This window comes from Pseudonocardia sp. Ae505_Ps2 (assembly GCF_001932425.1).
Lineage (GTDB): Bacteria > Actinomycetota > Actinomycetes > Mycobacteriales > Pseudonocardiaceae > Pseudonocardia.
On the sequence record NZ_MCIP01000001.1, the window covers coordinates 1,629,398 to 1,670,924 of the forward strand.

The 41,527-nt window shown below is 74.9% G+C and carries 32 protein-coding genes and 1 pseudogene (1 of these 33 only partly in view); 16 read left to right on the plus strand and 17 right to left on the minus strand.

Going from position 1 to position 41,527, the window contains the following annotated elements; genetic code table 11:
* Both Ae505Ps2_RS07665 and Ae505Ps2_RS07670 read left to right on the plus strand, forming a co-directional pair.
* Positions 1–213, plus strand: partial view of an aminotransferase class I/II-fold pyridoxal phosphate-dependent enzyme gene (locus tag Ae505Ps2_RS07665; RefSeq protein ID WP_075309155.1) — the final stretch only. The gene continues 918 nt to the left of window position 1, outside the view; 213 of the gene's 1,131 nt are visible here — the last part of the coding sequence; its start codon lies off the left edge, out of view; it ends in the stop codon at positions 211–213.
* A gap of 5 nt (positions 214–218) precedes the next feature.
* Positions 219–1,619, plus strand: coding sequence for a lipopolysaccharide biosynthesis protein (locus Ae505Ps2_RS07670; protein ID WP_158071551.1), 1,401 nt, complete (start codon positions 219–221; stop codon positions 1,617–1,619).
* 64 nt (positions 1,620–1,683) lie between these two features.
* On the opposite strand, the gene Ae505Ps2_RS07675 is transcribed toward Ae505Ps2_RS07670, so the two are convergent.
* Positions 1,684–2,751: a hypothetical protein gene (locus Ae505Ps2_RS07675; protein WP_075309151.1), complete on the minus strand. Its 1,068-nt coding sequence runs from the start codon at positions 2,749–2,751 to the stop codon at positions 1,684–1,686.
* A gap of 84 nt (positions 2,752–2,835) precedes the next feature.
* Between Ae505Ps2_RS07675 and Ae505Ps2_RS07680 the strand changes: the two genes are divergently transcribed.
* Positions 2,836–3,720: a glycosyltransferase family A protein gene (locus tag Ae505Ps2_RS07680; protein WP_075553528.1), complete on the plus strand. Its 885-nt coding sequence runs from the start codon at positions 2,836–2,838 to the stop codon at positions 3,718–3,720.
* On the opposite strand, the gene Ae505Ps2_RS07685 is transcribed toward Ae505Ps2_RS07680, so the two are convergent.
* The 5 genes from Ae505Ps2_RS07685 to Ae505Ps2_RS07705 all read right to left on the minus strand — a co-directional run bounded on the left by Ae505Ps2_RS07685 (position 3,713) and on the right by Ae505Ps2_RS07705 (position 12,430).
* Positions 3,713–5,320: a hypothetical protein gene (locus Ae505Ps2_RS07685; protein ID WP_075309147.1), complete on the minus strand. Its 1,608-nt coding sequence runs from the start codon at positions 5,318–5,320 to the stop codon at positions 3,713–3,715. The two genes, Ae505Ps2_RS07680 and Ae505Ps2_RS07685, sit on opposite strands and share 8 nt — an antisense overlap.
* Before the next feature lie 35 nt (positions 5,321–5,355).
* Positions 5,356–7,197 carry an arabinofuranosyltransferase gene (locus tag Ae505Ps2_RS07690; RefSeq protein WP_170917017.1) on the minus strand — a complete coding sequence of 614 codons (1,842 nt, stop codon included), beginning with the start codon at positions 7,195–7,197 and terminating at the stop codon, positions 5,356–5,358.
* Positions 7,198–7,199: 2 nt separating this feature from the next.
* Entirely contained in the window at positions 7,200–7,967 is a 768-nt protein-coding gene (locus Ae505Ps2_RS31820; protein WP_075309145.1) for a class I SAM-dependent methyltransferase, read from the minus strand.
* Between the two features lie 27 nt (positions 7,968–7,994).
* On the minus strand, positions 7,995–10,211 hold the full coding sequence (locus Ae505Ps2_RS07700; protein ID WP_075309143.1) for a DUF6541 family protein: 2,217 nt from the start codon (positions 10,209–10,211) through the stop codon (positions 7,995–7,997).
* Between the two features lie 134 nt (positions 10,212–10,345).
* Positions 10,346–12,430 carry a DUF6541 family protein gene (locus Ae505Ps2_RS07705; RefSeq protein ID WP_075553529.1) on the minus strand — a complete coding sequence of 695 codons (2,085 nt, stop codon included), beginning with the start codon at positions 12,428–12,430 and terminating at the stop codon, positions 10,346–10,348.
* A gap of 109 nt (positions 12,431–12,539) precedes the next feature.
* On the opposite strand from Ae505Ps2_RS07705, the gene glf reads away from it, so the two are divergent.
* A complete protein-coding gene (gene glf, locus Ae505Ps2_RS07710; RefSeq protein ID WP_020624452.1) occupies positions 12,540–13,766 on the plus strand; it encodes a UDP-galactopyranose mutase in 1,227 nt (408 codons plus the stop codon).
* 24 nt (positions 13,767–13,790) lie between these two features.
* On the opposite strand, the gene Ae505Ps2_RS07715 is transcribed toward glf, so the two are convergent.
* Positions 13,791–14,066, minus strand: coding sequence for a hypothetical protein (locus Ae505Ps2_RS07715; RefSeq protein WP_075309139.1), 276 nt, complete (start codon positions 14,064–14,066; stop codon positions 13,791–13,793).
* A 129-nt stretch (positions 14,067–14,195) separates the two neighbouring features.
* Here Ae505Ps2_RS07715 and Ae505Ps2_RS07720 point away from each other — a divergent pair, with 129 nt between their 5' ends.
* Positions 14,196–15,260, plus strand: coding sequence for a LacI family DNA-binding transcriptional regulator (locus tag Ae505Ps2_RS07720; protein WP_075309137.1), 1,065 nt, complete (start codon positions 14,196–14,198; stop codon positions 15,258–15,260).
* Positions 15,261–15,264: 4 nt separating this feature from the next.
* Here Ae505Ps2_RS07720 and Ae505Ps2_RS07725 read toward each other — a convergent pair whose 3' ends face one another.
* Complete coding sequence (locus Ae505Ps2_RS07725; RefSeq protein ID WP_233147697.1) at positions 15,265–16,056, minus strand: IclR family transcriptional regulator; 792 nt, start codon at positions 16,054–16,056, stop codon at positions 15,265–15,267.
* A gap of 169 nt (positions 16,057–16,225) precedes the next feature.
* On the opposite strand from Ae505Ps2_RS07725, the gene Ae505Ps2_RS07730 reads away from it, so the two are divergent.
* Together Ae505Ps2_RS07730 and Ae505Ps2_RS07735 are read left to right on the plus strand one after the other, a co-directional pair.
* Complete coding sequence (locus Ae505Ps2_RS07730; RefSeq protein WP_075309133.1) at positions 16,226–17,338, plus strand: mandelate racemase/muconate lactonizing enzyme family protein; 1,113 nt, start codon at positions 16,226–16,228, stop codon at positions 17,336–17,338.
* Positions 17,323–18,450, plus strand: coding sequence for an iron-containing alcohol dehydrogenase (locus Ae505Ps2_RS07735; RefSeq protein WP_233147698.1), 1,128 nt, complete (start codon positions 17,323–17,325; stop codon positions 18,448–18,450). The genes Ae505Ps2_RS07730 and Ae505Ps2_RS07735 overlap by 16 nt, the downstream gene beginning before the upstream one ends.
* A gap of 1 nt (position 18,451) precedes the next feature.
* Here Ae505Ps2_RS07735 and Ae505Ps2_RS31825 read toward each other — a convergent pair whose 3' ends face one another.
* Positions 18,452–18,595 (minus strand): hypothetical protein, encoded by a 144-nt coding sequence (locus Ae505Ps2_RS31825; protein ID WP_158071553.1) that lies wholly within the window; start codon positions 18,593–18,595, stop codon positions 18,452–18,454.
* A 186-nt stretch (positions 18,596–18,781) separates the two neighbouring features.
* Between Ae505Ps2_RS31825 and Ae505Ps2_RS07740 the strand changes: the two genes are divergently transcribed.
* Both Ae505Ps2_RS07740 and Ae505Ps2_RS07745 read left to right on the plus strand, forming a co-directional pair.
* On the plus strand, positions 18,782–20,785 hold the full coding sequence (locus tag Ae505Ps2_RS07740; protein WP_075309131.1) for a glycosyltransferase: 2,004 nt from the start codon (positions 18,782–18,784) through the stop codon (positions 20,783–20,785).
* Entirely contained in the window at positions 20,782–23,715 is a 2,934-nt protein-coding gene (locus Ae505Ps2_RS07745) for an arabinosyltransferase domain-containing protein (protein WP_075553530.1), read from the plus strand. The genes Ae505Ps2_RS07740 and Ae505Ps2_RS07745 overlap by 4 nt, the downstream gene beginning before the upstream one ends.
* A gap of 113 nt (positions 23,716–23,828) precedes the next feature.
* Here Ae505Ps2_RS07745 and Ae505Ps2_RS07750 read toward each other — a convergent pair whose 3' ends face one another.
* Together Ae505Ps2_RS07750 and Ae505Ps2_RS07755 are read right to left on the minus strand one after the other, a co-directional pair.
* Positions 23,829–25,727: a glycosyltransferase gene (locus tag Ae505Ps2_RS07750; protein ID WP_020624287.1), complete on the minus strand. Its 1,899-nt coding sequence runs from the start codon at positions 25,725–25,727 to the stop codon at positions 23,829–23,831.
* A gap of 61 nt (positions 25,728–25,788) precedes the next feature.
* Positions 25,789–29,013 (minus strand): arabinosyltransferase domain-containing protein, encoded by a 3,225-nt coding sequence (locus Ae505Ps2_RS07755; RefSeq protein ID WP_170917018.1) that lies wholly within the window; start codon positions 29,011–29,013, stop codon positions 25,789–25,791.
* Positions 29,014–29,217: 204 nt separating this feature from the next.
* On the opposite strand from Ae505Ps2_RS07755, the gene Ae505Ps2_RS31025 reads away from it, so the two are divergent.
* The 3 genes from Ae505Ps2_RS31025 (at position 29,218) to Ae505Ps2_RS07770 (ending at position 33,445) form a co-directional block, all read left to right on the plus strand.
* The gene (locus tag Ae505Ps2_RS31025) at positions 29,218–31,809 is read left to right on the plus strand and encodes an acyltransferase (protein WP_075334059.1); all 2,592 of its coding nucleotides are present in this window, start codon (positions 29,218–29,220) and stop codon (positions 31,807–31,809) included.
* Between the two features lie 288 nt (positions 31,810–32,097).
* Positions 32,098–32,784, plus strand: coding sequence for a hypothetical protein (locus Ae505Ps2_RS07765; protein ID WP_075329717.1), 687 nt, complete (start codon positions 32,098–32,100; stop codon positions 32,782–32,784).
* 10 nt (positions 32,785–32,794) lie between these two features.
* Positions 32,795–33,445 (plus strand): nitroreductase family protein, encoded by a 651-nt coding sequence (locus Ae505Ps2_RS07770; RefSeq protein ID WP_075312561.1) that lies wholly within the window; start codon positions 32,795–32,797, stop codon positions 33,443–33,445.
* Positions 33,446–33,461: 16 nt separating this feature from the next.
* Here Ae505Ps2_RS07770 and Ae505Ps2_RS07775 read toward each other — a convergent pair whose 3' ends face one another.
* Positions 33,462–34,217 (minus strand): decaprenylphospho-beta-D-erythro-pentofuranosid-2-ulose 2-reductase, encoded by a 756-nt coding sequence (locus Ae505Ps2_RS07775; protein WP_075309123.1) that lies wholly within the window; start codon positions 34,215–34,217, stop codon positions 33,462–33,464.
* 20 nt (positions 34,218–34,237) lie between these two features.
* On the minus strand, positions 34,238–35,644 hold the full coding sequence (locus Ae505Ps2_RS07780; RefSeq protein WP_075309122.1) for an FAD-binding oxidoreductase: 1,407 nt from the start codon (positions 35,642–35,644) through the stop codon (positions 34,238–34,240).
* Positions 35,645–35,696: 52 nt separating this feature from the next.
* Between Ae505Ps2_RS07780 and Ae505Ps2_RS07785 the strand changes: the two genes are divergently transcribed.
* Positions 35,697–37,493 (plus strand): hypothetical protein, encoded by a 1,797-nt coding sequence (locus Ae505Ps2_RS07785; RefSeq protein ID WP_075309121.1) that lies wholly within the window; start codon positions 35,697–35,699, stop codon positions 37,491–37,493.
* 17 nt (positions 37,494–37,510) lie between these two features.
* On the plus strand, positions 37,511–38,113 hold the full coding sequence (locus tag Ae505Ps2_RS07790) for a DUF1707 domain-containing protein (RefSeq protein WP_020627916.1): 603 nt from the start codon (positions 37,511–37,513) through the stop codon (positions 38,111–38,113).
* Between the two features lie 6 nt (positions 38,114–38,119).
* Here Ae505Ps2_RS07790 and Ae505Ps2_RS07795 read toward each other — a convergent pair whose 3' ends face one another.
* Genes Ae505Ps2_RS07795 through Ae505Ps2_RS07810 form a run of 4 tightly spaced genes read right to left on the minus strand, consistent with a single transcriptional unit; the run spans position 38,120 to position 40,672 of the window.
* A complete protein-coding gene (locus Ae505Ps2_RS07795; protein ID WP_075309120.1) occupies positions 38,120–38,860 on the minus strand; it encodes an ABC transporter permease in 741 nt (246 codons plus the stop codon).
* Positions 38,857–39,750: an ABC transporter ATP-binding protein gene (locus Ae505Ps2_RS07800; RefSeq protein ID WP_075553531.1), complete on the minus strand. Its 894-nt coding sequence runs from the start codon at positions 39,748–39,750 to the stop codon at positions 38,857–38,859. The genes Ae505Ps2_RS07795 and Ae505Ps2_RS07800 overlap by 4 nt, the downstream gene beginning before the upstream one ends.
* Positions 39,747–40,064 (minus strand): transcriptional regulator, encoded by a 318-nt coding sequence (locus tag Ae505Ps2_RS07805; RefSeq protein ID WP_075312557.1) that lies wholly within the window; start codon positions 40,062–40,064, stop codon positions 39,747–39,749. The genes Ae505Ps2_RS07800 and Ae505Ps2_RS07805 overlap by 4 nt, the downstream gene beginning before the upstream one ends.
* On the minus strand, positions 40,061–40,672 hold the full coding sequence (locus Ae505Ps2_RS07810; RefSeq protein WP_075309118.1) for a hypothetical protein: 612 nt from the start codon (positions 40,670–40,672) through the stop codon (positions 40,061–40,063). The genes Ae505Ps2_RS07805 and Ae505Ps2_RS07810 overlap by 4 nt, the downstream gene beginning before the upstream one ends.
* 160 nt (positions 40,673–40,832) lie before the next feature.
* On the opposite strand from Ae505Ps2_RS07810, the gene Ae505Ps2_RS07815 reads away from it, so the two are divergent.
* Positions 40,833–41,288, plus strand: coding sequence for a GtrA family protein (locus Ae505Ps2_RS07815; RefSeq protein ID WP_075309117.1), 456 nt, complete (start codon positions 40,833–40,835; stop codon positions 41,286–41,288).
* Positions 41,289–41,416: 128 nt separating this feature from the next.
* Positions 41,417–41,527, plus strand: a pseudogene (locus tag Ae505Ps2_RS33210) (IS5/IS1182 family transposase); the annotation flags it as partial.

The window sequence follows — 41,527 nt, forward strand, 5'->3', positions numbered from 1 at the left end:
CTGCGCGAGCACGGCATCGGGGTGCAGGTCAACTACATCCCCGCCTACTGGCACCCGGTCTTCGCCGACCTCGGCCATCGCCGCGGCCTGTGCCCGAACGCCGAGGAGTACTACTCCCAGCAGATCTCGCTGCCGTTGTTCCCCGATCTCGCCGACGCCGACGTCGACCGGGTCGCCGGTCTGGTGCGCACCTTCTTCGGACACAGCGGGTGACCTCGGTGGACGCGAGTCGCGAGGTGCTGGGGCGCGGCTCGCTCTACACCCTCGGCAGCGTCGCACCGATCCTCGCCAACGTCGTCGTCACCCCGTTCGTGACCCGGCTGCTCGGCGACGCCGAGTACGGCGTCGTCGCGGTCGGGCTGATCCTCGTGCAGGTCGGCGCGATGGTCGTCGGGTTCGGGCTGGCGTCGTCGATCACCCGGCACGGGATCCTGGAGAGCTCCGGCGCCGACGGCGCACGCGCCCTGGTGCTGCAGGGCAGCGCGCTGTCGCTGGTGGTGGTCGTCGTCGCGGTGCTGGCCGGTCCCTGGTGGAGCCTCCCGGTGCTGTCGGTGCCCTGGCGGGCCGGCCTGGTCTTCGCCGGGCTGGCCGCGGCCGGTTTCGTGGTGGTGCTCAACGCCCAGGCGTTCCTGCGGGTGCAGGACCGGCCGGTGCCGTTCGTCGTCATGTCCGGGGTGGCGACGCTCGGCGGACCGCTCGCCGGGCTCGCGCTCGTCGCGTGGCGGGCGAGCGACGCCGACGACTACCTGTTCGGCCTGCTGCTCGGCTACCTCGCGGCCGCGGTGATCGGGCTCGTGCTCGCGCTGCGCGGCGGCCGCCCGCGCACCGCGCGGGGCGACTTCGGCCGGGCGCTGCGGATCGGGCTGCCCGCCGTCCCGCACCTGGTCGCGCTGCTGCTCGTGCAGAACGCGCTCGTGCTGATCGTGAGTCGTTACTTCGGGGTCGCCGACGGCGGCCGCATGCAGATCGCGCTGCTCCTCGGCTCCGCCCCCGCCATGATCGTCTCCGCGCTGAACAACGCCTGGGCGCCGGTCATCTACCGGACCGCCCCCGATGCCCGCGGCGCCGCGCTGGAATGCACCGCCCGCGACGTCGGCGTCGTCACCGCCGCACTGGCCGGCGGGGTCGCGCTGCTCGCCCCGTTCCTGCTGCGGATCCTCGCCCCGGCCTCGTTCGCCCCCGAGCAGCTGGTGCCGGTCACCGCGGTCGCGACGCTCGGCGCCGTGGTGAGCGTCGTCTACCTGGCCAACGTGCACCTGGTGTTCGCGTCCGGCCGCAGCGGCGGGCTCGCCATCGCGAGCCCGGTCAGCCTGGTGCTCGGGGTGGTCGCGGCGGTGCTGCTCGCCCGGACCGGGTCGCTGACCGCGGTCGCCGCCGGGTTCCCGCTGATCTATCTGGCCCTGGCGGCCGGGACGTCGCTGCTGCGTCGGCGGGTGTCACCGACCCGCTGGCGGGAGGCGGTGCTGGCCGGGCCGCTGGCCGTCGGCGTCGTCGTGTGCGGGGCCGGGGTGCTGCTGCCGTCCGACGGCGCGCTGTGGCTGTCGGTGCGGTTCGTACTGGCCGCGCTGCTCGGGGTGGCCCTGCTGGTGCTGGTCCGCCGGATCTTCCGACCGTCATGATCGCCGGGAGTGGAGCGCGGGGAGCAGTCGGCTGCGTCCTCCGCTCCGCTCCCGGCGATCATGGTCAGGCGTCGAGGGGCTCCTCGGTCGCGATCGGCGTGGGCAGTCCGCGCGGCAGCGGCTTCGGCAGCGCGGCCAGCGGGTGGCGCAGCCACAGCAGCGGGTTCGAGCTGCCCGCCGACATGGCCTGCGTGCTGGCCGCGGAGCGCTGGGTCAGCCCGAGCACCATCGCGGCCTTCGCCAGCGGCGACGCCGCGTAGTACTGCAGGCCGGGCCCGACGCTCGGGGTGCGGCCCCAGCCGAGCACGGTGCGCAGCGCGTCCGGGTCGAGCAGGTGCTCGGCGCCGAGCTCGCGGCGGGCGAGCGCGGTCGCGGCGGCGTCGGCCTCCGCGGCGCCGGACTCCGGGCGGGCCCCGTCGGTGGGATCGACCGTGTGGAACTCCGGCCAGGTCGCGCGCAGCTCGTCCACCGCCGACGACGACTGGGCCCCGAACGTCAGCGGGTCACCCCACACCCCGGCGGGGGTGCCGACGGCGGCCGCGTACAGCACGGCCGTCGACAGCCGGTTCGACGAGACCCGGCTCGCGTTCCCGACCAGGTGCATGATCCGCAGCAGGAAGTGCGGGTCGTCGCGCCGCCCGGCGGTGACCAGGGTGTGCCCGGCGTCGCGCCAGGCGGTGGTGATCTCCGGGTCGGTCATGTCCTCGTGGTGCAGGCACACCGTCGACGGGCCGTCGACCCTCGCGACCTGACGAGCGAGGTCGGCGTGCGTGCCGGTCACGCGGACGAGCCGGGTGCCGTGGAACGGGACGAACACCGGCCCGAGCCGGTCCGACGGCGTCCAGCCCTGCGCGCGCAGCAGCGCCTCCAGGTAGAGCACCGGGGCACCGATCGGCGTGGTCTCGCGGTCCTCGTCGGCGGGGGACCAGCCGCGGCAGCCGTGCGACCACACCAGCAGCCGTCGCCGGCGGGGGTCGGTGCCGACCGTCGGGAAGTCCGCGAAGTGCGCGGCGACGGGGGAGACCGCGGTCCAGCCGTGCTGCAGCAGACCGGCGATGTGCCGGGGCCGGGACAGTCCGGCGTAGGCGGCGAGGACGGCCGAGTGGCCGTAGTAGTGGTTCTGGATGTCCATCGCCGTGCTCCGGGTCGTGGCTGGTGTCGTGGCCGGTGAGGCCGGGTGATCCTAGCCAGGGTGCGGCTCGCTACCGTCGGGCGCGTGCCCGTCGACGTGATGCTCCCCTTCTACGGCGACCCGGAGCTCCTGCGCCGCGCGGTCCGCAGCGTGCAGGCCCAGCGCCGCACCGACTGGCGGCTCACCGTCGTCGACGACGGCTACCCCGACGACTCGATCGGGCCCTGGTTCGCGGGCCTGGGCGACGACCGGATCCGGTACCGCCGCAACGCGACGCGGCTCGGCGCGCAGCCGAACAACCGGTACTGCATCGAGGCGGTCGAGCTGCCGTACTTCGTGATGATGGGCGCCGACGACCTGATGGAGCCCGACTACCTCGACACCGTCCTGGCGCTGCACGAGCGCTGGCCGGACGCCGCGGTGGTGCAGCCGGGCGTGGCCGTGATGGACGCCGACGACCGTCCGGTTCGCCCGCTCGCCGACCGGGTCAAGGCGCTGCTCGCGCCGTCCGGATCCGGCCCGCGGGCGGTCGGCGGCGAGGACCTTCTGATGAGCCTGCTGCGGGGGAACTGGCTGTACAACCCGTCGCTGTGCTGGCGGACCGACGCGGTGGCGCAGGTCGCGCTTCCGGAGTCCGCGGACGTGTTCGACCTGGCGCTGCCGGTCGTGGTGATCGCCGACGGCGGGACGATGGTCGTCGACGACCACGTCTGCTTCCGCTACCGGCGGCACCGCTCCAGCGACTCGGGATCGGGTGCGGTCGCCGGGAACCGGTTCGCCGAGGAGCGCCGCTACTTCGCGGCGGAGGCGGACCGGATGGAGGCCCGGGGTCTGCCCCGTGCCGCCCGTGCCGCCCGCGCGCACGTGTCGTCGCGGCTCAACGCCGCCGTCCAGCTGCCCGGGGCGGTGCTGCGCCGCGACGCCGCCGCGCTGCGTGCCCTGGCCGGGCACACCCTCGGCCTCAGCTGATGCCGAGGATCCGCTCCAGCCAGCGGGAGTAGCCGGGGTCGAGGCGGGCGTCGGTGACCGCGCGACCCTCGGCGAGGCGCCGGTCCAGCGCCGCCCTCACCTGCGGGGCGACGTCCGGCTTCGCGAACACGAGCTGGAAGTACTCGGGGCGCATCTGCGCGACGCCGACGAGCTCGCGGCCGGCGAGCACCCGTGTGAGGTCGGTGCGCCACGACCCCGGCGGCGGCACCGGCGAGGAGCTGGTGACCACCACGACCTGCGGGTCGTCGGCCAGCAGCACGTCGGTGGGGTTCGCGCCGTGCGCGATCCGTTCGTCGTTGAGTCCGATGTAGTCCGTGGTCCGCCAACCGGAGAAGTACGGCATCGCGCCGGCGTCGGACACCGCGAGGGTCCGCTCGCCGGCCGGGAGGTCGGTGTCGGCGAGGGCGAGCCCGATCGCGATGTGGGAGCGACGCAGGTCGTCGCCGTAGTTGACCATGGTCCGGGCGTCCGGGGCGAGGACGCCCGCCGCCGCCGTCCACACGACCCCGACCGCGGCGGCACCGGCCGCGACCCGCCGGACCTCGACGGTGTCCAGTGCCCACGCCGCGGCCAGGCAGAGCATCGGGAACCCGTGCCAGGCGAACCGGGACAGGTAGTCCATCGCGGGCGCCGACAGCGCCGGGATGATCCACAGCGCGGTGCAGCTCGCCAGCACCAGCGCGGCCGGGGCCGCGGTGCGCGGCCGCAGCAGTGCCGCGACGGCGAGCGCGAGCAGCGGGAGCAGGGTGGCCGCCGTCGTCTGGATCCAGCGGCCGTCGGTGGCGGCCTCCACCCCGACCTTCACGTAGAACGTGTTCGGCAGCAGGTGCCCGAAGTACGTCCATCGCGCGGCCAGGTAGACACCGCCGACCACCGCGGCGCCCGCTGTCGCGACCCACACCGACCGGTCGGTGCGCCGCACCCACAGGAGCACCGACAGGGCGGGCAGCACGCCGAGCACGCCGTCCGGGCGCAGCGTCCCCGCGAGCAGCAGCAGGGCCGGGATCTCCCAGCTCCGCACCGCCGCGTCCCGGTCGCGCAGCAGCCGGGCCGCCAGCACCGTCGCGCGCAGCACGACCAGTGCGAACGGCGCGGTCTCCAGGCCGGAGTCGACGTGCACCCAGGTCGGCAGGAACAGCACGAACGAGCCGGCCGCGAGCACCGCACCCGAGCGGGTCCGCGGCTCGGTGATTAGTACCCACACGATCGCCGCGGCACACGCGGCCGCGGTCAGCTTCGAGACCACCGGCAGCGGCACGCCGAGCCACACCCACGGTGCGTGCCACACCATCCAGGTGAAGTTCGTGAACCCCTCCACCGGGTCCTGGCCGGGGTTCCAGGTCGGGCCGGAGCCGTGCGCGAGTTTCGCGCTGTAGCGGTAGGTGATGTACGCGTCGTCGACGGTCACCGACCAGCACGCCCACACCCCGACCGCGAGCGCGACGATCGCGGCGGCCAGCAGCACCGGCCGGTCGGTCGGCCACCGGCGGGCGCGCGCGGCCGGGTCGCGGCGGCGCCCCGTCGGCCACCCCTCGGACGGGGTGTCCGCGGTGTCGCGGTCGTCGGTCGCGGTCGACATGTGCGCAATTCTCGCGCACCGACGAGATCGCGGCCTCAGGGCACCGCGGGGACGCCGGCCCGCACCAGCACCGCGTACGGGCCGACGTCGCGCCGCTGCCAGGCCGGGTCGTCGAACAGCTGCGGTGCGAACACCGCGGGGTCGGCACCCTGGCGGGGGTCGGGGAAGCGGTCCTGCGCCAGCGGCAGCCGCAGCGTCCCGTCGGCGGCCCGTTCCAGCACGAACACCGACGGCGCCCGCACCGGGCCGCGGTCCAGCGCGGCGAGCAGTCGGCCCGGGTCGGTCGCGGCCGCCCACCGGCGGAGCTCGTCGGTGCGGGCCGGGTAGTCGGCGAGCGGGTTCGCGTACTGCGGCTGCGAGGCCTGGAACGCGAAGTACGGCGTGTAGCTGAGCAGGGTCGCGTTCGCGCTCGCGACGACGACCTCCCGCGGCGGGCGACCGGTGAGACCGTCGATCGTGGTGCGCAGGTCCCCGAGCCAGGCGTTCGCGTCGGCCGGGTCCCGCGAGCCGTCGGGCCGCGTCCCGTCGGGGCGGTAGTCCTGTGCCGTCCCGGTCCACGCGTAGTCCTGCGGGACCGACTGCACCTGCCCGACGACGACCGCCGCGCCCAGCACGGTCACGACCGTCGCCGTGGCCCCCACCCGTGCCCCGCCCGCGCGCAGCCGCCCGACCACCTCGGCGACGGCCCACACCGCTCCGCAGGCCAGCGCCGCGGTCAGGATCGGCTGGATCCGGAAGGCCAGCAGCGTCGTCCCGGCGGCGAGCGCGACCGTCGAGAGCAGGTACCAGGCGTAGCCGCAGAGCGCGGTGACCGCCAGCGCCCTGGCCACCGTCGAGGTGCGGGCGCGGACCACGATCCACACCGTCCCGACCAGGCACAGCGCGCCGACGGGGGTCGCCTCCAGCATCGGCAGCGGCCACTGGGCGCCCGCCTCGGCGAGGAAGTGCTGGCCCGCGCTGTAGGTGGGCCTCCCGGACGAGGCGAGCACGTAGGGCAGCCAGTGCACCATGGCCGGTGGCAGCGCCGCGGCGAGGACCACCGCCACGGTCGTGCCGAGCCCGGCCGGGCCGGTCGTGCGGGTGACGAGGCCGTCCACCGCGAGCACGGCCAGGACGAATCCCGCGAAGGCCAGGATCTGGGTGTGGGTGACGGCGGCCAGGCCGAGTACGAGGCCGACCAGGAGTGCGGTGCGGACCCAGGCCCCGCGCCGCCGCACCAGCCGCAGCCCGAGCACGGCCAGCGGCGGGACGAGTGCCGCGGTCAGCCACGAGTACGGCGAGTACGCGGCCAGCGTCACGAACCCGGCCAGGGTGGTGGCGACGGCGGCCCCGACCGCCCGCGGCCGGGACGTCACCAGCGCCCACAACGCGTAGGTCAGCACGGCGGTGACCGCCAGCGTCGCGATCGAGTACGGCTTGTGGAACGCCCAGGCGTCGACGCCCAGCAGCGCCGCCGCCCGCCCCCCGAGCCAGAACCACGCGGCCGGGTAGTACGGCGGCATGTCCGCGTAGGCGAAGTCCGCGAGCCGCGCCGAGTCCGCGAACCGGGTCAGGAACGCGACCCGGAACTGCTGGTCGCCGCCGACCCCGAACAGGTAGTGCGGGGTGTTCGCCAGGAACAGCGTCAGCGGCACCGTGGGCAGTGCCGCCAGCCCCACCCACGCCAGCGGCGCGGCGACCAGCGGGGACCGGACCCACACCGCGGCCGCGAGCACCGCCGCGACGAGCGCCCCGCCGGTCGCGGTGAGCGCCAGGCCCACGTTCGACCCGGCCGGGACGGTGATCCGGTCGGCGACCAGCAGCCCGACGGCCACCACCCCGACGGCGACGACCGGGCCGACGACCAGGCCGGCCGCGGCGAGGAGCCGTCGCGCCACGGTCAGTGCTGCTTCTTCTTCACGGCGACGACGAGGAACGCCTTCGAGATCGCCCACAGCGGCGGGAACCGGCGCAGCGCCGCCACCCCGAGCGAGTACAGCCGGGATCCGCCGCCCTCGGCGAGGCTCACGTCGCCGGGCACGGTGAACCGCGCGTCGAGGTCGGGTCGCTGCGCGAGGAGCCGGCGCATCCGCAGGTAGCTCGGGGCGTAGCTGGCGTCGGTGTAGTCGCTGCCGCGTCCCGACCAGCGCAGGTAGCGGGTCGCCAGCGGCAGCGGCAGCCACGCGAGGAACGGCAGCGAGTAGTGCGCCTCGATCGGCCACCACCGGTTCGGCACCAGGATGTAGGCGACGCCGCCGGGCCGCAGGCAGGACGCGATCCGCTCCAGCGCGTCGGGCTGGTCGTCGAGGTGCTCCAGGACGTTGTCGAGCACGGCCACGTCGAAGGCCCCGGCGTCGTCGCCGTGGCCGAAGTCGCCGATGCCCTGGACACGGAACGTGAAGTTCTCGCGGCCGCCCTCGGCGGCCAGGCGGGTCGCCTCGGCGGCCAGAGCACCGTTCGGCTCGATGCCGACGACCTCCCGGCACAGGCCCGCGAGCTCGAGTGCGGTGTAGCCGTACCCGCAGCCGAGATCGACCACCCGTGCGTCACGGAACGGCACGTCGAGAGCGGGTTCGGTGGTGATGGCGATCTGCTTCGCGAAGCCGGTCGCGAGCCTGCGGCGCTCGACCATCCGCAGGGAGCGTTCGTACTCGGGGAGTTCGGTCACGTGGGCTCCGTCGAGGGCGTCGGGGGGTCACCCACCGTACGGGGACGGGGACGGGGCGTCGGGACCGGGCGGGGCGAACGCCTGGGCCTGCGGGGTGGCCGGCGCGCCCGGTGTGCAGGCCGTCAGCCGCCAGAGTTCCTGGCCTCCGCCCGTCGCGACGAGCTCGAACCCGGGCACCGGTGCGATGTCGTGCAGACCCGGGTACCAGCGGGCGCCGCCGTGGTTCGGCCAGAACGTGATCGGCCCCGTCAACAGCCAGTCGACGCCCAGGTCGGCGGCCGCCGTGCAGACGGCCGGGTCGGTCCCGACGTCGCGGAACCGCGTCGCCAGCAGTGTCTGCTCCGGGGTCCAGTTGCCGATGAGGTGCGGGAACAGGACCCGGCGGCCGGTCAGCGGGAACAGCAGTGCGTCGCCGGTGAACGGGTCCGCGGCCACGACGTCGTCGGGGCCGACGATCCGGCCGACCTCGTCGAGGAACTCGCGCTGCCCCGGTTCGAGGAGCGGGTCGGAGGGCTGCTGGTACGGCCCGGCCAGGACGTCGGCGTGCGTCGCCACCGACATCCCGCCGGTCGTGGCGACGACGACCGCGAGCAGCGCCGCCGCGAGCGCGGGCGCGACCACCCGGCGCCGCGCCAGGGTCGCGGTGCGCGGGATCCGCAGCAGCACGTGGCGCAGGACCGACGCGAGGGCGCACAGCCCGACCACGGCCAGCACGGCCCCGGTGACGGGCACCATCGCCGCCAGCCGGTAGGAGTCGTTGTACCAGGCACCGGTGAGGGCGGCGGAGGTCTTCCCGTCGTCGGCCGCGGCCAGCACGTAGAGCGCGCCGGAGGCGAGGTGCGCGGGTACCAGCCACGAGGTCGCGACGTGCCGCAGCGCGGCCACCGCGCCGACGACGACCAGCACCGACAGCACGACGAGCTCGGGACGGCCGTTGGGGGAGTTGAACAGCACCTGCCCGATCGCCGTCGGCACGTCGGTGAACGCGGGCCAGTCGAAGCTGCGGACCCCGGCGGTCAGCGGCGAGGCCGTCATGAACCACAGGACGGCGGCGACGATCCCGGCGACGCCGACCGCGGCCAGCACCGGCTGCCAGAACCGGCGGGTGAGCAGCCGTCGCCGGGCGAGCACGCCGATGCCCCACAGCACCGGGAAGAGGCCGAGCACCGCGAGGCTGAACAACGCGTTCGGGTGGGCGAGACCGAGCGCGGGGAGTGTCAGGACCAGGGTGAACGCCGCCCCGCCCGCGCCGATCACGCTGCGCTCGGCCACCCCGACGACGGCCAGCAGCAGCGTCAGGTACCCGGGCAGCAGCGCCACCCCGAGCAGGTTCGGCCACAGCACCCCGAACGACATGAGCGCCCACGGCAGCGCGGTGAACCCGGTCGCGAGCACCGGCGCGGCCAGCGCGGCACCGGACGAGGGGCCCATGACCTGACGGGTCAGCGCCGCCACGGACAGCGGGAACACCACCCCCGCCACGACCCAGGCCGTCAGGTTGGTCGCGACCGGGACCCCGCTGCCGGACAGCATCGCGACCAGCGACACCAGGTCGTGCCAGCCCGCCGGGTACAGCGCCACCGCCGACGACGGGTTCGTCAGCGACCCCAGCGTCAGCGACGACGCGTCGCCGGACTGCAGGATGTGGGCGACGGCGTTGTAGTGGAAGACGCCGTCGTAGGTCGAGGACAGGCCGTCCACCGGGCCGAAGCCGAGCACCACCGTCCACCACGCCAGCCCGGCCGCGACGACGACGCCCGCCGCGGCGGCGATCCCCGCCCGGCGGCCGTCGGCGCCCGCCCGCTGGGCCGAGGTCCGCCACACCTGGGGCATCGCGGCCGTCATCGGTTCGGGGCGCTTGGCGAACCGGCCCCTCGGGGTGCGGACGCGGTCCAGCGCGGCCCGGAGCCGCCGGCCCGGGGCCCACGACCGCAGCGCCGTCCGCCAGCCACGGTGCAGCGCGCTGCCGGGCGGGCGCCGGGCGACGAAGACCCGGAACAGACCGCCGAGCAGTGCGAGCACGACCGCGACGCCCAGCGGCACCCACGGCCCCCAGCGCACCCCGGCGAGGGTGCCCAGCACGGCCGTGGACGAGATCACCGCGGTCGACACGACCGGTGCGAGACCCCATGCCGTGACGCCCCGGACCCCGCACGCCCGCAGCACGAGCAGACCGGGCCCGACCACCCAGAACACCGCGACGAGCGCGGTGGGCAGCGCGGACAGCCAGGTGGGTCCGGCCATCGAGGTCGCGGCTCCTCTCCCGGCGCCGGTCCCGGAGCCGTCGACGACCCACCGGACCCGATTCCCGGCGCTGGCCGGTCTCGGAGACTACCGGCGGCCGTGCGGCCCTGCCGGTCCCGTGCCCGACCGGGTGATCAGGAGCCGACGACCCGGCCGGCGTCGCAGGCGGTGATGCGCCAGAGCGCGTTGTCGCCGTCGCGGGCGAGCAGCTCGAACCCGTCGGCGTCGGCGAGGTCGTCGAGGCCGGGCCACTGCAGCGCCAGCGGGTCCGGCTGCCAGAACGTCGGCGGCGCCGTGATCACGTACCCGGTCCCGGTCTCGGCGACGGCCGCGCACACCGCGGGGTCGTTCGACGCGTCGCGCAGCCGCTCGGCGATGACCTGCTGGTCCGGCGACCACACCCCGGTGAGGTGCGGGAACAGCACCTGCCGGTCGGTGAGCGGCCACAGCATCGCGGTACCGGCCCACGGGTTCTGCGCCACCACCGCGTCCGAGGGCAGCAGCTCACCCGCCTCGCGCAGGAACTGCGCCTGCTCCGGGCCGACCAGTACCTCCTCCGGCGTCTGGTAGATCGCGGCGAGCGAGTCGACGTGCGAGCGCTGGTAGAGTCCACCCGAGGTGACGACGACCGCGATCACGCCGATCGCGACGAGCACCGCGGCCCGCGGCCGGGGCAGCCCGGCGACGGCGGGTGCGGCCCGGGTGAGGCGGTCGCGGACCAGGCAGGCGAGGCTCCGGGCCAGCGAGCACAGCGCGACCAGTCCGAGCGCGGCGAGCGGGGCCGCGGTGACCGGGACGAGCGCCGCGATCCGGGGCGAGTCGTTGTACCAGACCCCGGTCCACACCGAGGACCACGTGGTGGCGCCGACGACGTAGAGCGTGCAGACCATCAGGTGCGCCGGGACCAGCCAGGACGTCCGGGCCCGGCGCAGCGCCCACACCGCGCCGGCCACCGTGAGCACCGCGATCGACCAGGCCGGGGCGTTGTCCTCGGGGCTGTGCAGCACCGCGTTCCACACGGCGTCGGTGACCGAGAACTCCGGTTCCCAGTAGTAGCCGCGGATCCCGTCGAGGGCGGGGGAGGCGAACATGAACCAGCCGACGCCGCCGAGCGCGGCGAGTACGACCGGCACCGCCGTGGCCGCGCGCACGGTCGGCCACGTGCCGCCGCGCAGCCCGCGGCGCACCGCGCCCACGAGTCCCCACAGGATCGGCGGCACCGCGACGACCACCGCGCCGAACAACGCGTTCGGGTGGGCGAACCCCAGCGCGACGATGGCGGCCACCGCCGGGAACCAGCGCGCCACCCGCCCCGGGGGGAACGGGCCCGGCCGGGCGGGGGACACTGGGTCCGGCCCGACTCCCGGACGCGCGGCGAGCGCCGTCGCCGCCAGCGCGGCCGGGACCAGCGAGACGCCCAGCAGGTTCGGCCACAGCGCGCCGTAGGTGACCAGCGTCCACGGGAACGCGACGAAGCCGAGCGCCAGCACCGGGGCGGCGAGCGCCGCACCGGCCGAGCGCCCGACGAGCGTCCGCACGAGGAACAGCATCGACAGCGGCCAGACCAGCAGCGTGGTGACCAGCGCGACCACGTTCGACGCGACGACGATCTCGCCGGGGCCGGGGGCCAGCGGCGCCACCAGCGAGACGACGTCGTGCCAGGCCGCGGGGTAGAAGCCGGGGGAGTTGACCAGGCCGCCGACGGTGAGCGACGAGGCGTCGTGCGTCCCGAGGATCCGGGCGACGGCGTTGTAGTGGAAGTTCGCGTCGAACGTCTGCGACAGCGCGTCGGGCCGGGCCATCCCGCGGACGGCCGCGCTGAACCCCAGCGCGCCGGCGGTCACCACCCCGGTCAGTGCCGCGAGCCCGGTCCAGCGCCGGTCGGGTCCACCGCGGAGCAGCGTCCGGACCGACTCCGCCGCCGCGGCCCGCACCACGGTGGGTCGCGGCAGCAGCGGGAGGCCGAGCACCAGCCGTCGCACACCGACCACGAGCAGCGCGAACGCCGCCGCCGCGATGGCCGGGGCGGCCCCGCTCCAGGGCACGCCCAGCATGCTCGCGCCGACCGCGGAACCGGCGATCACGCCGACCGACAGCATCGGGGCCGCGCCCCAGGCGGCGATCCCGCGCAGACCGGCGGCGAGGCCGACCACCAGGCCCGGGAGCGTGACCCAGGCGGCGGCCAGGACCACCAGGGGGATGGCGGACGACCAGCTCACGCCATCTTCTCCTCGGGCCACGACGGTGCCGGATACGTCCGCTTCTCCGACCTGCCTGCGAGGGTACCGAAGCCGCCGGGTGCCCCGGATCACGCCTGCCCTACCCTTGATGGCCGTGAGCGTCGACAGTGCCGACCTGAACGGTTACGACCTGAGCAGCTACGACCTGATCGTCGTCGGGTCCGGGTTCTTCGGACTCACGGTGGCCGAGCGGGTCGCCGAGGGCCTCGGCAAGCGCGTCCTGGTCCTGGAGCGCCGGAACCACATCGGGGGCAACGCCTACTCCGAGGCCGAGCCGGAGACCGGCATCGAGATCCACCGGTACGGCGCGCACCTGTTCCACACCTCGAACGAGCGCGTGTGGGCCTACGTCAACCGGTTCACGAGCTTCACGAACTACCAGCACCGCGTGTTCGCCCGGGTCGGCGAGCAGGTCTACGCGTTCCCGATGAACCTCGCGCTGATCAACCAGTTCTTCGGGAAGGCGCACACCCCGGACCAGGCGCGCGCGCTGATCGCCGAGCAGTCCTCCGAGGTCGAGACCGGGCAGGCGACGAACCTGGAGGAGAAGGCGATCTCGCTGGTCGGCCGCCCGCTCTACGAGGCCTTCGTCAAGGGGTACACCGCCAAGCAGTGGCAGACCGACCCCACCGAGCTGGACGCCTCGATCATCACCCGGCTCCCGGTCCGCTACACCTACGACAACCGGTACTTCAACGACACCCACGAGGGACTGCCGACCGACGGCTACACCGCGTGGCTGGAGCGGATGGCGGCGCACGACAACATCGACGTCGTCCTCGACACCGACTTCTTCGCGGTGCGCGAGCAGCTGCCCGCCGACGTCCCGGTCGTCTACACCGGCCCGCTGGACCGCTACTTCGACCACGCCGAGGGCGAGCTCGGCTGGCGCACCCTGGACTTCGAGATGTCGGTCGAGCCGACCGGCGACTTCCAGGGCACCTCGGTGATCAACTACAACGACGCCGAGGTCCCCTTCACCCGCATCCTCGAGTTCCGGCACATGCACCCGGAGCGGGACTACCCGAAGGACAAGACGGTGATCGTGCGCGAGTACTCGCGCTTCGCCGAGTCCGGGGACGAGCCGTACTACCCGATCAACACCCCCGACGACCGGGCGAAGCTGGAGCGCTACCGCGAGCTGGCGCGCAAGGAGACCGCGAACCGGAACGTGCTGTTCGGCGGGCGGCTCGGGACCTACAAGTACCTCGACATGCACATGGCCATCGGATCGGCGCTGACGATGTACGAGAACCGGCTCGTCCCGCACTTCACCGAGGGACGCCCGCTGGCGGGCACCGACTCGGAGGACTGATCGCCCGGCCGGGTGGCCCGGGGGTCATCGGCAGCTGTCCGCCTCCGGGCACGGTGTCCGCTGACTGACGGCCGCCGGGGGCGGGTCGGCCCCCAGTGCCGTGAGGTCGTCGAGCAGGTCGGCGCGGGCGAGGGCCAGCGCGTCGAGCCGGTGCCGGCGGCCCGGGACCCGTTCGTCCAGCAGGATCTCGAGCCGCTCGGTCTCGACCGCGTGCAGCCGTCGCCGGATCCGGGCTTCCCGGTCGTCGTCCGACGCGGCGGTCCCGGTCGGTGTCGTCGTGCTCCGTCGCCACCATCGCATTCGTCTACTAAACCGGTTAACCTTACGGATCACAAGAGGCCGCGGCCCTCCTGGTGAATCGGGAAGTGAACCGCTTCACCTCATGGGACCCGTCCGGGTCGGGCGGACCGCACGCGGGAGACTGGTCGGGTGGGCAGGAACGAGACGGGGGCCGGCCGGGTCACGCTGGCAACGATCGCCGAGGCGCTCGGTGTCTCCCGGGCGACGGTGTCGAACGCCTACAACCGGCCGGACAGGCTCAGTGCCCAGCTGCGGGCACAGGTGCTCCGCACCGCCCACGAGCTGGGCTACGCCGGGCCGGACCCGGTCGCGGCGACCCTCGCGCGGGGGCGGATCGCGGCGATCGGCGTCGTCCTGGAGGACCCGATGTCGTTCACCTTCGCCGACCCCGCGGCCTCCCTGTTGCTGCAGGGCATCAGCGAGGTCTGCGGGCAGCAGGACTCCGCGCTGGTCCTGATCCCCGGCCCGAGCGGGCCGATCGCGCGGGTCGCCCTGGTGGACGGGGTCATCTGCTACTGCGACCTGCCCGACGGGGCCGCGCTGGAGACGATCCGGGAACGCAGGCTCCCGTTCGTCGTCGTGGACGGCCCCACGCACGACGGCGCCGGGCACGTGGGCATCGACGACCGGACCGCGGCCCGGGCCGCCGCACGTCACCTGCTTGACCTCGGGCACCGCCGGTTCGGCGTCGTCGCCATGCCGATGCACCCCGACGGGTGGGAGGGTCGGCCGTCGCCCGAGCGGGAGGCCACCGCCCACTTCCTGGGCACCCGTCGACGGCTGGCCGGGTACCGGGACGCGCTCGCCGAGGCCGGCCTCGGTCACGACGCGGCGGTCGTGGAGGAGCGGGCCCCCTACGGCCGGGACGCGGGCCGGCGGGCCGCCCACGCGCTGCTCGCGCGCGACCCCCGGCCGACCGCGGTGCTGGCGATGAGCGACGAGCTCGCCCTCGGAGTGCTCGACGCGGCCCTGTCGCTCGGGCTGGACGTGCCGGGGGACCTGTCGGTGGTCGGTTTCGACGACGTCCCGGGCGCGGCCCTCGCGCGGCCGGCACTGACGACCGTCCGGCAGCCGCACCGGGAGAAGGGCCGGGCGGCCGCGTCGATGCTGCTGCCGGGCCCCGTCCGGAAGGACCCCGTGGTCCTGCCCACCGACCTGGTGGTCCGGGGCTCGACCGGGCCCCGCCGGCCCTGAGCGTTCACCGGTGGTGTCCGGGACGGGAGCCCGGTGTCCACCCCAGCTCCGCCGACACCGCCGCGGCGGCGGCCGCGGTCGCCCGGCCCACCTCGTCGAACCGGCCGTCCAGGCGCGTGACCGGCCCGGACACGTTGAGTGCGGCGACCACCCGGCCGCGGAAGTCGCGCACCGGTGCCGACACCCCGGCCACGCCCGGCTCGAACTCCTCGTGCGACTCGGCCCAGCCGTGCTCGGCGGCCTCCCGGATCGCGCGCCACAGCTGCGGGACCGTCCGCACCCGCGAGCGCGGGTAGTCCGGCACCAGGTCCTCGACGGCGCCGAAGCGTACGAACAGCTCGTCGGGGGTGGCGTCGGAGAGCAGCACCCGGCCCGCCGAGGTGCACGGCAGCGGCGCGCGCCTGCCCTCCCAGCCGGTCGTGCGGAACGAGTGCCCGGACACCGTCCGCGCCGTCAGCAGCGCGTCGTCGCGCAGCACGCACAGGTGCACGGTCTCCTCGGTCGCGGCGGCCAGCCGGTGCATCACCGGTTCGGCGACGGCCGTCAGCCGGCTGTCCGTCCCCCGCGCGGCCAGGGAGAACAGCCGCCATCCCAGCCGGTAGACGAGCGTGTCCTCGTCCCGCTCGACCAGTCCCGCGTCGGCGAGGGCCCGCAGCGCGCGCGAGACCTGGCTCTTCTCCCGCCCGGTCAGCCGGGCGACGGCGGTGACGCCCAGCCCGTCGGTGCGCACGGCCTCGTCCGACGCCAGTGCCTCCAGCAGCGCGACGTCGCGGCCGAGCCCGTAGCCGTTGTGCACCCCGGCCACGCTAGTACCGGTTGCCCTGAGCGCAACGATGATCTCGATTCCCGGCCGGACCTGGCGCGGCCGCGCGGCCGTCGGAGATTCTGCGCTCAACCGGCTCGGGGCGCACCGCCCCCGATCGCGCCCCGAGCCGGAACCAGCTCCCGACACGATCCCGAACCTGATGAAGATCACCGACATCACGCTGGACCGGGTTCGGCTCCCGCTGGACCCGCCGCTGCGCGCCGCCTGGGACCCCGATCCCCGCACCGTGTTCGACGCGACGATCGTCCGCGTCCACACCGACGACGGCGTCGTCGGCATCGGTTCCGGCGACACGATGGACGGCTTCGACGCCTACCGGCACCTCTTCGTCGGCACCGACCCGCTCGCGATCGCCCGGCACGTCCGCGCGATCGAGACCTGCGCGCTGCACGGCGGTCACTACTGGCCACTGGAGGCGGCGCTGTGGGACCTCGCGGGCAAGGTCGCGGGCCTGCCCGTCGCGACCCTGTTCGGCGGCACGTACGAGGCCGTCCCCGCCTACGCGTCGTTCTGCGTGCTGCGCCCGCCCGCCGAGCGCGCCGAGGTGGCGCACCGGGTCGCCGAGGAGGGATTCCGCGCGGTCAAGATCCGGGTCGACCGGGACCGCGCCGACGAGGGCGTCGCCGCCGTCGCCGCGGTGCGGGAGGCGCTCGGCACGGATTTCGCGATCATGGTGGACCTCAACCAGGCGTGGCGGATGGCCGGCGACGTCGCCCCCGCCACCGACCTCGCCGCGACCCGGCGCCTCGTCCGGCGGCTCGCCGAGCTGGACGTGTTCTGGGTCGAGGAGCCCCTGCCCTACGCCGACGCCGACGGCATGCGCACCCTGCGCGCCGACAACCCGGGACTGCGGATCGCGGCGGGGGAGATGCAGCGCTCGTTCGGCGAGCTGCTGCGCCTGCTCGACGGCGACGCGCTCGACGTGTACCAGCCCGACGTCGTCCTGGCGGCCGGGATGAGCCGGGTCCGCACGCTGGCCGAGCTCGCGTTGCTGCGCCACCGCGCGTTCACCCCGCACAGCTGGACCAACGGGATCGGCGTGCTCGCGAACCTGCACGTCAGCGCCGGCGTCGGCGGCGGACCGTACTTCGAGTTCCCCTACGACCCGCCGGACTGGACACCGGCGCGTCGCGACTTCCCACTGGCGCAGCCCCTGACCGTCGGCGACGACGGCATGCTGGCGGTCCCGAGCACCCCCGGCCTCGGGTTCACCCTCGACGAGGAGGCGATCGCACGGTGGCGGGTCCGGTGAACGGGTTCACGGTCGAGGCGACCTGCGCCCTGGAGTTCGGTCCCGGCGCGGTCGCCCGGGTCCCCGCGCTGGTCGACGGCCTCGGCGGAGCGGCGGCGTTCGTCGTCACCGACGCGGGGCTGCGCGCCACCGGCATCGTCGACCGGGTCGTCGGCGACCTCACCGCGGCCGGGCTGCGGACCGAGGTGTTCGACGGCATCGGCCCCAACCCGTCGACGACGGCCGTCGAGCACGGCGCGACGACGCTGCGCGCGTTCGGCTCCTGCGTGGTCGTCGCGATCGGCGGCGGCTCGGTGCTCGACGCGGCCAAGGGCATCGCGCTGCTCGCCACCCACCACGGCGCCCGCGCCACCGACGACCTGTGGTCCTCCCCGACCTCCGGGCTGCCGCTGGTCGCGGTCCCCACCACGGCCGGGACGGGCGCGGAGACCAACGGGTTCGGCGTCGTCGAGGACACCTGCGCCAAGCGGAAGGTCTACCTGGGCCACGCCTCGGTCCGGCCCCGCGTCGCCGTCCTCGACCCGGAGCTGACCGTCGGCCTGCCACCCGCGGCGACGGCCGCGACCGGCTTCGACGCGCTCGTCCACGGCGTCGAGTCGCTCGCCTCCCGCGGCGCCAACCCGGTCTCCGACGCCGCCGCGGCGCAGGCCGTCGCGCTGGTGGGCCGGTGGCTGCCCGTCGCCGTCGACGACGGCACCGACTTGGAGGCCCGCGCGCAGCTGCTGCTCGGCGCGCACCTGGCGGGCCAGGCGCTGACCGTCTCCGGGCTCGGTCTGGTCCACGGCATCGCGCACGCGGTCACCGCGCACACGGGCACCCCGCACGGGATCGCGCTCGCGTCGGTGAACGAGCAGGTCATGCGCTGGAGCGCCGACGCCGCGGCGCAGGCGTACTCCCGGGCCGGAGCCGCGCTGGGGACCGGCGACGCCGTGGCCGGGATCGCCGCGCTCGTCGAGGGCATCGGTGTCCGGCGCCCGCTCCACGAGCTCGGCGTGGACCGGGAGCTGCTGCCGGTGCTGGCGGCCGCCGCCGTCGTGGACCCGGTGACGGCCAACGCGCCGCGGACACCGACCGAGGACGACGTGCGGGAGATCCTCGACGCGGCCTGGTGACTCAGAGCCGCGCCGCCACCGACCGGAGCAACCGGGCCACCCGCGCCCGGCCGCCCACCGCCCGGCTGCCGTGGACGAACCCGAACCGCGCACCGCGGGAGCGCAGCACGGCGGCGGCCTCCGCGCGCAGGGCCGGTCCGTCCATGTCGCCGGTCCGGCACGGTCGGTGACCCGGACGATCCACACCGCTCACCCGCCGCGCCCGCCCGCCTCCCGGCTCCCGCACCGTGCGCGGCTACGCTCGCGCACGACTCCACCCGGACCCGGGCGGACCGGCAGCGCCGCCGCCCGGGACCCCAGCGCCCCCGCGACGACAGAGGCAGCTCCTGCGATGACCACGACGGACCAGCGAGGTCAGGTGTCCCCCACCACCCCGGCCACGACCAGCGGCGAGACGCTGCTGCAGCGGGTGGTCCTGCCCAGGCCCGCCGACCCCACCGCCGTCCGCGCGCTCTACCTCGACGAGCGCCCCGGCACCACGCTCACCCCGGTCGAGCCGCTCGCCGACGAGCGCGCGCGTCCGCTCTCGCTGACCGTGTCGACCATCGGCGGCCGCCGCACCCGCATCCTCGACCGCACCGGCGCCACCGTCCCCGCGGCCACCGAGGTCTCCTTCGGCGCCTACTTCAACGCCTTCGCCGCGGGCTACTGGCGGGCCTGGTCGACGCTCACCAGCATCGAGCTGCGGCTGGACCTGGAGGGCTCGGGCCGCGTCGACGTGTACCGGACCAAGGCCGACGGGTCGCAGATCGTCGTCGCGGGTGAGGTCGTCGAGGGCCGTCGCCGGGTCACCCTCGAGCTGGACCTGCGCCCCTTCGAGGACGGCGGCTGGTACTGGTTCGACCTGTCCACCGACGACGCCGACCTCACCCTGCACGGCGGCGGCTGGCACGCCCCGCACGACGCGCCGGGGCGCGCGGCCGTCGTCGTCGGGATGCCGACGTTCAACCGGCCCGCCGACTGCGTCGCCACCCTCACCGCGCTCGGTTCCGACCCGCAGGTGCGGGACGCGATCACCGCGGTGATCCTCCCGGACCAGGGCACCCGCAAGGTCCGCGACGAGGCCGGCTACGAGCAGGCCGCGGCCGCGCTCGGGGACCGGCTGCGGATCATCGACCAGCCCAACCTGGGCGGCTCCGGCGGCTACGCCCGGATCATGTACGAGGTCCTGCACGGCACCGGCCCGCACGCGGGCGGGATCGACTGCGAGCAGATCCTCTACATGGACGACGACATCCTGCTGGAGCCCGAGTCGGTGCTGCGCGCGATCGCGTTCAGCCGGTTCGCCCGCGAGCCGATGCTCGTCGGCGGGCAGATGCTGTCGCTGCAGGCGCGCTCGCAGCTGTCCACGATGGGCGAGGTCGTCGACCGCAACCAGTTCCTGTGGCGCCCCGCCCCGGAGACCGAGGCCCACCACGACCTCGCCGCCCGCACCCTGCGCCAGACCCGCTGGCTGCACCGCCGCGTCGACGTCGACTACAACGCCTGGTGGATGTGCCTGATCCCGCGCCGCGCCGCGGAGCAGCTGGGCCTGCCGCTGCCGCTGTTCATCAAGTGGGACGACGCCGAGTACGGCCTGCGCGCCCGCGCCGCCGGCTTCCGCACCGCGACCGTCCCGGGCGTCGCGATCTGGCACATGTCCTTCATCGAGAAGGACGACTCCTCGGACTGGCAGGCCTACTTCCACTACCGCAACCGGCTCGTCGCCGCGGCCCTGCACGGCCCCGACGACCCGCGCGCGATGCTGAAGGAGACCTTCAAGCGCACCCTGCGCCACCTGATGCTCATGGAGTACTCGGCGGTCGCGCTGCAGATCAAGGGCTTCACCGACTTTCTCGCGGGCCCCGAGGCGCTGTTCCCGAAGCTGCCCGTGGTGCTCGACGAGATCCGGGCCCTGCGCGCGCAGTACGACGACGGCCGCCCGCTCGAGTCCGCCACCGAGGTGCCGCCGGCCGAGCTCGACGCGCTCGGCGCGCAGCTGTTCCCGAAGCCCCCGGTGGGCCGGGCGAAGGCCGCGGTCGGTCTCGCCCGCGGGGTGCTGCGCAACCTGCGCACCCCGGACCCGGCGCTGCGCGAGCGCCCGCAGCGCAACGTGCCGTGGCGCAACGCCCAGTGGTTCGTGCTGGCCGGCCTGGACTCCGCGACGGTGTCCACCCCGGACGGCCGCGGGGTCACCTTCCGCCGTCGTGACCCGGCGATGTTCAAGGAGATGGTCGCGGAGTCGTTCCGGCTGCACCGCGCCGTCGCCGCGGACTGGGAGGGCCTGCGCGCCCGTTACCGGGCGGCGGCGCCCGTGCTGACCGGCAAGGACGGTTGGAAGCAGATCTTCGAGTGAGCCCCGCCCGCCGGGGGCCGCTGCTGCTCCTGCTCGGCGTCGTCACCTGTCTGCTCGGCCTCGCCGCCGCGCTCGCCCCGGTCGACGCCGAGGACCCGGTCGTCACCTGGCCCCGGGCCGGCCAGGCACCGGAGAGCACGGTGCTGCCGCTCGCGCCGTACCGGCCGCTGGAGTTCTCCGCGACCGTCCCGTGCGCCGCGGCGGCCGCTCTCGGCGAGGGCGACGTGCTGCGGACGATGCCCGCCGCGCAGGAGAACCCGGTGACGGCGCCGGGCTTCGTCGCGAGCGTGTCCGGCGGGACGCTCACGCTGCGCACCGGCGACCGGGTGCTCGCCACCGCACCCGCCGCGTCGGGCTGTGTGTTCGAGGTGACCTCCGCCGACGGCGGCACCGTCGTCACCCGCGACGGGGCGGTCCTCGCCGAGCGCCTCGACGTCGCCCCGCCGCAGGTCGCCGAGCTCGCCACCGACGTCACCGGGCCCGCCGCGGCCGGGCTCGCGGTCACCCTGTACACCGATGCGCGCTACGCGTCGTCGCCGTCGCCGCTGAAGGTGGCGCTGCTGGTCGCGCACCTGCTCGCCCTGGCCGCCACCCTCGCCGTCGCCGTGCGGACCTGGACCGGCACCCGCCGGGTGTTCGACGCGCCGGTCCGCCCGGGGGTCGCCGACCTCGTCGTGCTCGTCGTGAGCTGCGCCTGGGCGGTGCTCGGGCCGCTCAACATCGACGACTCCTGGTACGCGCTGATGGCCCGCCAGGGTGCGGAGACCGGGACGATCGGCAACGCGATCTACCAGTTCGACGTCACCGAGGCACCGTTCACGACCAGCCAGTACCTGCTGCAGTGGTGGGGGTCGCTGGTCGGCTGGGGCCTCGGACCGCTGCGCGTGGTGCCGGTCGTGCTGGGCCTGCTGACCTGGGTGCTGCTGCGGTACACCCTCGCCGCGCTCGCGGGTCGGGTCGGGGTCCGGCCCGGGGTGGTCGCCGCGCTCGCCGTCGCGCACCTGGCCTGGTTCCTGCCCTACGGCATCTCCCTGCGCCCCGAGCCCGCCGGGACCGCGGCCGCCGCCGGGGTGCTGCTGCTCGTCGCCGCCGCCTGCCGCACCGGGGCGGTCGGGCTGCTGGCGCCGGCCGTCGTCGTCGCGGTGGTGGGGATGACGACCGCGCCGACCGCGCTGGTCGCCGCGGTGCCGTTGCTGCTCGCGCTGCCGCTGGTGTGGTGGCACCTCGTGCACGCGCGGTGGGCGACCCGGCTCGCGACGGTCGCTGTCGCGTTCGCCGCCGCGAGCGCCGTCGTACCGCTCGGGCTGGCCGACCAGAGCCTCGCCGACGTGCGCGAGTCCGTCGCCGTGCACCGCTGGTACTACTTCCAGTACCAGTGGTACTCCGAGTTCGTCCACTACGCGAACCTGCTCGGCCCCGACGACCAGGGCACCTGGGGGCGACGCCTGCCGGTCCTGCTGACCGTCGCCGTCCTCGCGCTGGGCGCGGTGCGGCTCGCGACGCGGCGCGGCACCGGCGGCCCGCTCGGCCGGGCACTCGGGTTCGCGCTCGCGGCGACCGCGCTCGGCCTCGTCGCCGTCGCGGTCAGCCCGACCAAGTGGGTGAACCACTTCGGTGCCGTCGCCGCACCCGCGACGCTGCTGCTCGGCATCGCGCTCGCCCGCGGCCCGCTGCCGCGCCACGCCCCGCTCCGGCTCGTCGCGGTGGGGACGGCCGTGCTCGGCGTCGTCGCCGCGGTGGTCTACGCCGGGCCGAACCTGTGGCGCCCGTTCTCCGACTGGGGCCAGCCCTTCGGCAACCACTCGGTCCTCGCCGCGCCGATCAACCAGCAGGTCCTGGCCCCGCACCTCGGGCCGCTGTACCTGCGCAGCCCGCTGCTGTGGCTGCTCGTGGCCGCCGCCGCGCTGTGGTGGGCCGGGCGGCGGGGGCGGACTCCCCGGCCGGACCGGGCGGTGCTGCGCGTCGCCACGGCGGGCGGCGTCGCGCTGATGCTCGTCGTGTTCGGCGTGGCTCCGGTGCAACAGGCCCCCGGCGCGTCGGTGGCCTCGATGAACCTGGCCATGCTGACCGGCGACGGCTGCGGGCTGGCCGACGCACTGGCCGTCACCGTCCCCGACGAGGCGACGTCCCCGCCCCCGCCCCCGAGCGCGCCGCCCCGCCTCACCGGGGTGATGCGGGAGGGCCCGCCGCCCGACCGGCCGTCGATCCCCGGCCCCGTCTGGCACACCGAGGACGCCGGCACCGGCACCCTCGACGCCGGCTGGTTCGCCGTCCCGGCCGGGACCACGCGGCTGCTCCTGCCGCTGACCGGGGACCTGCGGAGCGACCAGAGCGTCCGGATCGACACCGGCGCGGGCGCGGTCACGGTCGACCTGCCCGGGGAGAAGCTCGGCGACTGGCGGGACGTGGCGGTCGACCTGCCCGGCCCGGCCGACCGGGTCCGGCTCGTCGTCGACGACCGGACGGACGGTCCGGACACCTGGCTCGCCGTCGGCGCCCCGCTGCCCGCCCGCGAGCTGCCCGCCCGCGCGGTGCTCGGCGACGCCCCGGTGTTCGCCGACCAGGCCTCGGCGGTGCTGTGGCCCTGCCAGGACCAGATCGCGGTACGCCACGGCATCGCGCAGGCCCCGCAGTGGCGGCTGCGCACCGGCGACAATCTGGAGGGCGCGACCGAGTCCACCGCGTTCTTCGCGGCGAACGGCGGGACGCTCGCCGGCATCGACCGCACCGCGACCTTCGACGAGCTGCCCTCGCGGCTCGACCCGCCGGCCGGGCGCGCCATGTTCGCGCCGGCGCACGTCGAGCGGGTGCGCTACGAGCACCCGACCGACGGCTACGACCTCACCGTGGGCACCCAGCGGCGGTGGGGGTGGGAGCGGCTGCCGACCCTGGCCACCCGCGACTACACCGGCCGGGACTTCCTGGGCTGAGCGGCGCACGCCCGTCCGTCGCCGGTGTCCACACCCGTTCTCCGGCGTCCACACCGGTCACGACCGGTGTGGACACCTGCGGAGGGGTGTGGATGCCGCGGAGCCTGGTGGGCTCAGCCGGCGTCGTAGAGCCGCGCCCAGGTCTCCCGCGAGGTGAGCCGCGGCTCGGCGGCCTTCCACTCCCTGGCGGCCTGCGGGCCCTCGTTCCAGAGCCGGCGCACCGTCTGCACCCCGCGCGTGGTGAGTTCGCGCAGCCGCTCCCGGTCGCGGGTCCGGATCCGGACACCGGTCTCGGCCATGTCGGTGACGATCGCGCGCTCGAACAGCGACACGTGCCACCAGTGCGCCTCACCGGCCGGGACCATCCCGGAGCGGAACGGCACCCGCCCGGTGGCCTGCAGCACGGCGCGCTTCACCCAGGTCCGCACGACCTTCGACGGCTTGTGCCCGGCCAGGTGCACGACGGACTCGCGCACGTCGAGCCCGGCCTGGGCCAGCGGCACCGCCGTCGTCTCGGGGTAGGCGGCCCGGATCCGGCGGATCTCCGCCGCCGCGGCGGCGGAGCCGTCGTCGAGCACCGAGGGGCCGCGCAGGAAGTCGTCGACGGCGGTCAGCAGCGTCGCCGCCAGCCCGTACTGCATCGCGACCAGGTACTGGGCCAGCAGCTCGACGATCGTCGTGGTCACCGTGCGCCGGTCGAAGCCGGTGCGCAGGGCGGCGGTGATCAGGCCGTTGCGCTGGTTGAAGTAGCGGTGCCACTCGTCCCAGTCCTTCCAGCCGAAGTCGGCGTGCCACACGGCGGCACCGGGCAGCGACACCGTGGCGAAGCCGCGCTCGCGGGCGCGGTAGCCGAACTCGACGTCGTCCCACTGGAAGAACAGCGGCAGCGGGTAGCCGATGGCCCGCACGACCGGTGCGGGGATCAGGCAGGACCACCAGCCGTTGTACTCGGTGTCGACCCGCTGCTCCTGCACGATCGGCAGCAGCCGCTCGTCGCGGCCGAGGAGGAAGCCCTCCTCCAGGGCGCCGGGGACGGGCATGCCCACCCGCAGCTTCTCGGGCACGGCGTACTCGGCGGTGATGTGGACGTGCCCCGGGTGGAGCAGGTTCAGCATCTGCCCGCCGACGATCGTCGGCGCGGTGGTGCACGCGGCGAACCCGGTCAGCCGGACGACGATCTCCGGGTCGAGCAGCACGTCGTCGTCCATGAGCAGGACGTCGTGGTCGTCGGCCGGGTCGCCTGCGGTCGCCTCGTAGAGCCCGCGGGTGAAGCCGCCCGCGCCGCCCAGGTTGGGCTGGCGCTGGTAGGCGAGCCGGTCGCCGAACGCCGCGGCCAGCGGCGCGAACCGGTCGCGCGACTCCAGCGGGTCGCTGCCCTGGTCGACCACCCGGACGGTCGCCACGCGGGCCAGCGCAGCCGGGTCGTCGAGCAGCGCCTGCAGCGTGTTCAGGCAGTCCTCGACGCGGTTGTGGGTGCAGATCGTGATCGAGGTGGGCCGCGGCGGGCGGGGCACCGCGACCGTCCACTCGACGTCGGACACGGTCAGCGTGCCGGTGTCGGTCGCGAACTCCAGCCAGAGCCCGCCGCCGTCGACGAAGCGGTCGATCGCCCCGGTCAGCTCGACGACGCCGCCGCCGTCGACGCCCGTGGTGGCGACGGCGCGGGCGACCTTGTTCGTGTCCGAGGCCATCAGCCACACCCGGCCGCGACCCGCGGCGCGCAGGGACACCCGCACCTCGGGTACCGCGGTCCAGCGCTGCCAGTAGGTGGCGTGCAGCCGCCCCCAGTAGGTGTTGGTGGTGACGTGGGTGGCCGGGACCAGCTCGATCAGGCCCCGCTCGCGGCGGGCGGCGCCGCGCAGGACCTCGGCGTAGAGGTCCTCGGGCACCAGGTGCGTCGGCCCGGTGAAGGGGCCACGCTGTACGACCAGCCGTCCGGGGCGGGCCCCACCGGCGGTGTCGTCGGCCGGGGCGGGCTCGCCCCCGCGGAGGGGCCGGGCGGTGTCCAGCATGGCTCTCGCTCTCGCTCTCGCCTCACATCTCGGATCGGACAGGACGAAGTCTGCCGGGGCCTCAGTCCGGCAGTGGCGTCGGGTCCGGCGAGGGTGCCCCGGCCTGCCCGACCTGCTGCCAGCCCCACAGGGTCCGCTCGCCGTCCTGCACCGGGGCGGGGACCGCCCGCGGGTCGTAGGGCTCGACGAGCCGGATCTGGCCCCAGTCGAAGTCCCAGGCGCCGGGTAGGTAGGTCGGGACGTAGCGCTGGGCGGCGGTCCGGACCAGCCAGCCCTGCGGGCCGCCGAACCGGCTGCGGCCCCACTCGTCGGCGACGGTGCGCTGCTGCGGGTCGGCGAGCATCCGGAACACCGGCACGTCGGCGATGCCCCGGTGCACGCCGAAGCGCGTCACACAGGGATGCACGAACGACGTCGCCCAGTCCAGGTACGCGGTGCCGCGGGCGGCGATCGTCGTCAGCGGGGTCAGCCGCGGCACCCGGGGCTGCGCGACGGCGACCCACGCCCCGGTGCCGATGCCGCGGTCGGACACGATCACCCGCACCCGGTCGGCGTCGGCGGCCGGCCGGCCCGCGAGGTCGACGCGCAGGTCCCGCCACGCCTGGCCGCCCGAGGCGCCGCCGGAGTAGTCCGAGGTGCTGCTGACGGCCCCGCCGGGCTCGATCTCGTCGACGACGGCGCCGTCGCGGGCGAACTGCAGGGTCACGGTGTTGCCGCCGCCGATCGTCCCGGCGACGCCGAGGACCAGCGGTGCGGAGCCGTCGCGGGCCGCGGCGGGCAGCGTGTGCCACGCCGAGCGGTAGTCGCCGACGTTCTCCGGGTCCGGCGACCAGCTGCCCATGACCGGTCCGCCCAGCGGGCCGGTGCCGGTGACGCCGGGGCGGTCGTCGCCGTCGCCGGTGTTGTCGCGCAGTGATCCCGGTCCGGTCGGCGGCAGACCCTCGGGCGTGAAGCCCTCGGCCAGCGGGCCCGGGTCCGCGACGCCCGCCGGTTCCGGCGCGGTCGGCAGCACGTTCGCGGCCGGGTCGGTCTCCACCTGGATGCGCCCGGCGAGCCCGCAGCGCGACCCGGTGGGGTCGGTCAGCACGTCGGCACCCAGGGAGTACGAACCGGCCTGCTTCTCCATGCCCTTGGCCATCGAGGCGACCTGGAACAGGACCATGAGCGCGCAGATCACCGCGAGCGGCGCCGACCCGAGGCGGACGGCCTGGACGGTGCCGATGCGGCCGCGCCGGCGACCGAGGGTCCGTCGCACCGGGCGCGGCACCCCGGAGGTCGAGCGCAGATGCTCCACCCCGGCGACGACGAGCGACAGGAACGCCAGGACCAGCAGCACCGTCGTCGCCTGGATCCCGCTCACCGACACCGGCTTGTCGAACCACGGCACGCCCCAGTTCGAGACGTACCACCAGGTGTTCGGACCGCGGAACGCCAGCGCCGTCACCGCGAGCACCGCGGCCAGGAACAGCGCCTGGTTGCGTCGCGAGCGCAGGACCCCGGTGCTCGTCGCGAGCGCGGCCAGCGCCGCGACACCCGAGGCGAGCGCGGCGAACGCGCCGAAGTGGTGGGTCCACTTCGTCGGGGTGAGGGCCAGCACGGCGAACGACAGCGCGGTGCTCGCGAGCAGCCGCCGCGAGAACCCGAGTGCGGCGCCGGGGATGCGGCCCCGGCGCAGCAGCACGACCGTCGAGACGGTCATGCACAGCCACAGCAGCAGGACCGGGAAGCGACGCTGCAGCGAGCCGTCGCGGCTGTCGCTGAACAGCAGGTCGTAGCGGGCGAGCTCCTGGTACCAGGGCAGGTTCGGGCCGATGTCCTGTCGGACCCGGGTGGCCTCGGCGACGGTGGCGAGGGTCTGGTCGCCGAACACGGCGGTGAGCACGATCAGCCCGGCCGCGAGCAGCGGCCCGAAGGTCGCCGCCCAGCCGGTGGTGCGGATCCGTTCGGTGAACAGCCGCAGCAGGGGGCGGGCCGCGGCCAGGAACGGGGCCAGCGCGATGAGGCCGGTCGGCGTCGCCGCGACGGCGAACGCCCCCGCGACGAGCGCCCCCGCGACCGGCAGCAGCCGCCGGGTGGCCAGCGCGCGCTCCAGCATCACGAACGACACCAGCGCCGCGATCACGACGACCGTCTCCGGGCGCAGCCCGTTGTTGAACGGCAGCCAGAAGCAGAGGAACACCCCGGCCGCGGCCCATCCCGCGGACCGGCTGCGCCGGACCTGGGCGCCGAGGCGGGGCAGCAGTGCCCGGCTGATCAGGAACCAGGACGCGACGCCCATCGCCAGCGCCGGGACCCGCAGCCACAGCACCGACTCCGAGACCCCGCTCCACAGCGAGTACAGCTGGTAGAACCAGCCGAACGGCGCCTCGGGGACGTCGAACCAGCGGTGGTAGTTGCCGATGTAGCCGGCGGTGTCGTTGCCCCGGGAGATGTCGAGGATGTACCCGTCGTCGCTGGTCATCGACCCGATGAGGGCCCACACGACCAGGACGCCGACGACGACGGCGTCCCGCAGGTCGTCCTGCCCGCGCAGCCGCCGGGCCAGCCGGCGGCCGTGCACGACGCGGCGGGCGTCGGCGTCGTCGATCCGGCGCAGGAAGAACAGCGCGCCGAACAGCGCGACGATCGCGACGCCCCCCGCGACGAGCTTGAGCGTCGAGGCGTCGGAGTCGTAGCGGTTGTCGGTGTCGAACCGGACGCTCGTGCCGCCCATCGGGTCACCGCCCGCGTCGAGGTCGGAGTGGATCCCGGTGAGCTGCGGGCGGCCGTCACCGGCGAACTCGTACAGCGTGGCGCCGCCCAGCGTCGCCGTCGTCGCGTCGAAGTCCGAGGTGAACGTGAGGGCGCAGGGCCCGCCCGGCAGGGGGAGCGGCGCGGTGGCGATGCGCTGGCCGCGGTTGTCGAGGGTGACCACCCCGTCGGCGACGGCGACGCGCAGACCGACCGTGTCGCCGTCCGGGGCGTCGGTGGGCGTCGTGGACAGGACGGTCGCGCGGCCGGGGGACCGGTCGTCGAGGCTGCGGATCGCGTCGCAGCCGATCGTCGCGGTCAGGCTCTCCGGCCGGTACGCGACCAGCGGGGCGTTCAGCGGCGCGGTGCCGGTCGTGGCGTTCGGCCAGGTGACGGTCGCCGTGTTCTGCACGACCGGCAGGAACGGGATCGCCAGCGCCAGCACCGCCGACAGCAGGCCCAGCGCGGCGGCGAGGAGGCGGTCGGTCGGACGCGACCGGCGGTCGGTGGAGCCCGATCCCGGGCGGGGATCGGCCTCCGTTGCGGCGGTCAGCACCCGGACGAGGCTAGACGCCACCCCGTGATCATCCGTGACACCCCCGTGACCCGTCACCGTTGGACCGGTCGGCCTAGTCCACTCGGCTGGGTGCTCAAGGTCGACTGCACCCTGTTTCCATGACGCAGCGTGATGAACTGCGACGATCGGGCACTGTTCGGGTGTCACCGGTGACGGTGGTGATCGACTCTCGTTGGGTCGGGTGTGAGCATCTGCACCGATTCGCGCACGACGGCCGACGACCCGGCCGGCGTCGCGTCCGCCGTCGGCGGCACCGCGCCCGAACAGGGTGCTCCGTCCGTCCGAAGTGGAGGAGACGGCGGCGGTGAGGTGCTCGCGCTGACCGGTCTGCGGATCGTCGCCGCGCTCTGGGTCGTCGCGTTCCACTTCCACTTCACCCCGATGGCGGGTGTGGAGACGGTGAACGACTGGCTCGGACCGCTGATCACGCAGGGCGCGCTCGGCGTCGACCTCTTCTTCGTCCTGAGCGGTTTCGTGATCGCCTGGACCTACCTCGACCAGCTGGGCCCGCGGCTGCGGCTGCGCGAGGCCGGCGGGTTCGTGTGGGCCCGTGCGGCGCGGATGTGGCCCGCCTACGTGGTGGTCCTCCACCTCTTCGGCGTGTGGCTCGTGGCGCGGCTGGTGTTCGGGTCGACGACCGACGTCGTCTACCAGTCGGTGCAGCCGTCGTTCACCGTCGGCGCGTGGTTGGAGCAGCTGTTCGGCGTACAGATGTGGGACGAGCAGTACCTCGACGGCGCGTCCTGGGTCGGCCCGACGTGGTCGATCAGCGCCGAGTGGCTCGCCTACCTGCTGTTCCCGCTGCTGGCCCTCGGCTTCTTCCGGCTGCGGAACCTGCCGTTCGCGGTGCTGGCGGCAGGGTCGCTGCTCTGCACCGCACCGATGGCGGCCGCGTTCCTCGTGGTCGGGTCGCCGTACTACCCGTACAGCTGGCTGGTCCGGGTCCTCGGCGGGTTCTCCGCGGGCGTCCTGGCGATGCTAGCCGTGCGGCGGCTGCGCACCACCGAGCGGACCCGCTCCGCAGCCTCGACGACGGCGACGTTCACCGTCGCCGCGGTCCCGTTCGTCCTGCTGGCGGGGTCGGTCCTCGGCGGCGGGCTGCACGGCCTGGCCGTCGTCGCCTTCCCGATCCTGGTCGGGGCACTCGCGCTCGCCGACCGCGGACCGGTGCACCACCTGCTGACCCGTGGCCCGGTGGTACACGGAGGGCGGATCTCCTACGCCCTCTACCTGGTCCACATCCCGATGTTCGAGATCTTCTGGTTCCTGAGCGACTCCGGTGTCCTCCCCCGCGGCGGGGAGACGGGGCATCTGATCGCGCTCACCGTCTTCGTGGGGACTCTGCCCGTGGCACACCTGCTGTACTCGCTCGTCGAACGTCCCGCGCGCCGGTGGATGCGGGGCCGTACCCGGCCCGCCCCCGAGGCGGTCGAGGCGGTCGTCGCCCCCGACCCGGTCCCCGCCGCCCGTCGCGTCGTGGACAACGACGCGGCGCGCCGTGACCCGGAGACCTCCGTGCTGGCGGTGGTCACCGACGAGCCGGTGACCTCGGTGCTGCCCGTTGTGTCGGCCGGACCGGCCGCGGACCCCGCCCCGGCTGCAGCTACCCGGCGGACGGCGCCGGAACCCGCCCCGTCGCGGGCGTTCGCGCCGACGCACGGCGCACCTGCGCAGGGCGCGCCGACGCAGGGTGCCCCTTCACAGGGCGCACCGATGCACCAGGGCACGCCGACGCACCAGGGCACGCCGACGCACCAGGGCGCAGCGCAGAACGTGCCGACGCAGCAGAGCTCGTCGTCCGAGCAGGGCGCCGTGCAGCGGCCCGCCTCGTCGCAGCCCGCCGTGCCGCAGCCCGCCCGGCCGCAGCCGGTCGCCGCTCGGCCCGGCGCCGGAGAGCAGCAGGTCGCCGCTCGGCCCGGCCCCGGGGAGCAGCAGGTCGCCGCTCGGCCCCGCACCGGGGAGCAGCCGGTCGTCCCGGGCCGGCCGGTGGCCGGGGACGAGCCCGGCGACGTGCCGCCGGTGACCGAGGCGCTGCCGGTGGTCCGCCGCCGCTCGGCGGGCCCCGCCGTCGCCACGACGTCGGGCTGGACGCCCACCACACCTGCGGAGCAGGACCCGGCCGACGACGCGCGCACCGCGGCCATGCCGCTCGTCCGGCCCGTCGCGGCCCCGTCCGCGCCGGTCGCCGAGCCCGAGCCCACCGCCCCGGCGTCCGAGCCGGCTCCGGCCGACCCGATCGCCGTCCCGGCGCCCGCGCTGCCCACCCGGGCACCGCGCCGCCCCGAGGCCGACCCCGCCGACGTGCCCGCCGCGGCCGAGATCGACGTCCCGGCCCCGGCCGGTTCGGCCCGCTGGGTGCTGGAGCGCCTGGCCGCGGCCCGGGCCGCCGACTTCGACGGCGCCGGGCACAGCGACCTCTCGGAGGACCTGGTGGCCGTCGCCCGGATGCGCAGCGGCGGCGCCGGGACCGGCGGGGACCTGTTCACCCCGGTAGTCGAGGGCACCGGCACCACCTCCGGCGTCGACCGGATGGAGCGGCTGCGGTCGCTGCACATCGCTGCCCGTGAGCTCGCCGACGACCGTGGTGTCGTCCCGGCGCCGCGGGCGATCCGCTCCGCCTCGGCGCTGCCCGGCACGCGGACCGGCGTCGAGAACTGCGGCCGCGCCGGCCGTCGTCGCGACGACGCCCACGCCAGCGCCGCGACCCCGATCGTCGCCGCCTCGGGTGCGGCCGCATCCCGTCGCCCCCGGAAGAAGCCGGCGCACGGGGCCTGAGACACCGCTGGGGAGCGGGTAACACGGCCGTGCCCCCGGACCACCACCGTGGTCCGGGGGCACGGCCGCGTCCGCCGACCCGCGCCGGATCCGGTCCGCGGGGCGGGGAGACCGGGCGGTGCCCGCCGGGCGGCGGTCCGCGCACCGCGCGAGCGGTCCGGCGACGCCGCATCCCGGTGCCCGGGACGTGACGCCGGTGCCCGGACACCGCGGCGCCGCGTCGGCGACAATGGACGTGCCCGCCCGTCGCGCCCCAGGACGGGTCCCGCCCACCGACGCGATGGACCGATGATCCCCACGACCCCGCCCCTCGCCGACCTGCCCGAGCCCACCGGTGCCGCACCGCCGGAGCGGGCCGCACTGCACTGGTACCTGCGCCTGGTCCGTCACCACCTGGGCCGTGGCCCCTACCTCGACGTGGCGGGTGCCGGCGGGGCGCTGCTCGCCGGGCTGGCGCGGCTCGGCCCGGCCTCGGGGCTGGCCGGCTCGGAGGCCGAGGCGGAGCGGATGCGTGCCGGTGCGCCGGGCTGCCCCGTGCACCTGAGCCTCGACGCCCTGCCGGGTCCGGTCGCGTCGGTGACCGCGGTGGAAGTGCTCGACCGGCTGCCGGACGTCGCGCTCGCCGGTGACCTCGGCCCGGGAGGCTGGTTCCGGGCGCTCGAACCGGGCGGGCACGCACTCGTCGTCGCCGCCGACGCCGAGGGCCGCGGCCGCGAGCTGGCCGGTGCCCGCTGGGTGCCGCCACGCGTCCCGCGCGGGCACCTGCGGATCCGGGAGATCCTCGTCGAGGCCGGGTTCGAGATCGTCCGGGAGGGCTCGGACGGGCTGACCCGTGGCCCCTACGGCGGCATCCCCACCTGGGCCGACCCGCGTCTGGCCGCGACCCGCGCGCAGCGGTCCGCGGGGCGGCTCACGTGCGAGGCGGGCGCGGGTGAGCGCGCGGTGATCATCGCGAGGAGGCCGGCGGCGCCGTAGCGTGCAGGGCATGAGCGATGTGCTGCCCATCGGCCCCGACGAGCTGCTCACCACCACCCGGTCGGTCCGCAAGCGCCTTGACCTGGAGCGTCCGGTCCCGCTGGAGGTGGTCCGGGACAGTCTCGAGGTCGCGTTGCAGGCCCCGAGCGGTTCGAACCAGCAGGGCTGGCACTGGCTGGTGCTCACCGACGCCGAGAAGCGGAAGGCCGTCGGCGAGTACTACCGGAAGGCGTTCACCGCCTACCGGAACTCCGCGCAGTACCCGACGACCCGCTCCCACGGCGACGCCGACCGCGACGCCACCCAGCTCCGCGTCGCCGACAGCGCGCAGTACCTCGCGGACCGGATGGGCGAGGTCCCGGTGCTGGTCATCGGCGCGATCAACGCCAAGGCCGAGCTGCCGGCGTCGAACCAGGCCGGGCTGTGGGGCTCGCTGCTGCCGGCCGCGTGGAGCCTGCAGCTCGCCCTGCGCGCGCGTGGTCTGGGCAGCGCCTGGACGACGCTGCACCTGCAGTACGAGAAGGAGATCGCCGAGCTGCTGGGCATCCCGGACGACGTGCGGCAGGGAGTCCTGCTGCCGGTCGCGTACTACACCGGCGACACGTTCAAGCCCGCGAAGCGCCAGCCGCTCGACACCGTCCTGCACGTCGACGGCTGGTAGGCCGCCCCGTCCGGGCTCAGATCGGGAGCTTCCGGAAGATCGGCCGCGGCACGTGGCGCAGGGCGCTCATCACGAAGCGCATCGGCGCCGGTGCCCAGACCAGCTCCTTGCCCGTCCGCACCGCGTCGACGATGACGTCGGCGACGGCCTGCGGGGTGGTCGCGAGCGGTGCGGCGTCGAGGCCCTCGGTCATCTTCGAGTGCACGAAGCCGGGCCGGACGATCGTCACGGTCACGCCGAACTCGCGCAGCGCCTCGGTCAGCCCGGTGTAGAACGCGTCCATCCCGGCCTTGGTGGAGCCGTAGACGAAGTTCGAGCGGCGGGCCCGCTCCCCGGCGACCGAGGAGATCGCGACGATCGAGCCGTGGCCCTGCGCGCGGAACCGCTCGGCCAGCGCGACCCCGGTGGAGACGGTCGCGGTGTAGTTGACCTGCGCCAGCTCGACTGCGTGGTCGACGTCGGTCCAGGCCTTCTCGTTGTCGCCGAGCAGCCCGAACGCGACGACGGCGACGTCGATGTCCCCGCCCGCGAAGGCCTTCTTGATGACCTCGGGGTGGGTCTCGATGTCCCGGGCGTCGAACTCGACGGTCTCCACGCCGCACCCGAGCGCCTCGAGCTCGGTGCGGGCGGCGTCGAGCCGGGGGCCGGGGCGGGCGGCGAGCACGACCCGCAACGGGCGGTCCGCGGCGAACGCGCGCACGGTGGCCAGGCCGATCTCGGAGGTGCCGCCGAGGAGCAGGATGCTCTGCGGGTTGCCGACTGCGTCGATCATGATGGTGCTGGCTCCGGACGTCAGAGGGTCAGTGCGAGGCGGCGGGACATGTCGGAGGCGAAGACGCCGGTGGGGTCGACGCCGTCGCGGATCGCCTTCCACTCGGCGAACCGCGGGTAGCCGGCGGCGAAGGCCTCCGGCGACGTGCGCGACTCCTTCGCCAGGTACAGGCGCCCGCCGGCGGCCAGCACCATCTCGTCGAGCTCGGTGCAGAAGCGGGACAGGCCGCGTGCGATCGGGAAGTCGACGGTGATCGTCCAGCCCTCCGTCGGGAACGACAGCGGTGCGTCGTTGCCCGCGCCGAAGCGCTTGAACACGTTCAGCCCGGACTTGTGCGGCGAGGCCGCGATCTTCGACACGATGCGGCGCAGCTCGGTCTCGGCTCCCATCGGGACGACGAACTGGTACTGCAGGAAGCCCTTCGAGCCGTAGACCCGGTTCCAGTCCCCGAACACGTCGAGCACCTGGTAGAAGGCCGTGATGTTCTGCACCGAGCCACGCTGGCGCTTCGGTGCCTTGCGGAACCACAGCTCGGAGAACGCGGTCAGCGACAGCTTGTTGGCCAGCCCGTTCGGGAAGACGTCCGGGAAGGTCAGCAGCTGCGGCGCGTCGAACTTGAGCGGCTCGGACCGCAGCTTCGCGGGGAGCTGGTCGACGGTGGCGAGCGAGCCGCGGGTCAGCACCGACCGGCCCATCCGGGCGCCGGTCGCGGTGGTGTCGAACCAGGCCGCGGAGTAGCCGTAGGTGTCGTCGGAGCCGTCGGTGAGCAGCTCGAGCAGGCCGTCGAGGTCGTCGGTGCGGTCGGTGTCGACCACGAAGTACGCCGACTCGGTCCGGTGCAGCCGCACCCTGGCCCGCACGATCACCCCGGTCAGGCCCATCCCGCCGACGGTCGCCCAGAACAGCTCGGCGTCCGGCCCGGAGGGGGTCAGCTCGCGCACCGAGCCGTCCGCGGTCACCAGCGCCAGCCACTCGACGTGGTTGCCGAAGCTGCCCTTGGTGTGGTGGTTCTTGCCGTGCACGTCGGCGCCGATCGCTCCGCCGATCGTGACCTGACGGGTGCCCGGCAGCACCGGGACCCACAGCCCGAGCGGGAGCGCGGCGCGCATGAGCTGGTCGAGGCTGACGCCCGCGTCGACGTCCGCGACGCCGGTGTCCGGGTCGATGGCGTGGATCCGGTTCAGCCCCGGCATGTCGAGGACGACGCCGCCCGCGTTCTGTGCCGGGTCGCCGTAGGACCGGCCGAGCCCGCGCGCGATCACGCCGCGCTCGCCCGCCGTGCGGACGGCCTCGGCCACGTCCTCGGCGTCGCGTGGGGTGACGAGCTGGGCGATCGTCGGCGCGGTCCGCCCCCAGCCGTGCAGGGAGGCGGTCCGTCGCGCCGGGGCGTCGGTCCTGGTGCTGCGGGGAACGGTCGTGTCCGTCATCGTCGCCAGGGTAGCGAGGGGCCCCGACGGCGACGGGTGCGACCCTGGGCGGGTGCTCGACGAGCGGCAGGTCCGCCTCCCGCTGCCACCGGCGCGGGGCCGGGGCACGACCGCGGGGCTGTACGTGCTGCTCGGGGTCGGCTACCTGCTGGTCTCGCTGTGGCTGCAGCGCCGGGTGCTCGCCGACCCGGGCGGTCTGCTGATCGGCCACGTCACCGCCGACGCCGACATGTTCTCCTGGTGGATCCACTGGTTCCCGTTCGCCGTGACGCACGGGGAGAACCCGCTGGTCACCGACTGGATGCACTGGCCGTACGGGCTCAACGCACTGTGGAACACCGCGGTGCCGCTGCTGGCGCTGGCGCTCGCCCCGGTCACCCTGGTCGCGGGCTCGGTGACCGCGTTCAACGTCGGCCTGATCCTCGGCCCGGTCGTCTCCGGGCTGGTGCTGGTCGTCGCGCTCGGCCCGTACGTGGGCCGGGCCGGTCGCGGCTGGGCCGCCCGCGGGATCGCCGGAGCGCTGTACGCGTTCTCCCCGTTCCACCTCGCGCACGCGATCGCCGGGCACCTCAACCTCACGTGGTCGCTGCTGCCGCCGCTGCTCCTGCTGCTGGCCCACCACCTGTTCGCACGGGGGCCGCTGCGCCGGCCGTGGACGGTCGGGGCGGTGGCCGGGCTCGTCCTGGTCGGGCAGCTCGTCCTCTACACCCAGACCCTCGCGATCGGCGTGATCTTCCTGGTCGTCACCGCGATCGTGCTCGCGCTGCGGTTCCCGCGCCGGGTCCCGGCCCACCTGCCGGGGCTGGTCCGGGCCGGACTGGCCTGCGTCGGGGTGTTCGTGGTGCTAGGCGCGTACCCGCTGTACCTGGTGCTGGCCGGGCCGAACCGGCCGCGCGGCCCGATCCGCAACGTGCACGCCACGGGGGCGGACCTGGCGAACCTGCTGGTCCCGACCCGGCTGACCGCCGTTCGTGCGGTCCCTGACGGCACGGACGCCGAGCTCGGCGGCCACATCGGTGAGCAGGGCGGCTACGTCGGCCTCGCCGCGCTGGCGCTGGTCGTCGTCGCGGTGCTGGTCGTCCGGTCGACGACGCTGCGGGTGGTCGCGGCGGTCGGGTTCCTGTCCTGGGTCGCCTCGCTCGGCACGAGCGTGGTGCTGCTGGGCGACTACACCGGGATCCCGCTGCCCTGGCTGGTGTTCGCCGAGGTGCCGCTGCTGTCGGAGGTCGAGCCGGTCCGGATCGAGGTGGTGACGGCGATGTGCGTGGCCGTCGTCGTCGCGCTGTGGGTGGACCGGATGCCGCTCGACACCCCGGCGACGGCGGTCGGCGCCGTCGCCCTGACCGGGCTGGCCGTGGTGTCGTGGCTGCCCGCCGACGCCCAGGAGGTCCGGCCCGCTCCGGTGCCCGCCTTCTTCGCGGCCGGGGCGGCGCCGCTGGGCCCGGCCGACGTCGTCGAGATCTACCCACGCATCACCGCGGCCTGGGACGACGGTGCACAGGGCCTGCGGTGGCAGGCGGCCTCCGGCCCGGCGTTCCGCATCCGCGGCGGCTACTTCATCGCCTCCGATCCCGACGACGACGTCGCGATCCAGTCCCGCTGGAACCGCTACCAGATCGGGGCGCAGTGGGTCGCCGACGGCAAGGACGAGCCCAGCGACGACTACGCCGCCGCCGCTCACCGCGAGCTGCGCGACCTGGGGATCACCGCCGTCGCGTTCGTTCCCGGGTACGCCGGGGGAGACGAGGCCAGGGCGCTGGCCTGGACCCGCCGGGTGACCGGCGACCCCGGCCGGTTCGACGGCGGGGTGTGGCTCTTCCGGCTGCCGGACGGCGCACCCGTCGGCTAGGTGTTTACCCTGGTGGGGTGACCGGCGCGCGGCTACCCGGAGAGGGTCGGGAGATCAGGATCTCCGACGCCGACCGCGAGCGCGTCGCGGCGCGGCTCAACCACGCGTTGGGCGAGGGCCGCATCTCGGTCGAGGAGCTGCAGGAGCGGCTGTCGGTCGTCTACGGCGCCCGGTTCGGCTCCGAGCTGCTCCCCGTGCTGTCCGACCTGCCCGGGGACCCGCTGAACCTGTCCGCGGACGTCCTCGCCACGCCGGTCGGCCCGCCCACGGTGCTGCGCGGCGGCATGAGCGGGGTCAAGCGCCGCGGCGACTGGGCGGTCCCGGCCCGGCTGCGGGTGCAGACCTCGCTCGGCGCGGTGCTGCTGGACTTCTGCGACGCGCAGCTGCCCCTGCCCGTCGTCGAGGTGGAGCTGGAGCTCGGCGCCGGTTCGGCCCGGCTGCTGGTCCCGGAGAACGCCACCGCCGACGTCGACGGCCTCGTCTCCCAGTACGGCTCGGTCCGCTCGAAGATGCCCAGCCGCGCCGTCCACGGCCGCCCGCACTTCCGCGTCTACGGCCGGACGGCCGCCGGCTCGGTCACGGTGCGGCCCCGCTACACCTTCGCCGGCCGTCACTTCTGACCCGGCTCACCGGAAGCGGCGCCCCTCGTCGCGCCGGTAGGCCCAGCCCACCAGCAGGGCCAGCCCGACCGTCCACGCCGCGAACGCGCCCAGTGCCAGACCGCTCGGGGCCGGTCCGCCGAGCGACCAGAGCAGCAGGTCGCGGGCCCCGCGGGTGGGCAGCAGCTCGGTCGCGCGGGCCAGCCAGCCGGGGAACAGCTCCGGCGGCAACAGCAGCCCGCCGCCGAAGGCCATCGGGAAGAACGCCAGCTGGGTCACCGGCAGCGCCACCTTGGTCGGCAGCGAGTAGCCGATCGCGAGCCCGCCGAACAGGAACGGCAGCCCGGCCACCAGCAGCGCCAGCACCGCGCCCGGCAGTCGGGCGGCCTCGACGGACGCGGGTGTGAGCAGCGCGCCGAGCACGACCACCGGCAGCATCCCGAGCAGCGCGAACAGCACACCGACCGCGAGCCGGCCGACCACCCGGGCCGACGCGGGCGCGGGCAGCGTGCGCAGGTAGGGGTCCCACGGCTTCTCGCGGTCGTCGGCGACGCCCACGCCGAAGGTGAACAGGAACCCGCTGAGCACGCCGAACAGCGCGAGCTGGGCGACCGTGCGGGTCGCCGCGACCGGGTCGTCGCCCCAGTCGAACGGCAGCACGAAGAAGCACAGGGTCAGGGCGGGGAACAGCGCGGTGGACAGCACCGCGACCGGGATCCGCAGCTGCTCCAGGATCAGGTAGCGGGCGTGCGCCGTGGCGATGCTCATGCCTGTCCTCCGGTCAGGGTGAGGAACGCGTCCTCCAGCGAGGCGCGGGAGACGGCGAGGTCGGCGAACGGGACGTCGTGTCGGACCAGGGCGCGGACGAGCTCGTCGGCGTCAGGGGTGTGCAGCACGACGCGGTCGCCGTCGACCTCGGCCCGGTCCACACCGAGCAGGTCCTCGGGCACCGCCGGTCCCCCGGGCACCGTCGTGATCCGGAACGCGACCCGGCCGCCCCGGACGGCGCCACGGACGGCGTCGACGTCGCCGTCGGCGCGGATCCGACCGCCGGCCAGGACGACGACGCGCTCCGCCAGCGACTCGATCTCGTCCAGGTAGTGGGTGGTCAGCAGGACGGTCCCGCCGCCGGCGTGGAACTCGCGGACGGTGTCCCAGAGCGCGTGGCGCCCCTCGACGTCCAGGCCGGTCGTCGGCTCGTCGAGCAGCACCAGCCGAGGGCGGCCGATGAACGCGAGCGCGAGCGCGAGGCGGCGCTTCTGGCCGCCGGACAGCCCGCCCGCCTGGCGTCGTTCCAGCCCGTCGAGGCCGAAGCGCCCCAGCAGCTCACCGGCACCGACCGGGTCGGGGAAGTGGGCGCCGACGAACCGGACGATCTCCCCGACGCGCAGCGTGTCCGGCAGCCCGGTCTGCTGCGGAGTGGTGCCCAGCGCGACCCGGTTCACCGCGTCGCGTGGGTCCCCGCCGAACAGCCGCACCGTGCCGGTGTCCGGTCGGCGCAGCCCGGACACGAGGTTGACCAGCGTCGACTTGCCCGCCCCGTTCGGTCCGAGCAGGCCGGTCAGGCTGCCGGGCTCCAGGACGAGGTCGACGTCGTCGAGGGCGACGGTGTCGCCGTAGCGGCGGGACACCCCGCGCAGCTCCAGCGGGGCGGTCACGACGGCACCTCCGAGGGGTCCGAGGACGGGTCGAGCAGCGCTCGCAGGGCCGTCGTGTAGTCCTCGAAGGCCCGCCGGCCCGTTCTCGTCAGTTCGACGAAGGTCACCGGGGTGCGTCGTTGGTGCGCCTTGGTGATCGCGACGTAGCCCGCGTCCTCCAGCTTGCGCAGGTGGGTGGACAGGTTGCCCGCGGTCATGCCGAGCAGCTCCTGCAGCCGCGGGAAGGTCATGCGGTCGCCGTCGTCGAGGGCGGCGAGGGTGGCGGTGACCCGCAGCCGGGCCTGGGCGTGGATGACGGGGTCGAGCTCGGTCACCGGACCGCCCGCGCCCGCGTCCACAGCCCGGTGGCGACCAGCGCGCCACCGCCGACGACGGCGAGCGTCAGCGCGTGCCACGGCGCCGGGACGAACGGCAGCGCCGCGCCGAGCACCAGCAGGCCGAGCCCGAGCGCGTAGTCGGGGACGTCCCGCCGGACCGCGGCCCCGACCGCGAACAGGCCGCCGGTGACGAACACGAACAGTGCGGGCATGGCAAACCCGACCGGCGCCCCGAGCCGGCCCAGACCGACCGTCAGCGCGACGACGCCGATCATCGCCACCGGCCAGACCCAGCCGTAGAGGGCGCCGTGGAGCTGGCTCGGCCCGGCGACGCCGCGTCCCATCCGGGCGCCGACCACGCCGCTGCTGATCGACCCTCCGGCGATCGCCAGCCCCGTGAGAACGCCCGCGGTGAGCGCGGTGACCGCCCCGGCCCCGTTCGCGAACCAGGCGAGCCCGATGACCGCCCAGGCCGCGCCCCAGATCAGATAGAAGATCCAGTACGGCGGGACCTGCCGGGCCTGCTCGCGCTCGATGATCGCGAGCGCGTCGGCCGGTGAGCGCGGCGGCTGGTCGTCGACGTCGGTGTCCGTCCGATCCTGCATGCTTCCCCCACTACCAACTGGTTTGCCTTGTCACCAACTTTGTACGGCAAAGTGCATTGCCTTGTCCACGGTCGCGTACGGATCGGCAGGTCGGAGGTGCGCGACCTGCGCTTCGGTGGGTCGACGCGGTCGTTGCGGCGCGCGCCGCTACCCTCGATGGGTGACCGCCACCGAGCCCACCCGGGCCGAGCCCCCGGCCACCGGTCCGGCCGACGCCCCGGCCCCGCGCCTCGGCCTCGTCCGCCAGCTGGGCAGCTTCGTCGCGATCGGCGTGCTCTCCGCGATCGTCGACTTCGGCGTCTACCACCTGCTCCTGAACGCGGGCCTGTGGGTGCCGTTCGCCAAGGGCATCAGCTTCATCCTCGGTACGACGACGGCGTACCTGCTCAACAAGCGCTTCACCTTCACCGGCGCGAACACCGGCGGCCGCGCGAGGTTCGCCGGCTTCGTGGCGCTCTACGGCACCACGCTGGCCGTCAACGTCGCGGTGAACTCGTTGGTCCTCCACGTCCTGCCGCCGATGGAGTGGGACGTGACGTTGGCGTGGGTGATCGCCCAGGGCACCGCCACCGCGATCAACTTCGTCATGCTGCGCTGGGTCATCTTCAAGGACTGAGGTGTTCTCAGTAGCGGGGTGGCAGGTCGTGGCGACACGCCGAGGGTGGTGAGATGAGCGGGAACGGGGCAGGACCCCGGTAGATCGGTTCGGTCCAGCACAGATCGACACCGTCACCGAGGTCCTGCATGTCTGATCCTGTCACCTACACCGCTGTCCTCCCGATCGGGGAGCGCACCGTGGCCTATCTGGCGCGGCTCCTGGTCCTTCAACGCCGTCGACGTGGCACCCGGCGGCGG

Bases quoted from the DNA above. Each gene is read 5' to 3' on its own strand.
- Ae505Ps2_RS07780 (WP_075309122.1), bottom strand. From the start codon at position 35,644: ATGACGGACACGACCGTTCCCCGCAGCACCAGGACCGACGCCCCGGCG.
- Ae505Ps2_RS07675 (WP_075309151.1), bottom strand. From the start codon at position 2,751: ATGGACATCCAGAACCACTACTACGGCCACTCGGCCGTCCTCGCCGCC.
- Ae505Ps2_RS07685 (WP_075309147.1), bottom strand. From the start codon at position 5,320: ATGTCGACCGCGACCGACGACCGCGACACCGCGGACACCCCGTCCGAG.
- Ae505Ps2_RS07750 (WP_020624287.1), bottom strand. From the start codon at position 25,727: ATGCTGGACACCGCCCGGCCCCTCCGCGGGGGCGAGCCCGCCCCGGCC.
- Ae505Ps2_RS07795 (WP_075309120.1), bottom strand. From the start codon at position 38,860: ATGAGCATCGCCACGGCGCACGCCCGCTACCTGATCCTGGAGCAGCTG.
- Ae505Ps2_RS07810 (WP_075309118.1), bottom strand. From the start codon at position 40,672: ATGCAGGATCGGACGGACACCGACGTCGACGACCAGCCGCCGCGCTCA.
- Ae505Ps2_RS07715 (WP_075309139.1), bottom strand. From the start codon at position 14,066: ATGCGATGGTGGCGACGGAGCACGACGACACCGACCGGGACCGCCGCG.
- Ae505Ps2_RS31825 (WP_158071553.1), bottom strand. From the start codon at position 18,595: ATGGACGGACCGGCCCTGCGCGCGGAGGCCGCCGCCGTGCTGCGCTCC.
- Ae505Ps2_RS07775 (WP_075309123.1), bottom strand. From the start codon at position 34,217: ATGATCGACGCAGTCGGCAACCCGCAGAGCATCCTGCTCCTCGGCGGC.
- Ae505Ps2_RS07740 (WP_075309131.1), top strand. From the start codon at position 18,782: ATGACCACGACGGACCAGCGAGGTCAGGTGTCCCCCACCACCCCGGCC.
- glf (WP_020624452.1), top strand. From the start codon at position 12,540: ATGGCCGTGAGCGTCGACAGTGCCGACCTGAACGGTTACGACCTGAGC.
- Ae505Ps2_RS07730 (WP_075309133.1), top strand. From the start codon at position 16,226: ATGAAGATCACCGACATCACGCTGGACCGGGTTCGGCTCCCGCTGGAC.
- Ae505Ps2_RS07700 (WP_075309143.1), bottom strand. From the start codon at position 10,211: ATGGCCGGACCCACCTGGCTGTCCGCGCTGCCCACCGCGCTCGTCGCG.
- Ae505Ps2_RS07765 (WP_075329717.1), top strand. From the start codon at position 32,098: ATGATCCCCACGACCCCGCCCCTCGCCGACCTGCCCGAGCCCACCGGT.
- Ae505Ps2_RS07770 (WP_075312561.1), top strand. From the start codon at position 32,795: ATGAGCGATGTGCTGCCCATCGGCCCCGACGAGCTGCTCACCACCACC.